Source organism: Calothrix sp. UHCC 0171, from assembly GCF_034931845.1.
In the GTDB taxonomy this organism is placed as follows: domain Bacteria; phylum Cyanobacteriota; class Cyanobacteriia; order Cyanobacteriales; family Nostocaceae; genus Brunnivagina.
The window spans coordinates 1-54,509 of record NZ_JAYGHN010000015.1; the positions used below are offsets into that span (position 1 = coordinate 1).

45 protein-coding genes are annotated in these 54,509 nt (G+C 40.2%); 15 read left to right on the top strand and 30 right to left on the bottom strand.

The window, feature by feature from the left end; translation table 11 throughout:
- Positions 1–239: 239 nt before the first annotated feature.
- Complete coding sequence (locus tag VB733_RS13320) at positions 240–1,376, top strand: cob(I)yrinic acid a,c-diamide adenosyltransferase (RefSeq protein ID WP_323340544.1); 1,137 nt, start codon at positions 240–242, stop codon at positions 1,374–1,376.
- Positions 1,377–2,233: 857 nt separating this feature from the next.
- Positions 2,234–2,608, top strand: a complete 375-nt coding sequence (locus VB733_RS13325) for a DUF4870 domain-containing protein (RefSeq protein WP_323340545.1) — start codon at positions 2,234–2,236, stop codon at positions 2,606–2,608.
- 85 nt (positions 2,609–2,693) lie between these two features.
- Here VB733_RS13325 and VB733_RS13330 read toward each other — a convergent pair whose 3' ends face one another.
- The 8 genes from VB733_RS13330 to purC form a co-directional block, all read right to left on the bottom strand.
- Entirely contained in the window at positions 2,694–3,677 is a 984-nt protein-coding gene (locus VB733_RS13330) for a nucleoside hydrolase (protein ID WP_323340546.1), read from the bottom strand.
- Positions 3,678–5,056: 1,379 nt separating this feature from the next.
- Entirely contained in the window at positions 5,057–5,353 is a 297-nt protein-coding gene (locus tag VB733_RS13335; RefSeq protein ID WP_323340547.1) for a hypothetical protein, read from the bottom strand.
- Between the two features lie 441 nt (positions 5,354–5,794).
- Complete coding sequence (gene lpxB, locus VB733_RS13340) at positions 5,795–6,994, bottom strand: lipid-A-disaccharide synthase (protein ID WP_323340548.1); 1,200 nt, start codon at positions 6,992–6,994, stop codon at positions 5,795–5,797.
- Positions 6,995–7,343: 349 nt separating this feature from the next.
- Positions 7,344–8,162, bottom strand: a complete 819-nt coding sequence (lpxA, locus tag VB733_RS13345) for an acyl-ACP--UDP-N-acetylglucosamine O-acyltransferase (RefSeq protein ID WP_323340549.1) — start codon at positions 8,160–8,162, stop codon at positions 7,344–7,346.
- Between the two features lie 219 nt (positions 8,163–8,381).
- A complete protein-coding gene (gene fabZ, locus VB733_RS13350) occupies positions 8,382–8,891 on the bottom strand; it encodes a 3-hydroxyacyl-ACP dehydratase FabZ (protein ID WP_323340550.1) in 510 nt (169 codons plus the stop codon).
- 97 nt (positions 8,892–8,988) lie between these two features.
- Positions 8,989–9,840, bottom strand: coding sequence for a UDP-3-O-acyl-N-acetylglucosamine deacetylase (gene lpxC, locus VB733_RS13355; RefSeq protein ID WP_323340551.1), 852 nt, complete (start codon positions 9,838–9,840; stop codon positions 8,989–8,991).
- Positions 9,841–9,903: 63 nt separating this feature from the next.
- On the bottom strand, positions 9,904–12,354 hold the full coding sequence (locus tag VB733_RS13360) for a BamA/TamA family outer membrane protein (RefSeq protein WP_323340552.1): 2,451 nt from the start codon (positions 12,352–12,354) through the stop codon (positions 9,904–9,906).
- A 255-nt stretch (positions 12,355–12,609) separates the two neighbouring features.
- On the bottom strand, positions 12,610–13,350 hold the full coding sequence (purC, locus tag VB733_RS13365; protein WP_323340553.1) for a phosphoribosylaminoimidazolesuccinocarboxamide synthase: 741 nt from the start codon (positions 13,348–13,350) through the stop codon (positions 12,610–12,612).
- 203 nt (positions 13,351–13,553) lie between these two features.
- Between purC and VB733_RS13370 the strand changes: the two genes are divergently transcribed.
- A complete protein-coding gene (locus VB733_RS13370; protein ID WP_323340554.1) occupies positions 13,554–13,832 on the top strand; it encodes a hypothetical protein in 279 nt (92 codons plus the stop codon).
- Between the two features lie 293 nt (positions 13,833–14,125).
- Entirely contained in the window at positions 14,126–14,386 is a 261-nt protein-coding gene (locus VB733_RS13375; RefSeq protein WP_323340555.1) for a hypothetical protein, read from the top strand.
- Positions 14,387–14,435: 49 nt separating this feature from the next.
- Here VB733_RS13375 and VB733_RS13380 read toward each other — a convergent pair whose 3' ends face one another.
- The 3 genes from VB733_RS13380 to VB733_RS13390 all read right to left on the bottom strand — a co-directional run bounded on the left by VB733_RS13380 (position 14,436) and on the right by VB733_RS13390 (position 19,016).
- Positions 14,436–17,060: a GAF domain-containing protein gene (locus VB733_RS13380; RefSeq protein ID WP_323340556.1), complete on the bottom strand. Its 2,625-nt coding sequence runs from the start codon at positions 17,058–17,060 to the stop codon at positions 14,436–14,438.
- A gap of 667 nt (positions 17,061–17,727) precedes the next feature.
- Complete coding sequence (gene nadA / locus VB733_RS13385; protein ID WP_323340557.1) at positions 17,728–18,702, bottom strand: quinolinate synthase NadA; 975 nt, start codon at positions 18,700–18,702, stop codon at positions 17,728–17,730.
- 167 nt (positions 18,703–18,869) lie between these two features.
- Positions 18,870–19,016, bottom strand: a complete 147-nt coding sequence (locus tag VB733_RS13390) for a hypothetical protein (protein ID WP_323340558.1) — start codon at positions 19,014–19,016, stop codon at positions 18,870–18,872.
- A gap of 50 nt (positions 19,017–19,066) precedes the next feature.
- Here VB733_RS13390 and VB733_RS13395 point away from each other — a divergent pair, with 50 nt between their 5' ends.
- Positions 19,067–20,008, top strand: coding sequence for a TIGR04168 family protein (locus VB733_RS13395; RefSeq protein WP_323340559.1), 942 nt, complete (start codon positions 19,067–19,069; stop codon positions 20,006–20,008).
- Positions 20,009–20,253: 245 nt separating this feature from the next.
- Here VB733_RS13395 and aroB read toward each other — a convergent pair whose 3' ends face one another.
- The gene (aroB, locus tag VB733_RS13400; RefSeq protein WP_323340560.1) at positions 20,254–21,357 is read right to left on the bottom strand and encodes a 3-dehydroquinate synthase; all 1,104 of its coding nucleotides are present in this window, start codon (positions 21,355–21,357) and stop codon (positions 20,254–20,256) included.
- A 68-nt stretch (positions 21,358–21,425) separates the two neighbouring features.
- On the opposite strand from aroB, the gene petL reads away from it, so the two are divergent.
- Entirely contained in the window at positions 21,426–21,518 is a 93-nt protein-coding gene (petL, locus tag VB733_RS13405) for a cytochrome b6-f complex subunit PetL (protein ID WP_323340561.1), read from the top strand.
- 74 nt (positions 21,519–21,592) lie between these two features.
- On the opposite strand, the gene bioB is transcribed toward petL, so the two are convergent.
- Positions 21,593–22,597 carry a biotin synthase BioB gene (gene bioB / locus VB733_RS13410; protein ID WP_323340645.1) on the bottom strand — a complete coding sequence of 335 codons (1,005 nt, stop codon included), beginning with the start codon at positions 22,595–22,597 and terminating at the stop codon, positions 21,593–21,595.
- Positions 22,598–22,788: 191 nt separating this feature from the next.
- Positions 22,789–23,202 (bottom strand): alternative ribosome rescue aminoacyl-tRNA hydrolase ArfB, encoded by a 414-nt coding sequence (gene arfB, locus VB733_RS13415; protein ID WP_323340562.1) that lies wholly within the window; start codon positions 23,200–23,202, stop codon positions 22,789–22,791.
- Between the two features lie 282 nt (positions 23,203–23,484).
- Between arfB and VB733_RS13420 the strand changes: the two genes are divergently transcribed.
- The 3 genes from VB733_RS13420 to VB733_RS13430 all read left to right on the top strand — a co-directional run bounded on the left by VB733_RS13420 (position 23,485) and on the right by VB733_RS13430 (position 25,692).
- Positions 23,485–24,141 (top strand): DUF6391 domain-containing protein, encoded by a 657-nt coding sequence (locus VB733_RS13420; protein WP_323340563.1) that lies wholly within the window; start codon positions 23,485–23,487, stop codon positions 24,139–24,141.
- Positions 24,142–24,164: 23 nt separating this feature from the next.
- The gene (locus VB733_RS13425; RefSeq protein WP_323340564.1) at positions 24,165–24,557 is read left to right on the top strand and encodes a DUF2809 domain-containing protein; all 393 of its coding nucleotides are present in this window, start codon (positions 24,165–24,167) and stop codon (positions 24,555–24,557) included.
- Positions 24,558–24,681: 124 nt separating this feature from the next.
- Entirely contained in the window at positions 24,682–25,692 is a 1,011-nt protein-coding gene (locus VB733_RS13430) for a glycosyltransferase (RefSeq protein ID WP_323340565.1), read from the top strand.
- 73 nt (positions 25,693–25,765) lie between these two features.
- On the opposite strand, the gene coaBC is transcribed toward VB733_RS13430, so the two are convergent.
- The 3 genes from coaBC to VB733_RS13445 form a co-directional block, all read right to left on the bottom strand.
- The gene (coaBC, locus tag VB733_RS13435) at positions 25,766–26,968 is read right to left on the bottom strand and encodes a bifunctional phosphopantothenoylcysteine decarboxylase/phosphopantothenate--cysteine ligase CoaBC (RefSeq protein ID WP_323340566.1); all 1,203 of its coding nucleotides are present in this window, start codon (positions 26,966–26,968) and stop codon (positions 25,766–25,768) included.
- A 141-nt stretch (positions 26,969–27,109) separates the two neighbouring features.
- The gene (locus VB733_RS13440; protein ID WP_323340567.1) at positions 27,110–27,322 is read right to left on the bottom strand and encodes a DUF2555 domain-containing protein; all 213 of its coding nucleotides are present in this window, start codon (positions 27,320–27,322) and stop codon (positions 27,110–27,112) included.
- 148 nt (positions 27,323–27,470) lie between these two features.
- Positions 27,471–28,100, bottom strand: a complete 630-nt coding sequence (locus tag VB733_RS13445; RefSeq protein ID WP_323340568.1) for an alpha/beta hydrolase — start codon at positions 28,098–28,100, stop codon at positions 27,471–27,473.
- 205 nt (positions 28,101–28,305) lie between these two features.
- Here VB733_RS13445 and VB733_RS13450 point away from each other — a divergent pair, with 205 nt between their 5' ends.
- Together VB733_RS13450 and purH are read left to right on the top strand one after the other, a co-directional pair.
- The gene (locus VB733_RS13450) at positions 28,306–28,668 is read left to right on the top strand and encodes a hypothetical protein (RefSeq protein WP_323340569.1); all 363 of its coding nucleotides are present in this window, start codon (positions 28,306–28,308) and stop codon (positions 28,666–28,668) included.
- 543 nt (positions 28,669–29,211) lie between these two features.
- On the top strand, positions 29,212–30,774 hold the full coding sequence (purH, locus tag VB733_RS13455) for a bifunctional phosphoribosylaminoimidazolecarboxamide formyltransferase/IMP cyclohydrolase (RefSeq protein WP_323340570.1): 1,563 nt from the start codon (positions 29,212–29,214) through the stop codon (positions 30,772–30,774).
- 462 nt (positions 30,775–31,236) lie between these two features.
- On the opposite strand, the gene VB733_RS13460 is transcribed toward purH, so the two are convergent.
- From VB733_RS13460 to VB733_RS13495, 8 genes are all read right to left on the bottom strand, one after another.
- Positions 31,237–31,971 carry a phosphoadenylyl-sulfate reductase gene (locus VB733_RS13460; RefSeq protein ID WP_323340571.1) on the bottom strand — a complete coding sequence of 245 codons (735 nt, stop codon included), beginning with the start codon at positions 31,969–31,971 and terminating at the stop codon, positions 31,237–31,239.
- A gap of 332 nt (positions 31,972–32,303) precedes the next feature.
- Positions 32,304–32,852, bottom strand: a complete 549-nt coding sequence (locus VB733_RS13465; RefSeq protein WP_323340572.1) for an HMA2 domain-containing protein — start codon at positions 32,850–32,852, stop codon at positions 32,304–32,306.
- 366 nt (positions 32,853–33,218) lie between these two features.
- A complete protein-coding gene (locus VB733_RS13470; RefSeq protein ID WP_323340573.1) occupies positions 33,219–33,524 on the bottom strand; it encodes a DUF5132 domain-containing protein in 306 nt (101 codons plus the stop codon).
- A 166-nt stretch (positions 33,525–33,690) separates the two neighbouring features.
- The gene (locus VB733_RS13475) at positions 33,691–35,967 is read right to left on the bottom strand and encodes a heavy metal translocating P-type ATPase (protein WP_323340574.1); all 2,277 of its coding nucleotides are present in this window, start codon (positions 35,965–35,967) and stop codon (positions 33,691–33,693) included.
- Between the two features lie 706 nt (positions 35,968–36,673).
- A complete protein-coding gene (locus tag VB733_RS13480; protein ID WP_323340575.1) occupies positions 36,674–37,996 on the bottom strand; it encodes an HMA2 domain-containing protein in 1,323 nt (440 codons plus the stop codon).
- Between the two features lie 104 nt (positions 37,997–38,100).
- Complete coding sequence (gene def / locus VB733_RS13485) at positions 38,101–38,634, bottom strand: peptide deformylase (protein ID WP_323340576.1); 534 nt, start codon at positions 38,632–38,634, stop codon at positions 38,101–38,103.
- A gap of 426 nt (positions 38,635–39,060) precedes the next feature.
- Positions 39,061–39,234: a hypothetical protein gene (locus VB733_RS13490; protein ID WP_323340577.1), complete on the bottom strand. Its 174-nt coding sequence runs from the start codon at positions 39,232–39,234 to the stop codon at positions 39,061–39,063.
- Complete coding sequence (locus VB733_RS13495) at positions 39,235–40,497, bottom strand: HhoA/HhoB/HtrA family serine endopeptidase (RefSeq protein WP_416336316.1); 1,263 nt, start codon at positions 40,495–40,497, stop codon at positions 39,235–39,237.
- A 278-nt stretch (positions 40,498–40,775) separates the two neighbouring features.
- Here VB733_RS13495 and dnaA point away from each other — a divergent pair, with 278 nt between their 5' ends.
- Together dnaA and dnaN are read left to right on the top strand one after the other, a co-directional pair.
- The gene (gene dnaA, locus VB733_RS13500) at positions 40,776–42,179 is read left to right on the top strand and encodes a chromosomal replication initiator protein DnaA (RefSeq protein ID WP_323340578.1); all 1,404 of its coding nucleotides are present in this window, start codon (positions 40,776–40,778) and stop codon (positions 42,177–42,179) included.
- Positions 42,180–42,595: 416 nt separating this feature from the next.
- Entirely contained in the window at positions 42,596–43,756 is a 1,161-nt protein-coding gene (gene dnaN / locus VB733_RS13505; protein ID WP_323340579.1) for a DNA polymerase III subunit beta, read from the top strand.
- 139 nt (positions 43,757–43,895) lie between these two features.
- On the opposite strand, the gene VB733_RS13510 is transcribed toward dnaN, so the two are convergent.
- From VB733_RS13510 to VB733_RS13525, 4 genes are all read right to left on the bottom strand, one after another.
- Entirely contained in the window at positions 43,896–46,646 is a 2,751-nt protein-coding gene (locus VB733_RS13510) for a GAF domain-containing protein (protein ID WP_323340580.1), read from the bottom strand.
- Positions 46,647–46,964: 318 nt separating this feature from the next.
- Positions 46,965–48,152 carry a TRC40/GET3/ArsA family transport-energizing ATPase gene (locus VB733_RS13515; protein WP_323340581.1) on the bottom strand — a complete coding sequence of 396 codons (1,188 nt, stop codon included), beginning with the start codon at positions 48,150–48,152 and terminating at the stop codon, positions 46,965–46,967.
- A gap of 115 nt (positions 48,153–48,267) precedes the next feature.
- Positions 48,268–48,654, bottom strand: coding sequence for a DUF2358 domain-containing protein (locus VB733_RS13520; protein ID WP_323340582.1), 387 nt, complete (start codon positions 48,652–48,654; stop codon positions 48,268–48,270).
- 97 nt (positions 48,655–48,751) lie between these two features.
- The gene (locus VB733_RS13525; RefSeq protein WP_323340583.1) at positions 48,752–49,180 is read right to left on the bottom strand and encodes a VOC family protein; all 429 of its coding nucleotides are present in this window, start codon (positions 49,178–49,180) and stop codon (positions 48,752–48,754) included.
- A gap of 288 nt (positions 49,181–49,468) precedes the next feature.
- On the opposite strand from VB733_RS13525, the gene VB733_RS13530 reads away from it, so the two are divergent.
- Together VB733_RS13530 and VB733_RS13535 are read left to right on the top strand one after the other, a co-directional pair.
- On the top strand, positions 49,469–50,344 hold the full coding sequence (locus VB733_RS13530; RefSeq protein ID WP_323340584.1) for an SDR family oxidoreductase: 876 nt from the start codon (positions 49,469–49,471) through the stop codon (positions 50,342–50,344).
- Between the two features lie 115 nt (positions 50,345–50,459).
- Complete coding sequence (locus VB733_RS13535) at positions 50,460–51,956, top strand: HlyD family efflux transporter periplasmic adaptor subunit (protein WP_323340585.1); 1,497 nt, start codon at positions 50,460–50,462, stop codon at positions 51,954–51,956.
- A 377-nt stretch (positions 51,957–52,333) separates the two neighbouring features.
- Here VB733_RS13535 and VB733_RS13540 read toward each other — a convergent pair whose 3' ends face one another.
- Positions 52,334–53,881 (bottom strand): S8 family peptidase, encoded by a 1,548-nt coding sequence (locus tag VB733_RS13540; RefSeq protein ID WP_323340586.1) that lies wholly within the window; start codon positions 53,879–53,881, stop codon positions 52,334–52,336.
- Between the last annotated feature and the right edge of the window lie 628 nt (positions 53,882–54,509).

Consider the following 54,509-nt stretch of genomic DNA (forward strand, 5'->3'; position numbering starts at 1 on the left):
TATTTTTAAGGGTCTTGCAAAAAATAAATGATCCAATTTTGAAACTAGACCTATTTCCTATTCCCCCTGCTCCCCTTATAGCGTTTCCCAAGCATCTAACATCCTCATTGATTATGTATCATTTCTTATATAATCTCTGCTGGTATAAAATTTATTAGCAGTAACTCAAGATATTCTGTTCCTGATGGTACAAAACCTTAGCTAAGATGTAAGACTGCCACATTAGAGCTTTTGGGAAGATGACAAGGAACGGCATCGGTATTCGCACAGCCCAAGTGCGCCAACAAAGAATTACAGGGCAAATCCATGTTTATGATGGCGCGGGGAAAGGCAAGTCTCAAGCAGCATTGGGTGTGGTTTTGCGCTCAATTGGTTTAGGAATCAATACGAAAAATAATTCTAATCGTGTTTTGTTACTACGGTTTCTCAAGGGACCAGAACGAGACTACGATGAAGATGGCGCGATCGCAGCTTTACAAAGTGGCTTTCCCCATCTCATCGATCAGGTTCGTACCGGAAGGGATGAATTTTTTGATGTTAATGGTATCACTAATTTTGATCGTGAAGAGGCTGCACGCGGCTGGGATGTCGCCAAAGGTGCTATTGCTTCCAATTTATACTCAGTTGTGGTTCTGGATGAAATTAACCCCATTCTCGATTTAGGTTTGCTCGATATTGATGAAGTAGTTAAGACTCTGAAATCGAAATCTCCTGAATTAGAAGTTATTGCCACAGGACGTGCAGCGCCGCAAAAACTCCTCGATATTGCTGATTTACATTCGGAAATGAAGCCTCACCATCATGAAGGCGCTCAACTTCAGGGTTTAAAAGGTATTGAAATTTACACTGGCGCAGGTAAAGGTAAATCCACAAGTGCTTTAGGGAAAGCATTACAAGCGATTGGTCGTGGTATAAATCATCCAGGTTCTACTCGTGTACTGATAATGCAATGGCTCAAAGGTGGAAGCGGATATACCGAAGATGCTGCGATCGCAGCTTTACAGCAATCCTATCCGGAAGTAGTCGATCATCAGCGCTGTGGGCGTGATGCGATTGTGTGGCGTAACTCCCGCCAAGAACTTGATTATGTCGAAGCGGAACGCGGTTGGGAAATTGCCAAAACTGCGATCGCTTCAGGATTGTATAAAACTATCATCCTCGACGAACTCAACCCCACAGTTGATTTAGAATTATTACCTGTAGAACCAATTGTTCAAGTGTTACTACGCAAACCTCGTGACACGGAAGTTATCATCACAGGTCGTTGTCAAAACCAACCCGCATACTTTGATTTAGCAAGCATACATTCCGAAGTCTACTGTCATAAGCACTACGCGAACCAAGGGGTGGAACTCAAACGCGGCGTGGATTATTAGGGGATAGAGGAAGCTTGGGCGTAGGGGAGGAATATGGAGTCCTCTCCACCTCTGCTGGTTTCTCCCTCTTCTCCAATCCTGATATCCTTAATGAAAGTACCTTGAGACTGAGGAAGAGAACGAATGGCTGTCGATGAAAGTACGTTAGATTTAGTCACAGGAGTTATTGCGATCGTAATTCTTGTTGGCGGCATGTTAATGATGTTTACGACGATTTTTACCACCAAGAGCAAATAATCAAATGATGCTGGATAAAGGGATGAATTTGTCTCACTCATATGTAAGGAAAATAAGAGTGTAAGAAACTTAATTTTTAAATTTCATATTCAAATTCAAATTCAAGAGCATAAAATTTGCAGTTTGCACAAACATAAAAGTGATGAACAAATCATCCCACAATTTAGTAATTCTCAATATCACAAAATACATAAATCCTATTACTAGTAAAGTTCGGCGGAAATGAAGCTAACATAGCCTGCAAGAAGCTACTCCGTACCTATAAAGTTGTTGAAAGGCTAAGAATATTAGCTTTCTTTCTTTCTTTTACCTTTTACCTTTTACCTTTTGCCTTTTGCCTTTTGCCTTTTGCCTTTTGCCTTTTGCCTTTTGCCTTTTACCTTTTGCCTTTTACCTTTTGCCTTTTGCCTTTTACCTTTTGCCTTGACGTACTAGTTCGGAAAACCCTATCCTGAAAGTCACCAAATCACATCTAAAATTAAGCTATTTAAAGCAGATACTTGATAACTAGTGGAGTACGGTAAACTTCTGTACTCAGTTTCGGTTTACAATCGTTACAATAAAGGCAAGAAAGCAAAGTCAAGAATATCAACACCAAAACAAATCACTGAGGAGATAGGATGCAAACTTCATTTGATTCCGATAAACGTAAATTGCTATCTGCCCTATGTCATGGGGCAATTTTCTTTAGCACTACATTATTTTCAATTGGTGTCCCAATTATAATTAGTATAATTTCCGATGACCCAGTTGTTAAAAGTAATGCGAAAGAGTCGATTAATTTTCACTTTAATGTTTGGTTCTGGGCGACTGTAATTGGTGTTCCCCTGGGTATTATCTCTTTTATTACATTTGGTCTTGGGGGAATTTTATTCTTCCCTGTTGTCGCACTAGGATTTGCTATTCATTGGGGTCTAACTATTATGGCATTGTTACATTGTTTGAGCCAACCTGATGAGCCTTTCCGCTATCCTTTCATTTTTAGAATTATCTAAGGTTTTGTAAGTAGTTTTGAGAATTTTATTAATTAATTTGTCACGCATCAGATTCCTGGCTAGTTGAGATTAATCAGGAATCTTTTTAATTACCATGAAGCAGTAAAGATTTCAAATCTTCGACTAAAACAGCCAATAAATTTGCCGCATCTACTTGCACTGCTACCCATGCATTGGGATTGATTTTTGCATTATGTCGCTTGTCAAATATTGTTTGACCTTTAGTAAATTTGCCTTGGGTTTCTACTTCTACTTTTGCACGTTGTAAAAATAATGTTTCTGGGTAAAAAAGATAAGCGATTGTGGCGGCATCGTGAACTAAAAATCCTTTTTTGCCTTCAGTCTGACGGTAAATTAATGAAGTTTCGACAAGAAAATTATTGAGTTCCAGGATAAATTTAGCAAGTTGATGATGAGCATTAGCTTGACATATTTCCTGTACCATTTCTGGAGAAAATATTAATTGACTAGTAATATCTAACGGCAATATGACAATATCATTCCGACTGTGAAAAACAATCTGGGCAGCATCAACATTAAAACCAATATTAAACTCAGTCTGAGATGTGACATTTCCCGGTACTTGAAAAGCACCTCCCATGACTACAATTTCTTTAGCTTGTTTGAGGATACCAGGAGATTTGATTTCGGCTGCTGCTAGATTAGTTAAAGGAGCGATCGCAACTAAAGTTATTTCCCCTGGATAAGCATTTAATTTGTCAATAATTACGTCATCAGAGCTAGGCGCAGTGGCATATTCATGTTTAGCCGATGGCAAAGTAGCAGCTAAACCACCCATACCATCGATACCGTGAATATAAGCGGCATCTTCAATATTTGCTGTTGTAGATGTCACTCCTTTACCAATTTCAATGTGTGCAAATCCTGTTAATCCTAATACTTGACTTGCACATGTAAAGGTCGTATTTGCATTAACATTACCCTCGGCTGTGGTGATGGCAACTAACTCAATCAAACCTTTTTGTACCAAACTTAAAATCCAGAGTAGTGCAAAAATATCATCACCACCTGGATCGGTATCTAAAATAATTTTTAATGGATTGGACATGGGGTAGTGTGAGAAATCGGCTTACTGGGTTAGTCGTACTGAGTTGAAGATTTTACGTGGGGGAGGAACCTGACTTCTGCATTTTTTTCGCGTGGTGTAATACCAATTCACAATTCGCAATACTCGCAGAGCGAGAAGCTAAAGCTACGCAATGCTTCCTTCGGAAGAGCTTCGCTAACGCAATTAAAAAACTTAGATGCAGCAAAGCTTTCAGGATTTACATCTGTATCAGATTTTTCGTGAAATGGTGTAAGAAATAGCTAAAAATCTCAATTATTATAATTAAGTTGGATAAGTCTTCGGTTTTCCAACCTACCAAGCTATCCAACTCAGTTTTATATTCGGACAGAATTACTTCTATCGCTGGAATAAGTCTGGACTCTTCAGTACGCCCGATAAATTCCCATTTATCAGTTCTGACAAATCGAAGAGTGCTGGGGAGAACACACACAACCCGAAACCCAATCCTGTAGTTCCCAATGTCGCGATCGCCCTTCATACGAAACGCAGTGTGGCAATGCTTCAGATTGTTGCCCCAGGAGCCACCACGCAGCCAGCAATTCTCATTTTGGAACAGTTTTACGGCATTTCAGCGAACTACAGATTTGTTAAGAATTATCAACTACACTTGGTACAATGATCCCAATGTCATGAAACCCTAAATTGAGAATTGCTGCTTGCATAACCTTCGACAAAGGTGTTGGATGTCCGTCGGTTTAAAGTGCACCCTCATCAACACGCGAGTACGGGCGATTCTTGACGAATTTAACAATCCTGTTTCCGCGAGCGTTGAAAGAACACTGTCCAGTATAGATAACTTTGCGTGTTGTATATGTGAAGTTTACCGCGTGAGTTCCGTCTACACGATGTCCTTCAAACTTGACGGAGATTCGACGGGGTGACACCCCATAGGCAGTTGCAGCACGGTTCTTGCAAGCTGACAGTAGAGCAGGGGTGCTTTGGTGGGCGAAAACAGGCATAGTCGCAATGAGTACGATTCCAGTCGCAATAGCACCAAATTTCATGAACTTATACACAATCTATTTCCTCCAGTTTTTTCTTTTGATCATGAGCTTTAACTTTAACTAAGGGACTTCCAAAAATTATTAAATTATCCAATTTTCAGGGTGAAGAGGATGATTCAGTCTCTTTTTCCTCTGTTCTTTCTGCTAACTCAGTGATGGGATATTTTTTTAGTTGGAAGTCGTCACTAAACGAACTATTAATTCACAGGTTGGACTACTTACTTAGGAATGAGAATTTAATAACCTACAACTTCCAATTTGGTTGGGAATGGTGCGTTAAACTCCGCTAACAGCACCCTACTTTTGTAATTTATTTAATCCCCATTCCTTACTCTGGTTAAATGAAGCTATAGTCTATAGTTTCCCTTCATCTGCCATAGAAAATACATAGTTGTAATATTCAGTCCCAGTTTTTTTGTTAATCACGACAACTTGACTCGTTCCGAGATCATACATCACACGAACCTGCTGATCCTCACCTATAAATGTGTTACCTTGGGTTCTCCGAAGAGTTCCCCTAAAAAAGAATTCTCCTTCTTGAATCTGAGTGACAATCTCATCGGCACTTTTCCGAGTCATGTAGGTAACGGGAGTTGGACTTTGGGCAATAATTAGCCTAGGTTGAGTATTAATAATGATGTCTGCTTGCACTGGCAATGCAGTAGTAATTGATGTGAAAGAAAAAAGAGTGACGATCAATAATGATGCTAGAAATTTCATGATTTTTCCCCTGTTACCTGTAATTCGGTGATAGCTTTTTGGTGATGCTGATTAGTCATTGTTCGCTGTTAGACAGATGTACCCCTCCACAGTTTCTCGTATTCTTTGTCAGAAATCAAATCGGAGTCCTATAGATACCTGATTTCATGATGTTTATCCTCCAATATTCAAAATTTATGCTATTTTGATGGTTTATATTTACCCCATTCAGACCAACAATATCCTCAAAAGCAGCTACCACATCCCTAGTACAGTTCGACGGAAATGAAGCTACCATTTAAAATGGCGGAATTAGCTAAAGGAACCATGCATAAAAAGCATGATTTGCTCGTTAATTTTGTTTTCAAGCTAGAAGGGAACAAGGCTTTATTTTCAAGGCTTTTCAAATTTTTTAACCAGATAGTTATTTGTGCCAGTCTGCATTAGTTGAAAAATTTCCGATGCAGCGCGATCGCATACTCCTACTTCTCCCATATTTTCCCGCATTTCTCGATAATTTGCTTGCATTTGCTGTTTGCGTTCTGGGTTTAAGAGCAATTCCATTGCTGCTTGGGTGAGATTTTCGGGCGTTGCTTGTTCTTGGATAAATTCTGAGACAATCTCTTTCATCACCATCAAATTGACTGGAGAAGCAAAGGGAAAAGTTACTTTGAGGATTTTTGTTGCTACCCAATAGGTGAATGGGTGAAGACGATACAAGACAACTTGTGGTACTTGCAATAGTCCTAGTTCTAAATTGACTGTGCCGCATTTAGTAATTGCTAAATCGGCAGCAGCAAGCACTTCTTTTTGCTGTCCAGAAATTATAGTTGCTTGTAATCCGTATTCTTGTAGTGATTGCTCAACTTTGTTTCGGTAAAATTCCAGGGAAAGGGGAATCCAAAAATGCACTTGTGGTAGTTTCTCTTGCAGCAATTTCGCTGTTTGAAACATCACAGGCATGAGATATTTTAATTCTTGTGGGCGTGAAGCAGGTAATAAAGCAATATTAATTGTATTCTCAGCGATTCCCAAATTTCCCCTTGCCACTTCTCGACTGGGAAATTCCTCCATTCTATCCAGTAGTGGATGTCCAACCCAAGTTACATTTGCTTGCTTTTCTGCAAAAAAACGGGCTTCTGCCGGAAAAATAGCTAAAAGTTTGTTGCTAACATCAATAATTTTTTGTGTATCGCCAGTTGTCAAAGATGATACCCAAACTTGAGGCGCAATATAATACACAATTGGAATCTGCGGAGAATGGCGACGTAGATAATTGGCGATCGCTAAATTGGGTCCCATATAATCTATTAGTACCACTATATCAGGTGGGTTTTGTTGAAGATACTTAATTGCTTGTCGCTGGATTTGTAGAGTGGGTAAAATGTAGGGCAACGCTTCCAGTAAACCAAACGACGAAATTCTGGTCGTATTCCCCAATAAACTTGCGCCAGCAGCAGCCATCTTTTCGCCACCGAGCGCCACAATTTCTAATTCTTGCCCCACAGTTGTAGCTTGACGCTGAAGTGCAGCAATCAAAAGCGAACCCTGTAAATCGCCCGATACTTCGCCAGTGCTAATAAATATCCGCATTATTGAATTATTGAATTTTTAGATTTCAGTTGATACCGCTTCTCCAAAATATTGCGACACATAAATCTCCGTGTCTCCGTGTTCCTATATTGTGTCATTTGTATCGTTACAAATTATTATGATCCTACCTTTCCACAACATATTCAGTAAACGGGAAGCTATTGTTGTGTATATATTGTATTTTTTAGATTTTAGATTTTAGATTCTAGATTTAGGAATTTTTGCTAATGGGTAATTACATAGTTAATAGCTAATATCTGGGAACACAAGCAAATAACTGAAAATTGAACCACTTGCCAACAAAGTAGCACTAGCTTCAAAATCCGAAATCCAAAATCCAAAATCGAACTTAATCATCATTCCCACTAACAACTTTACCCTTACCAGGAATCAAACCACGTCGTCCTGGCATTTGTGAGAGTAACAAAAAACGACGTAAGTGCAATAAATGCTCGGTATCACCAAGCAACTCTATTTGATCTAAAGCATCCTTAAACATCAAGTTGGAACGATAAAGAATGCGGAAGGCTTTTTTCAAATTTTGCAACTCATCAATGGGGAAACCAGCACGCTTGAGTCCAATTAAGTTGAGAGTTCTCACTCGTGAAGGATTTCCTTCCACCGTCATATATGGAGGTACATCGCGATCAATTCTTGCCATTCCTCCCACCATTGCGTGCCTGCCAATATGTACAAATTGATGCACGCCTAAAACTCCACTGAGTCTGGCACGCGCCTCAATGTAGATATGACCTGCTAACGCTACAGAATTAGCAATGATTACGGAGTCTTCAATAATGCAATTGTGACCGACATGTACGTAAGCCATTAACAGATTACCATTACCGACAATTGTGGCTTCACCGGCTCCAGTAGCGCGATTTATCGTCACATACTCACGAATTAAATTGTTGTCGCCAATCTTAACCCAACTAGGTTCACCAGCGTATTTAAGGTCTTGCGGTTCCGTGCCAATGACAGCGCCGGGATAAATCTGATTTCGCGCCCCAATTTCAGTTAAACCGTCCAGTACCACATGGGCACCAATAACAGTTTCGGGACCTACTTTCACATGCCCTCCAATCACAGCATAGGCACCAACTTGTACTGTAGGGTGGAGTTCCGCATCAGGATGAATTACAGCAGTAGGATGAATAAGCGTCTTCAAGGGTCCATCTCCAGAACAGTAAGCGGGCTGAATATTTCAGTAATCCGTAGCCAATGTGTCGGTTAAGCAACACAGCGTGTGAGGGCGTAAAGAGTTGAGATTTTTGAGAAATTCTACAGATTTTACAATATAAGTTGCAGTTAACTGGTTTTACTGGTATCCATTTCTGGATTTAATCAGGGCACAACTGTAACGTACCCTCACCATTGAATAAAAACATCAGGTTACTAGTGAAAACATCAGTTCGCCTTCACAAGCAAGTTGACCGTCAACCTCGGCAATAGCTCGCATCTTACCGAAACGACGCTGTTTTACCCACAACAGTTCCACCGTCATTACCAGCTGATCGCCTGGTACAACCTGACGACGAAAACGGACTTTATCGATACCAGCAAACAGGAACAGCCCTCCCTCCAATTCATGTACTTGTGTCATTACGACACCGCCAACCTGTGCCATTGCTTCCACAATTAGCACTCCTGGCATAATTGGTTTTCCGGGGAAATGCCCTTGAAAATGCGGCTCATTAAAGGTAACATTTTTGACGCCAACTGCACTTTTACCGGGGACAAAATCAATAATTTTATCCACCAAGGCAAAGGGATAGCGGTGTGGTAAAAGTTTTTGAATTTCTTCGATATTGAAAGTTTTTTTGTTTTCGGTCACTGGAGTAGAGGCATTTTCTGATAAGGCTTCAGTTGTTTTCGGTTCTGTAACTGTTGACGACATAGAACAATCTTGAGATTTTGGATATTGGAATTTCAGAATTTTGGATTTTTGATGATTAGTTGATGGTTAGTTATGGGCTATTTTTCCTAATTAACCGCTAAACAACGACCAAATCCAAAATTTTCTGTGCCAGTTGGATATGTAAATTATGACTGGCTTTGTACGCTAAGAAGTGAGCGAGGGGAAAATTCCCTAATAAACTCAAATCTCCTACTAAATCCAAGATTTTATGACGGACTGGCTCATTTGCAAATCTCAATGGTGGATTTAGCCACCCCTCTTGTCCGCAAACAAGTGCGTTATCCAAGCTTCCACCCTTGATTAACCCTGATTTTTGCAAGTATTCAATTTGGTGCAGCAGTCCAAAAGTTCGGGCAGGAGCAATTTCGGTCATGAAACTACTATCAATTTTGTCCGATTTCGGTCGTATTGCCCAACTGTACCATTGATTGGCGATCGCAGGTAAGTCAAAATCAATACCATAGCTAAAGCGAGTTTCGGCGGCGGGCATGGCGCAGACAAAGGCATCTTCATGTTTTACCCAAATTGGTTCCCGAATCTCCAGAACCTTTGCGTCATCGGCTACTGCCTGTGGAACTAAGCCTACTTCCGCAATACTTTCAGCCCATATTTTTGCCGAACCGTCGAGTAGGGGGACTTCTGCGCCGTCGATTTCAATCCTGGCATTGTCTACACCCATAGCGGCTAAACTAGCTAAAAGATGTTCGACTGTGCGAATGTGAACCTCTGTACCCAACTGGGTGGAAAGTACAGTATGGCTCACAGCTGCAACTTGTGCCGGAATCATTGGTGCTGCTGGTAAATCTACCCGCACAAAATAGCGCCCACTTTGAGGTGGTGCTGGGAGGATGCGAACCTTGGTAGTATTACCGCTATGAAGTCCGACTCCTGTATGGACAATTTCGGCGGCTAAAGTATGTTGTGGCATTTTCGGCAAGGGGAAGGAAAAGGTTTAGGGGGGAAAGAGTCGGGACAAATCACGAATTGCCCTTTAGAATCTTTCACCGATACCAAAGTTAATCCGGCTGTCTCCGTCATCGTTGATACCGTAATCGATACGGATGGGACCGAGAGGTGATTGGACGCGCACACCTAAACCATAACCGTAGCCAGTACCATTTTTATTCAGCACTTCGGCTGGTCTTGTTGTTGTTCCCAAGTCGCTACCTAAGTCAAAGAAGAGTGCGCCGCTCACTATGGAGAAAACTGGGAAGCGATACTCTACCGAAGCTTGGACGTAGCTGCGACCGCTACTTAAAGCACCTTCTTCGTAACCACGCACGGAGTTACTGCCACCTAAAGAAAAGGCTTCGTAGGGAGGTAAATCTCCTAAAATTGTTCCAGCTTGGAGGTTAAATGCTAAGGCTTGCGCTCCTTTCCCTTTAGTGAAATTGGTAAATTTCACGGGAATATAGTAGCTATAGCTACCACGTAAACGAGTTAGGAAAATATTTCCCAGTCCGACGGGTACTGATTGGTCTACGCCAAAACGTAGCAATGAACCACTTGTGGGTTGTAAAGGATTGTTACGGCGATCGCGTGATGCTCCTAACTGCACAAGTAGTAAGTCGTCACGCCCTTCCCCGGAAGCACTTAGGTCTACTTCTGTATTTGGGTCTTGATTGATTCGTCCGACTTTGCGGATGTCTCCGTCGGAATCAAGGGTGGCAACTCGCTGGTATTGTAATCCGGCGGAGGCGATCCATTCGGAGGCTTTGAAGGGGTTTTTCGATAGCGGACGAGTGAAGGTGACACCGCCACCTGTACGGGTAACACGGGGGCGATCGCCGTCTTCGTTGGGTTTATTAAAGTCGAAAGTTTCGATATTATCGTCTTTGCCATCAAAAATTAAGGAAATTGATTGACGGCGGAAAGCGTTAACTGTGTAGGAGGTTCGGTAAGGGTCGCCCGCAATCCAGGGGTCAGTAAAGCGTACGTCAAATAGTAATTCCCGTTGACCGACTTGTAATTCTGCCCCTAGTTTCTGGTTTCGACCACCTAGGTTTTGCTGTTGATAGCTAATGGTACCAAAAAGTCCACTCGCCGAACTAATACCTGCACCTGCGGCAATGGAACCACTATTACGTTCGACGACATTGACGACAACATCAACTTTGCTGGGGTCATTTCCTGGGTCTAGGGAAACATTCACGTCTTCAAATAAGCCTAAGCCGGCAACCCTTTGCAAGTCTCTTTGGACTGTATTTCGGTTAAATACGCTGCCTGATTTGAGTTCAAGTTCGCGGGTGATAATGTAGTTTTGCGTTCTGCCCCGAATTGGTTGCCCTTTTTCGTCGGTGTCCTCTCCTTCCTTACTCCGGAAGCGCACACGCACGTTTTCCACCACACCTTCAGCGACTTGCAGGGTGACAACACCATTTTCGGATACTTTCGGTGCGCCAATGACGTTGGCAAGTACAAAACCTTGGTCTTGATAGCGCTTGCTTAATTTTTTGATATTTTCTTGTAATTCGCGCAGGTTGAGGATTCTGCCGTATTGCTCTTTAAATATTTCATCTACAGCAGTAGCTGGTAACACTGACTTGACATCAGTACCGGGATTTGCTTCGATTTCAACCTTGCTCAGAACTGGGTTTGGCTGCACAACAAAGCTAACGCGCACACCCAATGGTGTATCTTCTGGCACTGCTTGCACATTCGAGAAGAAGCCCGTAGCGAAGATGGCATTAATATCTTCTTGAAGTTGCGATCGCGTTGTTGTCCGTCCAGCTTGGGTGCGAATTACTCGATATGCTTCGTCTTCCAGTTCTGAAGCTAGCTGTCCGCTTTGGGGTGTAATTACCACTTCGGAGACAAGAACACGAGGTTCTGCGGCTTCTGGGGTGGTATTGGGTTGATTAATTCCGGGGCTGAACTGAGGTGATGGAGATGACTGTTCGTCTGCGGGTGCATTGATGGTTGGTGGCAATGGCGCAGGTTGTGGTTGAACTGGTTGGTTCTGCTCTCCATTTGGTAAAGGTGTTGTCTGTAGTGGAGTTGGTGCTTGTTGCTGTCTGATCGCAGGGCTTTCCGGAACTTGATTCTCGAATTGTGGGGTCGATGTTGGGTTTTCCGGGGATTCACTGGGATTTTGCGGTAGCACTGGAGTCGGTGCATCGGTTGGTGAACCGGGAAATGTGCCAGGTTCAGTTGTCCCAGGTGAGTTTGGTTGTTGATTTTGGGCTGTTTTTACGACTGTGGCAGCTTTTGCCGATGCGGGTATTGTTTTTAAAGTGGATGCTGCGGGGAAAACGGCAACAACTTGATGTTCTGGGTTGTTATTTGCATTTGTGTTTGCCTCTTCAACTTCAACTTCTGTCGCCACTTCTGTTGTTTCCTGGGGATTTTGCAGCGATTTTGGCGAAGTTTGGGCATTGGCACTCAGGGTACCTAAAGGGGCAGCGATCGCCACCACTGTTGCCAAAACGGGAGATAAGCGCATTTTTTTTAAGTTCCTCTTCACGTCCACACACCATCACAAACTAGTCATCAGTAGGTCATCGGGGATTTGGCATTTGGCATTGGTCATTCTCAATGTTCATTGAGTTAGAAGTCAATAGTCAACTCTAACCAAGTACAAAGCTGAAAATCACCAATAGCCAGGTCAAATCACGAATGACTTATTAGCATAAACCTTCCAACGGATTCTTGCCTGCTTTTGAATTTCAGGACAAATAACAGACAGTAATAAAACTCATTAATTATGACTCTCTACTGCTTTGAGTACGCGATTTAAAACCTCCTGATAAGCATTTTCTACATTTCCCATATCCTTACGGAAGCGGTCTTTATCCAGTACCCGCCGTTCCGGGTCATTGACTGCGGATGTGTCCCACAAGCGGCAGGTGTCGGGACTAATTTCGTCTGCCAACAAAATTTGCTGTTGTGAGTCCAAACCAAACTCTAGTTTAAAGTCCACTAGGGTGATGTCGCATCGCTGAAAAAAGTTAATTAAAAATTGATTGATTTGCAATGCTAGATGGGTAATTTCATCCACTTGTTCCGGCGTTGCTAATTCGAGTAATAGTAAGCGATCGCGTGTTAAAAGCGGATCACCTAACTGATCATTCTTATAATAAAACTCCACTAATGGTTGCTTGAGTAATGTCCCCAATGGCAACCCAGTTTGTTGACATAAGCTGCCGGCGGCAATATTTCGCACTACAACCTCTGTGGGCACAATTTTAACTGCCTTCACACGCATTTGGTTTGGTGTCGGACTATCTATGTAGTGTGTTTTTACTCCTAATGTTTCTAATTCTTGAAACAGCTTGCTGGAAATGATACAGTTGATGTTTCCCTTGCCAACTATACTTCCACGCTTCTGAGCATTAAAGGCAGTCGCGTCGTCTTTGAAATCGGCTAGCAAGATTTCTGGGTCTTCCGTAGAGTAGATTACTTTAGCTTTGCCTTCGTATAATCTGGAATAAACTGACATGATGAGAAATTATTTTTGGGCGAGGGGCAAGTTTGATGCTTTTAGGCTTAACCATTTTATCTTTAGTTACGTTCTTATTCGCGATCATTAACCCAATCAACCTCCGGAAGGGGAAAATAATCTCCGGAAATTTATCTCTCAAGTCATAGTAATAATGCTTTTTTGACAAAATTCAGCCCAGCAGACTGCCACTAGCATCAGCAATGTTAATCTGGAAAATTAGTAATTTAAATTACATTTGCACCACCAGTTGTCACCAAGATGATACAGGCGATCGCTGGTTGCGAGTCGAGCAATTATATTCTTCCTGGGCGCTATTCCAGAAAGTACCTCCAGAGAATCGGCAAATATTATTGACCTTTGCAAGTCTTTATTTAATAGCGAAAATCACTCTAGAAAAGATTAAATATTGTTGGCAATCATGCAATTTTCATGCACGGAATCCCGGAAAACTGGGATTTTTTAAATATTTGCGGGGATAATATTCTGTCAATTTTTTTGTTTGCTTTTTAACTAGTATTATACAGAGTAGTCCGAAAATGCTGGGAGGGTTTCCTCATGATGGGTTGAGAATTTATGTACTTCGCCAAGCTACAATCTGGTGTATTTAGAATACAGGTAAAGTTAAGTATAGGTAAAATTAAATCAGAATTTTATCAACTAAAACTTAGATAGGATTTCCGCAAAAGTATGTCAACATATCAAAATTTATTGTTCTAAGTTTGTCAAATTCATAGAGTTTTTACACAAATTTTTTCAGTGGAGAGAGCAAAAAGTGGACAAAGATGAATTTCTCTATCCTCGTGGTCGTTACTACGGTCAAGTAAAACCAGAGAACCTGGTATTTAACGCTAATCTACAAGAATTTGCCCAACGCATCAGTATTATTTGTAGCTTAGAGACATCTGGAAAAATTACCCCAGAAGAAGCCTACGAACAAGTGAAAGTGCTGTGGAAACAATTAAAACGTACTAAGAAGGAATTGAAAATAGGTGAGAATCCGTTTGGAGAAGATGGAAGTGTTGATCAAGAATAAAAGCACAGTCAAATGAGTCATTAACAATTTTCCATTAATACCCCACACACTACTTAATACTCATAGTCCATACTCCATCCCAAGAATCTGGAGGTGGCTGTATCAGGTAATTGTGGGCGCGTTCGAGGTGAATATTCAACGCTTGGTCATTAGGTCTAATTTTTTTGGCAGCTTCAAAGCAGAGAATTGCGCCTGAGAAGTTGTGTAATGCCAGTGCAGAGCGTCCGCTATGGTAATGTGAGAGAAATTCTTGGGTATCTGCGTCTAGTGGTGTATTGCGATCGCCGATTAATTCATATATATTCACAGCTTGGTGTTTGCCTTTAACACGAATTTTATCCAGTTGACGCACCCAAATGCGATCGCTACAAAGTTGGTATGTAAATTCACTTAAGACAATATCGCAGCCATATTCTTTGGTGACAGACTCCAAACGCGAACTCAAATTTACGCCATCGCCAATGACGGTATAGTCCATACGTTTGTGGGAACCAATATTACCCGAAACCACTTCCCCTGAACTCAAACCAATCCCGATATGAATTTGGGGTTGTTCTTGAACAATCCGTCTTTGATTAAATTCATCTAGGCGTTGTCGCATGTCTAAGGCTGATTGTACTGCCTTCCAAGCATGATTTTCGGTAAGTGGCAATGGCGCGCCAAATACTGCCATTAAAGCATCACCAATAAATTTATCTAAAGTGCCTTCATGGTTGAAAACAGCTTCCACCATCGTTTCAAAATATTGATTGAGTAGGGATACCACCTCAGCCGCACCGAGATTTTCCGTCAGGGTGGTGTAGCCTCTGATATCCGAAAATAAGATTGTGACTTCCTTCCGTTCCCCTACCATCAAAGCATCTTCCCCCAAAGCCATCACCTGTTCGGCGACGTGGGGAGTTAAATACCGATACATGGTGGTTTTCATCCGTTTTTCGCGGCTAATATCTTCCAATACCACCAATCCACCACGAACCCCACCTTCAGGGTTTGTCAAGGGGTTAACAGTCAGATTCATGCTACGTTCGATTTGCTGAACTTGTTTTTCCTCAATCAATTGAGCCGCAGGTGTCAGCAGTTGATTCCAAGGAATAAACTTGTTGCTTTGATGGCGATCGCGAACTACTAAAATTGGATGTGGTATTTTTGCTGTATTGTCTTGGTTACTATTTTCTAGGTTAGTCTCGCGCAGATTAACTTTGTCAATTTGCCCATCTGTTTCTAGTAAGTAACAAATTCCTACCATCAGGGTTTGTTCGGGTACATAATGCCTAGCACCAGTTTTTAAGCTATCTTCTAATCGGAGTTGTAAATTTTCGATTGGTATTATTTCCCACACCAAGCGCCCAATTAAATTTTGTTCCCACAATGTCTTATTTTGCTTTTCATCTGGTTCGCCAAGAGGACATCCTAATAACTCCAATGCCGCATCATTGATTGTGACAATTCTCCCTCCCATATCAGTGGAAATTACTGCATCGGAAAGACTTTGTAAAATATCTTTTTGATACTGCTTTTCTAACAAAACATTTTCAAACAAACGAGCATTTTCCAGGGCAATTCCCGCTTGAATATTAAAGGCTCGCATGAACTCTTCATCTGATGCAGTAAAACTACCCTGCTGTTTATTAATTAACTGTGTCACGCCAATTAATTCATTTGCAGAATTAAATACAGGTAAACACAAAATATTGCGTGTTAAATATCCAGTTTTTTGATCAGTATTGGGGTCAAAACGCGGGTCTTTGTAAGCATCAGGAATATTCAATGCTTCCCCTGTTGATGCTACATAACCCACAATTCCCCGATTTGAAGGAATGCGAATTTCCATCTCGTTATTGTCATCAACAGCAGCTATTTTTGTCCATAATTCTCCCATCTCCTTACGGTGCAAAAATAGGGTACTCCGGTCAGCTTGCATTAAGATTCGAGCTTGTTCCATGACTATCTGTAAAGTCACCTCTAAATCTAAACTTTGACCTAGGGTTTGAGTTGCCCTTAATAATGCTGTTGCTCCTCTTTGATTGCGTGCTGCCACATAAAATGATTGACAACTTTCTAAAATAATTCCGATTGATGCCGCAAAGTCTCGAAATCGTCTTTCATCTTCTTGGTCAAAGGGATTATCTCCTGTTTTATTTGCTAGTTGAACAACCGCAACAGTCTGGTTTTTACTACTTAAAACAGGCATGCACAAAATATTATTCATTTTGTAGCCCATTTGTTTTTCTAGTTCTGGGCTAAATAGGGGATGAATACTTGTGTCGGGAATATTCAAGCATTTGCCTGTACTTGCCACATGTCCGGGAATTCCAACATTAATTGGAGTGCGAATTTCTAAAGGTTTATGGATATTTTCTTGAAGAATTTTTGACCATAATTGACCTTTATCATGGTCAACTAAAAAAATTGTCGTGTGTTCAGCTTGGAGAATTTGACCGATTTTGAGAGTAATCGCCTCCAAAACCTTTTCTAACATTGTTTCTAGGGCTTCATTATTGATTAATTCAATTGCCCTCAAAAATTGTTGAAATTCGGCGGTAATAAAATCAAGTAAGCAAACAAACTCTGTCACCGAAAGGTCTTTCACACGCCGCAACAGTGCGTGAGTGCGATTCACCTGAGTCATTTCTGTTAACGTAGCTAAGACGCTACCAGGACTGGGAAGGGTCATGGGGATTTTTGATTTGAGGTTTTGATTGTTTGTCTGTGGTACAAAAGTATTATTTAAGAGGTAAAATTTTAAGTCATTGAATTTAAGTGATTGCGTTTTTTAACTGCTGGTGCTGAAGTTTTTTGACTTCCATAGATTAATACTTTCAAAAGTATTAACAATCACTATCCAATATAATTTAATACTTAAGTATTCAGTATTAATTTTATTTAAAGATAAATTGTCCCTTTCCCAGGAAGCATGTGCAACTGTTGGCAATCACACAAATCAAGCCTTACTCCAAGCCAGTTATCTTTGGAATGTGGATGAAATAAAGTATAAAATTAGGGTGCTGTCACCAGAGCGCAACGCACCATTCCCAATCAAATCGCCAGTTGCACGTATAAACAATAATTTAAGTTATAGTTCATTTGTCAATGAGTAATAACACTCAAAGCATTGGTCGAAATCTTGGCTAAGAAACATAATTTTTAGGGAGGCGATCGCAAAAATGTCAACACATCATTTATTTTTGCGCTGATAAGCTACAACACATCTAATTTGTATATAAGACGCGGGCAAGATGCCCCGGAGTTTTCCGTGAAGAACATCTCCCCGGAAACTCCTCTCCACACTACAAGTATTTTGCGCTTTTGACTTATATAATTTAGCTGCACATCAGCTTAATTTACAAACTCATCTCCAACATCTTTTGCATTGGAAGCAATGCAGCCAAGCGAATCTCCTCACTCATAGTAATTTCTGGAGTCCGATTCTTCATTGCCAAATACAACTTTTCCAAAGTATTCAACCGCATAAACGGACACTCATTGCAATTACAATCATTTTCCGGTGGCGCAGGAATAAATTGTTTATTTGCTGCTGCCTTTTGCATTTGGTGAATAATTCCCGGCTCCGTAGCAACAATAAATTCAGGACTTGCGCTTAACTGACAATACTTCAATAAAGCCGCAGTTGAACCAATGTAATCAGCATGACGTAATACACTTTCCTCACATTCAGGATGGGCAATAATTTCCGCTTCTGGATGTGCTATTTTTAACTGAACAATTTTCTTTTCGGAGAAAGTTTCATGCACAATACAACTTCCCTGCCACAGTACCATGTCGCGCCCTGTCTTCTGTATCACATAGCGACCTAAATTGCGGTCTGGTGCAAAAATAATTGGTTGTTCTTTGGGTATCTGCTCGACAATTTTTACAGCATTGGAACTAGTACAAATAATATCGCTCATCGCCTTAATTTCGGCGGAGCAATTGATGTAAGAAATTACCAAATGTCCAGGATGTGCAGCTTTAAAGGCAGCAAATTCTTGGGGTGGGCAAGTATCAGCCAGGGAACATCCAGCATTTAAATCTGGTAAAAGTACCAACTTTTCTGGATTGAGAATTTTTGCCGTCTCTGCCATAAAATGTACTCCGGCAAAGACGATAACATCAGCATTTGTTTGGGCTGCTGCTCTAGCTAGTTGTAGCGAATCTCCAATAAAATCAGCAATATCTTGAATATCTGGCTCTTGATAATAATGCGCTAAAATGACCGCGTTAAGTTCTTTTTTTAGAGTTGCGATCGCATCAAATAAATCTACTGGTAATGCACCCGGTTGGGTATTTTCACGTTGAGGTAGTGCAGTTATAAACACAGTTTGGCGTTACCTAAATTATTCCAAAAAATCTAAAGTCTTTTGCTGACAGGCAATACCTGATTATTCCCAATCTTCCTTCCTGTGCTTTCGAGGAATCTTGAGGACTTGGCTATGATTAGCTGTAAGTATGGGTATTGTTGTTATAAAACTAATTATAGTATTTTTTACCAAAAATAAGTAAAGAGTAAAACCATTTGAGCAGATATTTTTTGTTGAAAATGTAAAGAACGGGAGAAGGGAAGTTCGGGGCGCTCTACTACTACTTTGAGAATCCCAGGATGGGGATTTTGCTCATCTGAATAATTAACCATTAACAACCAACAAGATATTCACTTATGCCAAAATTCCGTTGAGGAGTCCTATGCTGGAGACAGATGGCAAGAAAACGAATTCAACAATGATAAAAATTGCTGTAGTAGGAGATGTTCACGACCAGTGGGAAGAGGAAGATGGCATTGCGCTACGATCGCTGGGAGTGCAATTGGTACTGTTTGTTGGGGATTTTGGGAATGAGTCGGTGGATGTGGTGCGAAAAGTCGCATCTCTCGATATCCCCAAAGCGGTTGTGATGGGTAATCACGATGCCTGGTATTCTGGTACGGAATGGGGGCGGAAAAAATGTCCTTATGACCGCACACAGGAAGATTGGGTGCAGGAACAACTTGATTTATTAGGCGACACCCATGTTGGTTATAGCAAGTTGGATTTTCCAGCTTTGAATTTAACTGTAGTCGGTGGTCGTCCATTTAGTTGGGGTGGTCCCGATATGAAGTTTGCGGATATTTGTAAGCAACGATATGGGATTAGCACCATTGAGGAGTCGGCAAACCGAATTCATAAATCAGTTAAAAATGCAGCCCATGAGACAATTATATTTGTAGGGCATAACGGACCATCTGGGTTAGGCGATCGCCCTGAAGACCCTTGCGGGAAAGATTGGCATCCAATTGGCGGTGATTTTGGTGATCCAGATTTTGCGGAAGCCATCTCGTTAGCAATGACGGAAAGTAAGATTATCCCTCTGGTGACATTTGGACATATGCACCATACTTTGCGACATACTAAACAGGTAATTCGCAAACGGGTGTTTCGGAGTCCTGAGGGAATAATTTATTTAAATGCCGCAACTGTACCACGAATAATTGAGAAAGGTAGTCAAAAATTACGGAATTTTTCATTTGTAGAAATGGAAGATAGTTGTGTTGTGCAAACTTCCTCTGTTTGGGTTGGGAATGATTTCAAAATTGCTTCTGAGGAAATTTTGTATCAACAACCTGATAAAGTCGTGCAACCTGTATCCTAAATATCTACAATAAAACCGACACGGAGAGTTTTTCATCAGCAGTGTTGGTTCTGAACTTCATCAGGACTTACACGGGGACACAAAGACACGGAGAAGGGAAAATTATCTCCGCGTCTGTGCATCTTCCCTCTCCATATCTACTAGTAGTTCACCAAAGTAACTTTGCCGGGACAAAAATCTCCACGTCCCCGCGTCTCCCTCTCTCCGAGTCAATCTCAAGCCGTAAATTCTGGATTGGCGAACCACTAGCTTCCCGACTGCATTTTCTGTAATACTTGGCGAATAGTATCACTCGGTACTTGGTCAGTAATTGTAACTGCACCTATTTTGGTTGGCAAAATAAATCTGACTTTTCCCGCCTTGACTTTTTTATCAATTTGCAAAGCATCAACAATGGCTTCAATATCTAACCCATCAGGTAATTGGGTGGGTAAACAAGCTTTGGCAATGACATGATTTTGTCTGGCGGCTTCTTCGGCAGTCCACATACCTAAACTCAAGGCAATCTCTCCTGCTGCCACCATACCAATACCTACACCTTCACCGTGAATTACCTGGGTATATCCAGTTAAACTTTCGACAGCGTGCCCAATAGTGTGACCATAGTTAAGAATTGCCCGCAAGCCTGCTTCTTTCTCATCTTCTCCCACAACATCGGCTTTGGCTTGGCAAGAAAGTTTGAGTATGGTTTCCATCAATTCTGGGGTGACGTTCTCCATTGCATCCAGACGCGAACTCGCTTCCATCTGGGCAAAAAATTCAGCATTCCAAATAATACCGTACTTAATTACCTCCGCCATCCCGGCTCGAAATTCCCGCACAGGTAGCGTTTGCAACACATCAGGGTCAATTAAAACAAATTGTGGTTGGTAAAATGCACCAATTAAATTTTTGCCTTGGGGATGATTAACACCAGTTTTGCCACCAATCGACGAATCCACCATTGCTAAAAGCGTCGTTGGTACTTGAACAAAATTAATTCCCCGTAACCAAGTAGCTGCTGCAAACCCAGTCATATCACCAATGACACCACCACCCAAAGCCACCATTGTTGATGAGCGTTCTAAGCGATTTTCCAGAGCCAAATCGTATATTTTTTTGATGGAATCTAAGTTTTTATAACTTTCGCCATCGCCTAAAATACAAGTCGCAACTTGAAATCCTGTGTTTTTGAGGGATGCGATCGCAGTTTCACCATACAGAGAGAAAACAGTTGGATTTGATACAACTAATACTTTTTTACCGAGATGCAACTTGCCCATGTATTCGCCAAGACTATCTAAAGTACCAGGCGCGATCGCAATTTCGTAGGATTGCGTTGGTAGATTCACATTGATTACACAAGTCATTACCTATATCCCAACCAGCAAACTAATGTTTCAATAATAGTTAATCAACAAATTTGGAGAAACCTCAAATGGGCATCGTATTTTTCGCTCTTTATCTTGGCGGATTTTTTGGTTTGGCAGTTGGTTTATTATTTGGACTGCGGGCGATTAAGTTAATTTAAGTAGCATGGGAAGTTGGAGCAACATCGGTTGATTCCAACTTCCGTGGCGCAGATTGTCTGCTATATGGGAAAAGTTAACCCAACGCGGCTTCTGCTGGCTTCCTCTCACCCTTCACAAAAGGCGATCGCATTTCCAATCCCAGTAAATTCAATAATTCTTTGTCAGAATCATAACCAGGACAGGGAGTTGTCACCGTCAGCATATGTCCGTCATCGCTGGAAAAAATCGAATTTGCCCCAGCCATAAAGCAAAAAGCTTGTTCTATTTGTGACAATCTTGCTCTCCCCGCACTCAAACGCACATCGGCAGTGGGCATGACAATTCTGGCGGTGGCAATCATGCGGACAACATCCCAGATGGGGACATCGGGTTGATTTTCCAAAGGTGTACCCGGAACTTGGGAAAGAATATTAATTGGCACAGATTCAGGATGGGGATTTAAATTTGCGAGGGTGTGGAGCATGGAAATTCTGTCATCGGCACTTTCACCCAAGCCGAGAATCCCACCTGAACATACCGTGACATTAGTTTGACGAACATTATTAATCGTATTCAGGCGATCGTCATAAGTTCGGGTTGTAATGATTGTACTGTAATGGTCGCGAGAAGTATCGAGGTTGTGATTATAGGCGTAAAGTCCCGCATCTTCCAGTCGCTTGGCTTGGTTTTCTGTTAGCATTCCCAAGGTGCAACACACTTCTAACCCCATTGAAGTAACTTCCCGCACCATATCCAGAACTTCGTCAAACTGGGAATTATCGCGCACCTCACGCCAAGCAGCACCCATACAAACACGGCTAACACCACTGGCTTTAGCTTGTTGGGCAATATTGACGACAGTTTCTTTTTCCAGAAGTGCTTGGGGTTTAACTTCAGTTTTGTAGCGCGAGGATTGAGCGCAGTAACCGCAATCTTCAGGGCAAGCACCTGTTTTGATCGATATGAGCTTGCAAACTTGAATTTGTTTTGGGTTGTGGTACTGGCGATGCACGCTAGCCGCTTGGTACACCAATTCTAGTAGCGGTGTGTTGTATATTTCGCGTATTTCGCCTTCCTGCCAGTTGTAGCGTACTCCCACGTTACCTTCCTTATTATCCGAGTAAGTTATTTCGCGCATTCGATGACACAGCATTCTGGCGCGAAGGATATTAGAGATAAGGTTAGCAAGATTTTGGTATTGTCGATGGAAAAGCAGGAAAGTATTTAGAAAGACTTTAATTAATGGTTTATCCGATGCAGTGGTGCGATCGCATTTTAATCTTCATTATTTTAATCAATGACCTGCCTTCTGGCGCATTTAATCTGTCCTCGCTTAGTTTTGCTGTCAAGGCGTTTTTTTTGGGAACTGCGAGTTGGTTTGGTAGGTTTACGTTTTCTCTCCAGTACGACTGCGCTTTTGATGAGTTGTTTGAGTCGTTCTAGAGCTTCTTCGCGGTTCTGTTCTTGGCTACGGTGTTCTTGGGCTTTGATGACAATTACTCCCCCTTGGGTAATACGTCGATCATTTAACTTCAACAGTTGCTCCTTGTAGAAAGCGGGTAATGATGAAGCCTCAATGTCAAAGCGTAAATGGATTGCGGTGGCGACTTTGTTGACATTTTGACCACCTGCCCCTTGTGAGCGAATCGCGTTGATTTCCAGTTCGCGATCGAGGATGATAATTTTGTGAGAAATTTGCAGCATAACTTAAATATATCGAACTCGTGTAGATTGGGCTATTGAAGAATGATGAGGCGATCGCAACTCTCAGAGGTTATGTATAAAGTAAAACTTAAGAGCAAAGAAAGCCGGTTTTTCCCAGCGCGACTATGTTGAATACTAATTTGCTGGAATTCAGATAACAAAGTGATTCTGAATGGAGAAAAATTCAACAACAATCAATAAAAATTAGCATTAATTCTGGCGTACAAGCGCTACATTAAAAAAATCCATATTGCTCTGTTTGATAGAGCGAGCGGTGTAACTATGAATACTTCTGCTTTGAATAACGGTAGTTCTAATCCCCTGGATTTTAACTTTAATTTCGATTTTGTTGCCCCACAACCAACTCAAGATACAGAACTACTAAAGCAATTGTCTTTTGTACCTGGGTTGAAGGAAATTTTAGCACTGCGGCAGGTTCATGCTTTGGAACATGCGACAGTCTGGATTCTCAGTGAAGCCCAAAACTCCCGCCTTCCCAGAGGAGTTGCTAATAATTTTCAACTCGATAATGAATTACTGGGGGGTTTATCCACCGATCAAGGTTTTTATTTATACGGTGAAGTTAATATTAGTAATTTAAGACGCGCAGTTACAGTCGCCCTCCAACGTCTCACAAGTGGGGAATGGGATTTGGCTGTGCATCCGCGTTGTGGAACTAATATGTCAGTCTCGATGTTGTTAACCGCAGGATTAGCGGTGGGAATGCATGTAGTTTTGCCACGTGGACTATTTGAACAGTTGTTTGGCTTAGGTTTAGCTGTCACCACAGCCGCAGAATTGGCTCCAGATATTGGAGCTTTGGCACAGCGTTATGTAACCACATCCATACCTTTTAATTTGGTAATCGAAAGTATTACCATGACTCGTGATGTCTGGGGACGGGAAGCGCATTTTGTTAAGGTTAGGTGGAGAGAATAGGAAATTAAAAATTACGAATTTTTATGAAATATCGCCTGGCATTATTTATCAGTATTATTGTGATTGTGCCTTTTGGGTATTTCGTACGCTTTTCTCAGGGACTCGGTTTGCCTTGGCTACAGGATTTCTTGGGGAGCGTTGCTTATGAAATTTTTTGGATTTTGTTGGTTGCATTCTTGTATCGTCAAGCCTCTCCTCAGAAAATAGCGATTGGAGTTTTTTTGGCTACTTGTGGGATCGAATTTTTGCAACTTTGGCAACCTCCATTTTTACAGGCTGTGCGATCGACTTTGATTGGTAGACTTGTTTTGGGTAATACTTTTGTATGGTCAGATTTTATTGCTTATTTTGTCGGTAGTTTGGCGGGATGGCTGTGGTTGCGGAGTCTAGTTTATTTTTGTCGAAAATATTCTTAACTTTCAAGCGGAAATTTCCAGATGACATTGAAATATTTGTTACCCCCTATAGTCCTAATTTTGTTAACTTATAGTTGTATAATCAAGTGCCAAAATCTCAAATTTATCAAAATTAATATTTTATATGCGATCGCTTTATTTTTTGCTGCCTGGTACTGATGCTAAATTTGCTTGTGGTGGTTTGTTTGCTGAGTTAAAAACCTTGAATATTGCTCAACAAATTTGTCACGCGGAAGTTGTCACTTATCGTCAACGTGAACCTGAGAAGTTATTTTTAGATGATGTTTTAAAGCAACCTCATTCCAATTTAAATAATGTTATTTTTGTGATGAGTTGGGGTTTTGATGTTGGGAAATTAGCCCCGAAACTGAAATCCTATAATACTATTTATCATGCCCACAGTGCGGGTTATGGATTTAAGCTACCTACCAGCATTCCGATTATGACAGTCAGCCGGAATACAATGGGATATTGGGGGCAATTATCACCACATTCTTTAATTTATTACTTGCCTAATGAAATTAGTGATCAATTTCAGAATTTAAATTGCGATCGCGATATTGATGTTTTAGTTCATACCAGAAAATCTTCAACATATTTAATCCAAAAATTAATTCCAGGGCTGCAACAAAAATGTAATGTATTTGTAATTGATAAATTTATTGATGATTTACCAAGTTTATTTAATCGCGCTAAAGTTTATTTATATGATTCGGCTGAATATTGGGCAATCCAAGGTGTCACAGAGGGGTTTGGGTTACAGCCAATGGAAGCATTAGCTTGTGGATGTCATGTGTTTTCTAGTCTGAATCACGGGCTTTCAGATTATTTAGACCCCGGATTTAATTGCCATAAAATTGCTGGATATTCTCTAGAATATGATATGCAACGTATTTTAAAAATAGTGAGTTCTTCTGAAAAATATTTTCAACCCATGAACTTATCTGAAGATTTTTTTGCTCAACATCGAATTGTGAATATTACCAAAAAACTAGAAGTAATCTTAAATGAATTAAACGAATTTTTCGACCATAAACAACAATATGCTGGGAATATTCAAGATTTGAATAACATGCATTTAGCAAAGTTGAATATGCGAAGAATCCTAGACAAAATCAAGAAGAAACTATTATAAATATTGAGTTTTTAATTTTTATGTAAACTGATATTTTCCCTGATTAATTGAGAGATGAAACCAAAAATTATTTTTAAATTTTAAAAAAATCAAATATATAATGTGCCATTGCCAATTTAGAACAAGGGGGAATTTCTAACTGATTACCTTGCCGATCTAAATATATCGCTTGATTGCGATCGCTCCCAAATCCACTATCTTTTTGATCGATTGGATTGGCAACAATTGCATCCAAATTTTTACGCCGCAATTTATCTAGGGCTGGTGTGATAATATCTCCTGTCTGGGCAGCAAATCCAATTAATTTTTGATGTGGCTGTTTACAATTTGCTAATTCGGCAACAATATCAGTTACAGGCGCAAGCGGTAAACTTTCTGGTAATACTTTCTTTGCCAATTTCTCAATACTAAAATCCCGTGGTTTCACATCAGCCACTGCCGCCGACATGACTATGATGTCAGCCTGAGCGAATTCCCCCAGCATCACTTGTCCCATCTCCTCCGCCGAAACCACAGATATCGCTTTTACTCCCAAAGGCGCTTCCCAGTCTGCCACACCATGCACAAGGGTGACATTTGCACCACGATGTAACGCTGCTTGTGCTAAAGCCAATCCCATTTTACCTGTGGAAGGATTACCAATAAATCTTACAGGATCGAGAAATTCACGAGTGCCACCAGCACTAATTAAAACCCGCTTCCCCGCCAAATCGCGTTTTCCTCCTGTATACAGCAAAGATTGCACATAGGAGACAATTTCGGGAGGTTCTACCATTCTACCCTGACCAATGCGATCGCAGGCTAATAAACCTGATGCTGTGCCCATACCATGATACCTAGTGTCGGCTAACAACATTTGCCAATTACGCTGAACTGTAACCTGTTCCCACATATCAGTATTCATCGCTGGGGCAATTAATACGGGACATTTGCTAGCGAGTACAGTATTAGTCAGTAAGTTATCTGCCATCCCATACGCTAATTTTCCTAGGGTATTGGCAGTTAAAGGGGCAATTAAAAAAATATTAGCCCATTCCCCTAACTCAATATGTAGAGGATGGGCGTTAGTAGATTGCCAAAAATCCTCATCGGTATAAGCTTGATGGCGCGAAAGTGTAGCTACAGTTAACGGTGTAATAAATTCACGTGCCGATTTTGTGAGAATAACACGCACCTCTATACCTTGTTTAAACAGGGTAGAAACAACCTCACAAATTTTGTAAGCAGCAATACCACCAGTTATACCGATGAGAACTCGATTTGATTTTGAACTCATAAATCAGGGAGATAAGGAAAAATGGGGAGATGGAAACCAATTACCTAAGATAAGGAGAAAAGACGAATATATTTAGATTTTCTGACTCTCCCCCTATATATCTTCATGTCTCTGCTTCCCCTATTCCCTACTCCCTAACTTTTAAGCTTCGTCGTAGGCTTCCAAATCTAAAAGATGAATATATGACTCAACTAACTCAGGACGCTGAAATGCTACAGCACGTAATAAATGCCAATCATTTAAACCTTCAAAAGCATTGCTGTAGTTGTCTTGTTCCAGACGTGTAGCTAAATCTTCCACATCTTTTGTAGTCATAGCAGCGATTTCGGTTTTAGAAATGCTTAAAGTAGTCATAATGCTAGCCCCTCCCTTTAGCAGCATTGGCATTCAGCTTTGGTTAGTTGCGCTTAACGCAGCCTCCCAATATATATTACTCATTCATGAACGCGATTTTCGTGAAAATTATCCGGATTTCTACGATTAATTTGTAAAAATTTTGTAACTACTGTAGCGGAAATCTGCTTAAAATGAAGTTCCGTAATACTCCTAACATTTCCAAATTGATTTCATGTTCAGCATCAAATTCTTGATATTCCACTGCTACAGAAAATGATTTAAGGGTTTCTCGTGCCTTTACAGCTGCTTGTAGTGGAACTACGCGATCGCTTTTCCCATGCATAATTAATGTTGCGGGTAAATTATTGCTATTTTGGGGTAGGGAAATATGATCGTGTAAATACCCACTTATTGACACTAAACCAGCTACAGGTAACTGTAAACCTACATCTAAAGTCATTGCCCCTCCCTGGGAAAAGCCACTTAAAATTGTCTGCGATAAGGGAATTTGTGTGTTTTCTTCTAAAGACTGTATCCACTCAATTAATTTTTCCCGACATTCAGCTAAACCTTGATACATATTCTCCGCCCGCAGGTCATACCACGCTCTACCAATGGGAGAATAGGGGTAAGGAAAAGGCGCATTTGGGAAGATAAATTGAAAATTCGGTAAGTCCAAATAAGGTACTAGTCCAGCTAAATCTTCCGCATTTGCACCCCATCCATGCAGCATAATAATTAAACCTTTAGGGGATTGTGTGTTTTTTGCAGGTATAGTAGTAAATTCTAAAGTCATTAGTTGAGCAGTGATGTCTAATTAGTGATATTAGTGAGAGAGATGTCAAAGAAGTTTTGCCCTAATATTAGCGCAATGCCATATTCTGAGTAAAAGTGCTTCAAATCTAACCAAATTCTTAGCATTATCTCATATTTCCATCAGTATAAATTCAGCTTCAATCTTCATACTAATAATCAAGTTAAGTAATTGAAGTTGAAAGAATATGAAACGCCTAATTGCTGTTGGTTTATCTGTAATGCTAATGTTTGCTGCTACTGCCAATTCGGCTCAGGCACAGTTAAGACATGGAAAAATGTCTTATGTTAACCAAACATTACAAAACAACACTTCTCGTCAACTAACTCCTTTCCATCTTGTTTCTTTAGCCTACCAAGGCTACTTCAAAAACCAGGGTATTCCCAGTTATGGTACTTTTATTTCTGAGTATCATCAAATGAGTATTCATGCTAAGACTTTAGTGGAAGCTGGAATTAAAGCTAATTTATTACCTGCTGACACTTTAACAAATCAAAAATATTTATCTTCAGTGGATAGTCAACTATCGGCGTTTTCTTCCGAAGGTTAATGGTAATAATTCCAAAATCAGAAGTCAGGAATCAGGATTCACAATCAAGAGCTTATAAAGTGAAATTAAGCATACTCATGCAGGGAGAAACTAGGTTGCTGAGATTGAATTATCCAGCATCATTCTACTTGTTTGATGAAAAATCAGGTTGCTTTAGTCTGAAGTATTCGTGTAAAAATAAATTGAACAAGTGTGGGTATTTTGCCCACCTCTGGGAAATAGCAAGCAAGATGCTTGCACTAATTATTTACTTATTTTTACACGATTCCTAAGGATGAATTTATATATAGTCTCTCATTCTGGTTATTCGATGATTCTGACTTCTGATGGCATTTCACAAAATACTGGAAAATTCCTCACTCCTTGCCTGATTCCCAAATCTATCAGAATGATAGTGATACGCCATGACTTATTCCATGCCGCATGGACATCAATACCCGCAGGACAAATATCAAGATAAATTTACCTACTAACTATTACCCATAACTCTGTAAAATATTCTTCTGCTCGCACATTAATCCGTCCACAGGAAGTTTGGGAATTATGGCACGTTTAGCACTGCTGAGTGTATCGAACAAAACAGGTATAATCGACCTAGCAAAGAGTTTAGTAGAAGAATTTGGCTTTGATTTAATCAGCAGTGGAGGAACCGCCAAGGCTTTAAAAGATGCGGGATTAACAGTAACGAAAGTTTCAGATTATACGGGTTCTCCAGAAATTTTAGGGGGACGGGTAAAGACATTACATCCACGCATTCATGGAGGTATTTTAGCTCGTCGTGATATTCCTGAACATCTTACAGATTTAGAAAATAATCAAATTCGTCCGATTGATTTGGTTGTAGTGAATTTGTACCCATTTGAGGACACGATCGCCAAACCGGGTGTAACATTAGCAGAAGCAGTCGAGCAAATTGATATCGGTGGTCCTGCTATGCTAAGAGCAGCATCGAAGAATTTTGCACATTTAACGGTATTGTGTAATCCCAATCAATACAATGAATATCTGCAAGAGTTACGACAACATGGCAACCCCTCTTTAGAATTTCGCCAAAAATGCGCTTTAAAAGGATTTTCCCACACAGCTAATTATGACCAAGCAATTTCTACTTACTTGAGTCACCTTACCCCAGTGAACGCGGAGAGAGAACAATTACCAGGAAAATTACCAGAAACATTCACATTATCAGGCAAACAACTGCAAACTTTGCGCTATGGAGAAAATCCCCACCAAGCGGCTACGTGGTATCAAACAGGAACCTCTCCCACGGGATGGGCAGCAGCAGAAAAACTCCAAGGCAAAGAACTCAGTTACAATAATCTCGTTGATTTAGAAGCAGCACGCCAAATTATCGCCGAATTTACCGACAAACCAGCTGCGACAATTATCAAACACACCAACCCTTGCGGTACTGCTTTGGGAAATACCCTACATGAAGCTTATACTAAAGCCTTTAATGCCGATGCGGTTTCGGCTTTTGGCGGTATTGTTGCTTTAAATCATCCCATTGATGCAGCGACGGCAACTGAGTTAAAAAAGACATTTCTAGAATGCGTAGTTGCACCAGGGTGTGAAGCGGCAGCACAGGAAATTCTCGCAGCCAAATCAAATTTACGAGTGCTAACATTACCAGATTTAATTAGCGGAGCCAAGGAAAATATCAAAGCCATTGCCGGTGGCTTCCTCGTCCAAGCCGCCGATGATATTATTGCCGATATCAGCAAATGGCAATTTGTCACCGAGAAAAAACCCTCCGATAGCGAAATCGAAGAATTACTCTTCGCCTGGAAAGTCTGCAAACATGTCAAATCTAACGCTATAGTTGTCACGAGCGATCGCACTACAATTGGTGTTGGTGCTGGACAAATGAATCGTGTTGGTTCAGTCAAAATCGCCCTCGAACAAGCCGCAGATAAAGCCAAAGGCGGATACCTCGCTAGCGACGGTTTCTTCCCCTTCGATGACTCAGTGCGAACGGCGGCGGCGGCGGGAATTAAAGCCATAGTTCAACCTGGAGGTAGTCTGCGTGATGCAGATTCCATCAAAGCCGCAAATGAACTGGGCATAATCATGGTTCTCACTGGGATTCGTCATTTTATGCATTAACTGGGAAAACGAAGATAATTAACCATACGCCCAGCATCTCAAAATCTATTTTCAAAACTTTTACTCGAAATACTTGCCCTTTTTGCCAACCTGCGATATCTTAGATTTGTGTGTGAGGAGTAAGTTGAAAATACAAAGAGCGCTTGGAGTGGAAACACGGTCACACGTCCAGGCGCTTTTTGTTTTCCCCTCTAGAAAATGTGCAGTTTATGAAGTGTCACGTTTACTCACTGCCGATTGGGCAAATGCCTGGTATATTGAAGGCGTGTGAGGAGTAAGCTTAAGAAGACTGATTGAGAACGAAAAGCACCTGGAGTGGAAACACGGCAACACGTCTAGGTGCTTTTTGCCGTCTTTACAAATTGAAGCTTTGGAAAATAGAGAATAGATTTTGTCTAACACAGACTGATTATGTATTATGGAGAGGCAACATTGCACGTCTCCATAACTTTGAACAACTAATTACTTCTGCAAATTACCAGCATGTAAGCCACATTCCTTTTGAGTTGCTTCTTCCCACCACCAACGTCCTTCCCGTTCGTGCTGATTGGGCAAAACAGCTTTGGTGCAAGGTTCGCAACCAATACTTACAAAACCGCGATCGTGCAGCTTATTATATGGTATATCCAAAGCCCGAATATATTCCCACACCTGTGCCGAAGACCAATTAGCCAAGGGATTAAACTTAATCAATTCATGTTCTGGAGTTGAGAACGCACTATCAACTTCAATCACTGGAATCCCAGCACGAGTACCGGGACTTTGATCTTTACGCTGCCCAGTTATCCATGCATCCAGAGTATTGAGTTTACGACGCAGAGGTTTGACTTTGCGTACCCCACAGCATTCTTTGTGTCCATCTTGGTAGAAGCTAAACATCCCTTTTTCCTCTACCAATGCTTGCACTTCCGCTGCATCGGGAAACATAACTTCGATTTTGATACCGTAATACTTTCTGACTTCATCCAAAAACTGATAAGTCTCTGGATGTAAGCGTCCAGTATCGAGGGTAAAAACACGGAAATCCTTAGTTATTTTTGATGCAATATCAACTAATACAACATCCTCAGCCCCGCTAAAGGAAATCGCCATGTTATCAAAGTTTTCCAAGGCAAACTGCAAAATTTCCCGTGGTGATTTTTGGCTGTATTCTGCCTCTAAAGCAGGTATATTTAAATGGGAATGAGCTACTACCATACGTGAAATGTTATCCTCTCTCTAACCATCAATTTTACCGAATTAGGGTACGGTATTTTCAGGGATGTAAAGGTTAATCATTAAATAGATAGAAAACTCATATCATGTCCGATTAGATACTTATCGTTAAGACTGACGCGGAGAAACTTTAATTGTCAGTAATTAGACAGACATGGTGTCATGCCCTCGAAATGTCATTTTCTCCAAAGTCACCTCTATGTTTGCGTGACGGGAGTTTTGAGAGTGCGGTTTTCTAATTAATACGCATTTGTTTGTCTAGATAAAGCTTGAACAAACAACAATTTTCAAATAAATTTTCTATCTAGAACACGCTAACTTTTTGGTTCTAATCGGTTTGTACCGTGGAGTTTAATGAAGCTATCAAATGCATACCAAGCTAATACGTACCAAGGAATAATATCGAATTGTAAACCTTTAATGATTAGCTGACGAATAGCAAGACAGCCTAATCCAAATGGAAACAAAACCCGTATATCTAACTGTCCGGATGTGGCTTCTTTAACACGTTGATTTAAGTCAATTACTGTATTTGATACACCGATCGCAGCATCAGTATGAACATCAATAATATCACCAAAAATTATTCCTAAATCTTTGAGTGTTGCCATGACATTATTCCAACTATCTTCACCTTCATGGTTAATAGTTATGCTACCTTGAGAAAGATTCACTCGTACTTGGTTAATGTTGGAATGCTCTTGCAGTGACTCAATTAGGGGCTGTATCTTTTCTGGCTTTCTGTACTGATTCGCTACTCGCAAGCGCAGCCTTCCTGGTGTATCACTAACAATTTTTGTGGCAATGTGAGCATGACTATGACTTTTAGGCTTTGTTGGTTTTGTATGTTTTGACTGCTTCATTTTTTCTGCTTTCGTTTGACTAACAAAACCATTCTTTAACATGATATTCCCCTCTAAAAATTTTATTCTATAAATTCGTTAAATTTGAGATATTTTTATTAATTTACGTATAGTTATTAGCAATTTCACTCTTCATATCCCCAAATTCTCTAAAAAACTGGGAATCTAGGTATAAAGTCTCACTCTGCAAAAATACTTGCACTTACGCAGAGTGAATTTGGGGAAGCTCCCTTAGTAAATAGGAGAGAATATTGATGATGGGATTTAATCATCAAAGACTGGGAAATAAAAATCATAGAAATTATAATTAAATTTATCATTAAATTTATAATTTACTATTAACCCTTATTTCCCTAGTTTGAAAACCTATCCTTGACCGTTGTCAATTGTATTTTCTGAGTTACTAGCGGCTTCAAAAGCTGGTAATTGCTTTGCTTCAGCAATTTCGGCTCTAGCTTCCGCTACTATATCTTCCCAGCTTTCGCCAAATTCTGCGATCGCACCTTTGCTTTTTTCGTACAGGGTAATTCCACCTTTAATTAAAGTTTTGGCGACGGGTTTACCTACACCAGCAACTACGGGGATAATTACGGGTGCTAACAATACTGCACCAATCCCTGCGATAATCCCAGGTGCGCCTGCTTCTTCAATGAAATCAGTGATTTTTGCCATGAAAATTTTCCTCCATTGGATTGATAAACTAGGACAAACTTTTAAGGGTAATCCTCTTAGGATAACGACTGAATCTGGCTGATGGTAGAGAAAGGGAAAAGAAGACAAGATAGGTATTAATTAATTTTCAATTCCTTCTCAATCTTAAATCCTCGCCTGATTAGTTTTACGCTTTCTTCACCTTTGCGCCTCCTTTTAAAATTGGACGCAAGCCGTTAATACCTGCAACTACTGTCGAGCCGTTGTTAACGACGGTGGCTGCCAGAGGATTGAGTCCAAACAAAGTGGCGACTACTAAAGCTGCAAGGTTGGGAATGGCAATGATACTAGTGTTTTGCTGAATCAATTGTTTGGCTTTACGGGCAATTTCAATTGCTTCTAACAAACTGTGTAAGTCGTTTTGCATCAACACTAAGTCTGCGGTTTCGCGGGCAATGTCGGAACCGTTAGCAAAGGACACAGATACATCCGCATAGGCTAATGCGGGTGAGTCGTTAATGCCGTCGCCAACAAATGCAACTGTTTTACCTGTTTCGTGTAGTTGTCGAACTACTTCTGCTTTCTGTTCGGGGAAAGCTTCGGCGTGGGTATATGTCGGAGAAATTCCTAATTCAGTGGCGACAGCCTTTGCCGTGCGTTTGTTGTCTCCGGTGAGCATGTGAACTTCTACACCTTCGACTTCTATTAGTGCTGTAATAACTTCCTTACTTTCAGGACGTAATACATCATTATACTCAATTATACCTTGTAGTTGTCCGTCGCTGGCAACATATATTGCTGATGCTGGAGTTTCTGCCAAGTCATTGATGCTTGTCATGTCAATTTCTTGCTGATGCAGGAAACGTTGGCTGCCAACATAAACTTTTTTGCCATCTATGATTGCTTCGACTCCTAAACCGAGTTGATAATTCCATTTTTCGCGAGTCAAAACTTCAACTTGCTGCGATTCGGCATGACGAACTACGGCTTCGGCAACGGGGTGTGTTAGTCGTTGTTCTGCTGTGGCAGCTATGGCTAAGACTTGTAATTCGGAAACTTCGGGATTAAAGCTGCTCACGGCGGTGACAGCGATTTCACCTTTGGTTAAGGTTCCGGTTTTATCAAATACAATTGTATCAACATTGGCGAGTTGCTCTAATGCTCGTCCACTGCGAATGAGAACCCCACGCCGGGCTGCATAGGACAGTGCTGCTAAGACTGTAGTGGGAACGGATACCCGGATTCCAGTAGCAAAGTCGAGGGTGAGGATACTGGCGGCACGGGCGGCGTTGCGTGTCAGGGCAAATACGGTTCCTCCAAGTAGCAAAGTTGGCACAACTGCCTTTTGAGCAATTTTTGCTGCATAGTTTTCCATGCGGGTGTCGTGGACAGGTGCTTCCTGCATGAGTTGAATGCTTTTACCAACGCAGGTATCATTCCCAAGTCTTTCCGCCAGGATATAAATTTGTCCTTCCCTAACTAGGGTAGAAGCGTAGACAGATTGCCCTTGAGACTTCATGACGGGCATTGATTCACCTGTGAGCTTCTGCTCGTCAAACAGGGCTTTGCCGCGAATAATTGTGCCATCTACGGGAACTTGTTCACCGGGGTAAACGATGACGGTATCGCCTTTATTCACCTCGTCGATCGCGACTTGAATTTTTTCACCATCCCGTTCTACCCAAGCGAATTTACCTAGGGAACTGAGTAAATCGAGGGTTTGCTGTGCCGAAGAACGAGCTGTGCGATCGCGAATATTTTCACCAATTTCAATTAACCCTAACATTAATGCTGGGGTGAGAAATTGCCCTTGGACTGTGGTAATCGCGATCGCCATAAAATCGAGAAAGTCGATATTTAATTTGCGTTCGTCGCGAATCGCTACCCAAGCACGTTGGGCAACTGGCAATGTCGCTAAAGCAATAGTTGTTGCAATCAGCATTGGTGAAATTGAGAAACCAAGTGGTCCCCCCAACAGGGCTAGGGCTGCTGATGCTGCGGAAAATTTCCAACTTGGGAAAGAATTTTCATCTTCTTTGTCATCTTTCTGTGGCATAGTCTGAACCACAGTAGAAATAACAGCAATATCAGTCGCGGCTTGCAAAAGATGAGCAATGTGCGGACGTATCTCTGACTGCGGTATTTCACTAATATCGTAGGTGACAGCTAGAGATGCTGCTGCTGGTTTGAGACGCACTTTGGTAATGTATTTATCTGCTGCCAGAAGTGCTTGTAAGCGCTGTACGTATTCGGCATCATTCCGCAGGTGGGGAACTCGTAACCGTAATCTACCTGCTGTTTCGTGAATGACGCTGTAATAAACCTTGAGTTGATGACTTTTGCTAAGTGTTTTAATACCGTGATTATGATCAACTAAGGCAATTTTCCCAGCTACATTTTCAACTATATTGACTGGCGAAATATTAGGGGAGGAGGGTCGAAAATCCACCTTGACTTGAACCATTGCTGTACTCTCATAAAAAGTGAAGAAACTGGTTTGGAGCTACTTAGTTAATTGTGATGATATTTTGGTGATTTGTTGTTAGGAATCATGTAAAAATAAGTAGTGCAAGCTTCTCGCTTGCTATTTCCCAAAAGTGGGCAATATGCCCCGGAGTTTTCCTTGAATAAGTCTCCCCGGAAACTCCTCTCCACACTACTTGTTCAATTTATTTTTACACGACCACTTCGTTAATTGGGGATTAACTATTCACTATTACCATTCACTATTTAACTATTAACTCTGCGTGGAAAAACAAAGACTCCTTTTATCCATCCTAGTTAGATGTAGGATAGATAGATTCGTGAATCTATATTTAATTTGACGGTAGTTGAGACGAGGAAATACTTTTTCAAGAAACTATCCTCATCATGGTTGAAATCTATTTAGTTGTACGCAACTATTAGTTAGTAGATGGTTGAAAATAAATATATAGGCTAAGTCATGCTCGCACCCTGCAAAGAAGTCTTAGTTAGCAACGACCTGTGAATATTTACTGAAACTACCCACTTACCAATTGATTGCAAAAATTGGGATTATGTCTCAAATTCAAAGCAGAAGCCTTGATATACTTTGTAAGTTCACTTTAAAAGTGTATAAATTTGCCATTTCTCGGTATTTCTCGGTGAGATTCCTGAACCCATTTAACTGAAGAGACTTGAAGTCATTTCTATGCAATTGGGAATTTAGCAACAACATCAACCAACAGATTGATGAAAGGTGGTTTCAGGTCGGCAATAATACCGTTTACTGTTGTCACCTCTTGATTACTGGTATCCACTTGTAATAATTGAGATGGTGGCTCAATTACTGTGTTTACTGTTGTATTCAATTGTGTATTTAATTGTGTAATATTTATTGTCGTTGTTTCTGGAATCACTTCATCTGCTAATTCCAAGAAACTAATCCAATGTGATGAATTCAGTGAATGAGGTTGAAATGCGATCGCCACTGATGCCGCATCACAATTAACTCGCACATTATTAACGTGGGCTTCTGTTTTCAATAACCTCTCCAGTCGCCTTGCGTAAGCTTTATCTTTTGTGAGACGAGGTATATGAAATCGAATTCGCCCCGGAATTGAATGCACAATGCTGTAATTAATCTTTGTCGGTTGTGGTTTCAATCCACTAACCTGAGATACTGCATTGATTTTATCTTCACGCTCAATTTTGCAATTAATTTCGCGTTCAATAGTAGATACTTTTTCCACTTTTGACACCAAATTCTGAGAGGAACTATTGTTGTTTGCTGTTTTTTTCTTCCTTTGCACCTGTTGAGATGTTGGGGAATTTTTTGTCTGATCACTTCCCGATCTTGCTTTTTGGGCTTGTTTGGTTGATTTCAGTTTTTCAGCCTTGGAACAGGAAGCTTTTTGGATTTGGGCGATAATCCGCCGCGTTACATCTGCGGTTAACATATAGATTGGTATCGATGCTAAACCACCAATCCCTAGTCTGGATGTAATTGCTAGTCCCGCAAATAAGGGAATCAAATCTAACCCTTGTTCTTGCCAAAATTCGACAGATTTCCACGCTGCAAATGGGTCTGATGGTTGCTTCTCAGACATTTTTTGCTCTTTCACGCCAAATTCTGCCAGGATGGCTAATATTTGCGATATGGATAAAATTTTATGGTCAAATGCAATGACTAAATTTTGTGTTTGTTCATGCCAATTTGTTTGCTGAATTCCCTCTTGCTGTTGCAAGCGATCGCAAATTATATCTATAAATTTCTGACTCGGAAATTCTTTACCATTTCCATTAGTAGCGCGGATTCTTACCCGCCCTGTTGTTACATGAACTATTTGCAATATTGCTTCTTGCATTTCTAGTTCTTGTAAATCTACTCCTAAAGCTTGCACTTGTTCCTGTGCTTCTTCTTTCTCAACATTTTGATGATTTTCATCGCTTGGCTCCCTGACTAAAATTGATTCATCAAACATCTCTGTCTGTGGAATCAACTTTTCGCGACTACTAATGGTTTTTGTCATTTGCTTAGTTACCCGATAACCCCTTCAAGTTGCAAAAGGTTAACTCTAATTTAACTCTACCTTAATAAAGGGTAGTTGTCATTACTATTTAGCATTATGTTTGATTAAGTTTTGAGGTTTTGTAGTCTCTGATACTCTTCCTCGGATATTAAATCTTGACTACTTTCAACTCTATCTAAGAAGACGACACCATCGAGATGATCACATTCATGTTGAAAGATTCGAGCGACAAAATCAACCAGCATATTATCTTTTAATTCACCGTTTCTATCCGTATATTCCACATTTATCCAATGGTATCGGGGTACTAACCCCCTAATCCCAGGAATGCTTAAACATCCTTCCCAATCTTTGACAATTTCTGTCGAATTCTCCACTATTTTCGGATTTATCATCACAGTTGGCTCCATTTCTGGGGCATTTGGATATCGAGGATTTGGGCGAGAAGCTACAATAAATAAACGCTGTGATATTGAGACCTGGGGGGCTGCAATCCCTACACCATTAGCATTTGCGACTGTCATGATTAGATTATCAATCAGACATTGAGTTTGCTCATCTTGAATATTCTCAATCAAGGATGATGATTGACGTAAAATTGGATTACCTAGTTTAATAATTGATAGGAGACTATTCATTTTACAAGTAATGATGAATGATTGATATATATCTGAAGTTATAAGAAGTTATAAATTTAGGATAAACTTTTTCCGATTCCAACTAATCTTGACAGTGCAGACCTCAAATAAATCGCGTAAACACTATATTAACGCTTATAAAATAAAGATAGTTTTTCGATTTGACAAAAATTTAGAAAATGATGGGTAGTAGGGTTCTAAATATCAATGATTGATGATGATTAATTCCCAACCTTGAGGGGTTATGTATAAAGTAAAACTTAAGCTCAAAAGAAACTTAGTTTTTGGGATTTAAGCATCGAGCCTCATCTGAATTTTTTGATGAGAAACAAGGTAATCGAAATTCTAGTAGTCCACCAAAGCAACTTTTGAGGAAAAAAATTCTCCGAGTCAATTATAACCTGTCAATTTTTGCTGGGCGAACCACTAGTTTATAGTTTGTTGTTGGTTCTGATTAAGGAGATTTCCAGGAAATAATGTACCGAAAATTGTTGTAGTGTGGAGAGGAGTTTCCGGGGAGATATTCTTCACGGAAAACTCCGGGTTCGGAAAGCCCACTACAGCAACAACAAGATGGGTAATTTCTTTTTCGCAAATCACCTAATTACTGGCTCGCTTTGTGGGAAAAGCTGCTGGAGTAACGGCAACTTGTACTATTTGATTGTTGCGCTGCACTTGTAATTGTAATGGGGTTCCTATCTTACTACTTTCGACAATTTTTTGCACATCTTCAATTTTATTCACAGGTTGGTTGCTAATACTCTGGATAATATCGCCCGCCTTGAGTCCAGCTGTAGCCGCCGGGGAACGGGAAACAACATCAATTAATAAAATACCTTTGTCGGTGGCTAAATTAATGCCCAACCTGGTTTGCACCCTTTCTCGAATTTCCGGAGTTAGTGTCACCATTTGGATGCCTAAATAGGGATGCTCAACCCGACCTTTGGTGATGAGTTCTTGAGCGATACGCTGTGCTGTGTTGATCGGGATGGCAAACCCTAAACCTTGGGCACCTTTGATAATTGCCGTATTCATGCCAATAACTTCCCCACGGGCATTTAGTAAAGGTCCGCCAGAATTCCCAGGGTTAATTGCCGCATCGGTTTGGATATAATCAACACGTTTGTCGGTTGCACCAATATCGCTGCTAGAGCGTCCTGTAGCACTCAATATCCCCGATGTCACGGTATTATTTAGCCCCAAGGGATTACCAATAGCGATAACGGCTTCTCCTGGCTGTAGTACGTCAGAATTTCCTAATGACACAGTTGGGAGATTAGTAGTATCAATTTGAATGACAGCAACATCCGTGACTTGGTCTTCACCCATCACCTTCCCATTGATTGTGCGTCCGTCCTTGAGGGTGACAGTTACAGAATCCGCACCATCAACAACGTGGGAATTAGTTAAAATTTGACCATTAGAATTAATAATAAATCCCGAACCACTACCACGCTCCACACGTTGACGAGGTTCCGGCAAGCGATCGCCAAAAAATCTCCGGAATAAGGGATCATTAAATTCATCTGGTGCTTGGGAAACTGTGCGGGCTGAGTCAATCCGCACCACCGCCGGACCAACTTTTTGGACAACGCCAACGACAAAATTCGGATCACCTCCCGATGTGGTAATAATTGCCGGAGGGGCTATTTGGGTGTTTATAGCTGTTGTTGCTTGGGGTTGATCTATCGCTGGAGGATTAGATTTGTTCGCATTCAGGCTGTTTGCTATTTGTTGACAGCCAGTTAAAGAAGCCATCGCAGCACCGCCAAGCAAAATTAGCCTCAGCTTGCTACTAATTTGTTGCCACCAAGGATTTGTATAAATATATTTCAGTGTAATTTTGTAGTTCTCGGATTTCATATAACCTCTCAATTAATTACCAAACTTGTATTTACTTCTCCGTGGGAATTACTAGTGGTAGGATATTGCCTACTGGGGAGGAACTGCTAGTAGGGCTAATCTTCTGCTAATAGACTTCGGGAGACTTCTGTCAAAAATGACAACTCAGAACTGCTTTTCGGTCTAGAGCCATAGCTTGCTTGATTAAACAATCATTTATTTATGAATTTATTCATAATTCTGACTCCTGACTCCTTTTTTACTTTCTATTTTGACGGATAGCAGCAAAGGTGGAAGAAATGGAAACCCCCATAGACAAACTGTGGAGCCAAGCGCTAGAACGCTTGCAGCTAGAATTATCACGTCCTACCTTTGAGACTTGGATTAAAACTGCAAGTGCCGAACGGTTAGAGCGTGATTGTCTGGTAATCCGTACACCCAATCCGTTTGCCCGGAACTGGTTACAAAAGTATTACATTAAGACGATCGCTAATGTTGTCCGTGATATTGCAGGTTATCCTATTGAAATTTACATCACTGTTGCGGGTGGTGATGAAAAATCTGAGATGGAAGATAACCAAGCGGCTTGGGAATTAACTGCTCAAACTCCCTTCGGTGAAGGAAATCCGCACAATAGCTCCAAAACTACCCCCAAAACCGACCCAATAACTAGTCAACTCAACTCAAAGTATGTATTTTCTCGTTTTGTTGTCGGTGTAAATAGCCGTATGGCACATGCAGCAGCCCTTGCCGTTGCCGAATCCCCAGGACGTGAGTTTAATCCGTTGTTTTTATGTGGTGGTGTGGGTTTGGGAAAAACCCATTTAATGCAAGCTATTGGTAATTACCGTTTAGATATTGCTCCCGACACCAAAATTTTCTATGTTTCCACCGAGAAATTTATCAATGATTTCATCACGGCAATCAGTCAAGGGATGCAAAGTTTCCGCGAGCATTACCGTGCGGCTGATGTACTTTTAGTCGATGATATTCAATTTATTGAAGGGAAAGAGGGGTTTCAGGAAGAGTTTTTTCATACCTTTAATACTTTACATGAAGCTGGGAAACAGGTTGTGATTGCATCCGATCGCCCACCGAAGCAAATTCCCCAACTTCAAGAAAGATTGTGTTCGCGTTTTTCCATGGGATTAATTGCTGATATCCAAACACCTGATTTAGAGACCAGGATGGCAATTTTACAGAAGAAAGCGGAATATGAAAATATCCGTTTGCCAAGGGATGTAATTGAATACATTGCATCAAACTATACTTCTAATATTCGCGAACTAGAAGGTGCATTAATTCGGGCTTTGGCTTACATTTCCATTTGGGGTTTGCCAATGACTGTAGAAAATATTACACCAGTTTTAGAACCTCCAGTTGAAAAAATTGCAGCAACTCCAGAAGCAATTATGACGATTGTTGCTGATGCTTTCAAAGTCTCAAACGAAGAGATGAAGAGCGCTTCCCGGCGTAGAGAAATTAGTTGGGCGAGGCAAATTGCTATGTATTTAATACGGCAATATACCGATTTGAGTTTACCCAGAATTGGCGAAGAATTTGGTGGTAAAGACCATACCACTGTTCTCTACAGTTGTGAGAAAATTACTCAACTGCGGGAAACCGACAAAGAACTTGCACAAACCCTCAGACAATTATGCGATCGCATTCAAATTAACACGCGCAAACAGAATTTTTCTTAAATCAATAACTTAGCTCAAAATTCCTCGCTCATAATTTTTAATTACTAACCTTTTCTTAACATAAACATTACCTGTGGAAAACTAGAAACTACTGTGGAAAACTCCTGACAAGTTTGTGGAAAAGTTGAAAATAGTTGAAAATAACAGTGAAAAACATCAAACAAGCATATTTACTCTGTGGAAAATAAACATACTTTTTCCACAGGTTTTCCACAGCTAGGGATTAAGTGAAAATTTCGTTAATTAAATTGATAAAACTTTATGCAATCCCTGGCAAAACTCAGAAATGAGGACTCAGTAGTCAGCGTCTAAACTTTAATCACCGAGTCGCGGCAATGGTAGAGAAATAAAAATTGTATGTTTAAACATAATTCTTAATGTACAATGCCCAATGCCCCATCCCTACATGAATCATTATGAAATTAGTTTGTACTCAAGGCGAACTGAACACCAATCTTTCTTTTACCAGTCGTGCAGTGCCTTCACGCCCGACTCACCCAGTGCTAGCGAATGTGTTACTGGTGGCTGATGCTGATACTAATCAGGTGAGTTTAACAGCCTTTGATTTGAGTTTAGGTATTCGCACTAGCTTCAATGCCGAGGTTTTGCAAAGCGGAATTATTGCCCTGCCAGCCAAATTGCTCAACGATATCACCTCACGTTTGCCAGAAGGGGAAATTACCCTTGAGGATGAATCAGCCGCAGCCAATGAAACTGGAGAAGGCATAGTTGTTACTTTGACACCAGCAAGCGGACAGTATAAATTGCGAGCGATGGGGGGTGAAGAGTTTCCAGAGTTGCCTGTAATTGAAGATAACCAGCCTGTGAATCTGACAGCCGCAGCACTGATTGAAGGATTGCGGGGTACATTATTTGCTACTAGTGGTGATGAAACGAAACAGGTACTCACGGGTGTGCATTTAAAGGTTTTGTCAGATACTTTAGAATTTGCAGCTACCGATGGGCATCGTTTAGCAGTTGTAGAAACAGATAATCATAATCCCGAAGCCAGTGCTGAAGAACAATTAGAAGTGACAGTACCAGCAAGAGCATTACGGGAACTCGAACGCATGTTAGCACATAGCGCCGAGCCAGAGGAAGCGATCGCATTATACTTCGATCAAGGACAAGTAGTATTCGAGTGGAAAAATCAGCGTTTAACCAGTCGCACCCTTGATGGGCAATATCCCGCTTATCGTCAGTTAATACCTCAGCAATTTCAACGGGAGTTGACATTAGATAGAAAGCAATTTTTAAGCACTATGGAGCGAATTGCTGTTTTAGCAGATCAAAAAAATAATATTGTTAAAGTTAGCATTGATAGTGGGGCACAGGAAATCACTTTATCAGTGGAAGCACAAGATATTGGTAGTGCAGTCGAATCAATGCCAGCACAAATATCGGGTGATGATATTGATATTGCTTTTAATGTCAAATATTTGATGGAAGGATTGAAGGCATTACCAGCATCGGAAATTCTCATGCAGCTAAACTCTAATTTAACTCCAGTTATTTTTACACCTCTAAGTGGAGTGAAGATGACATATTTAGCAATGCCAGTGCAATTGAGAAGTTAAATAATTAGGTAATAGTTACTGAAAATTTTAGGCAGTGAAGATTAGCAACTCAAATGTAGATAGCTTTAATTAAATACAAATGCGCTCCCAAAAGGAGCGCACTATAATCTCTTTATTGGTTTTGATTGTAAATACATACTTAACCAATAACAGTAACTGGTATCTCAATTAAAAACTCTGTTCCTTTACCTATCTCCGAACGACATTTAAACATACCCTTATGCTTATCAACAATGATTTGATAGCTAATTGATAAACCTAAACCTGTGCCTTTGCCAACTGGTTTAGTAGTAAAAAATGGGTCAAAAATATTATTGATAATATTTTGGGGTATGCCCAAACCATTATCACAAATACAAATGGCAACACTAGGTTTGTTATTAGGTAATTGACTCAAGCTAGTTTGAATTGTAATTTGACTAGTATAAGATTCAGAATCTTTTTCCCTCCTTTCTTCAATTGCATCGATCGCATTAATCAAAACATTCATAAATACCTGATTTAATTGTCCGGCATAACATTCAACTTCAGGTAAAAAGTCATAATCTCTAACTATTTGAATTGCTGGGCTTTCTGGTTTTGCTTTCAAGCGATGTTGGAGAATTACCAGTGTGCTATCAATTCCATCATGAATATTTACAGGTTTGATTTCTGCTTGATCTAGTCGGGAAAAATTACGTAATGACAAAACTATTTGCCGGATGCGTTCTGTTCCTAATTTAACAGAAGATAACATTTTTGGTAAATCTTCAACCAGAAAATCTAAATCAACTGCCTGGGCAAATTCTACAATTTCTGGAATTGGATGAGGAAGCTTTTGCTGATATAAATCTAAGATACTCAGTAGGTCTTCCGAATATTGGCTGATATGGTTAATGTTACCATAGATAAAATTTACAGGATTATTAATTTCATGAGCAATACCAGCTACTAATTGACCTAAACTGGACATTTTCTCATTTTGAATTAACTGAGTTTGTGTTTGTTTTAACTCTTGTAAAGCTTTGGCTATTGTTTCGGCTTGATACTGAGTTTGTGCAAGTAAATCAGCTTGTTCAAGTGCAATTGATAGTTGCGTTGCTATTTGAGTTGCAAACTGAATATCCGGAGCTTGCCAATCACGAGGTTGACTACATTGATGAATGCACAGCAAACCCCATAAATTATCACCTTTGATAATTGGGGCTACTAATGTGGCTTTGATGGCAAATTGTTCGAGAACATCAACAAAACATTTTTCTAACCCAGCTTCATAAATGTTAGAAATTGTATTTACCCTACCATAACGGTATTTGGTTGCATAAATTTCCCCGAAACAATGATCGTGAACTTTAATTGCTAATACTGAAGGTATTCCTGGTGAGACATCTTCAGCAACAAATTCACCTTCATTATATTCTGATGTTGGGTCAAAATAATATACCCCAACGCGATCGGCTTTGAGGGCATGACGGACTTCTGCTGACATTGTCGAAAAAATTGTTTTGATGTCCAGCGACTTCCGCATTTTAGTCACAACATCAAACAGAATTTTCTGTTGTTGGGTGGCTTTTTCTAGTGATTCAGTCCTCTGTCTAACTTGGGTTTCTAGATGAGCATTGACAGCTTGTACTTGTCGATATAAATTATGTTCGTGAATTGCTGTTGTTAGTTGACGAGCTAATTCTTGAGCTAATTCTATTTCGGCGATAGTCCACTTCCGAATATGGGCTTGTTTCCTCTGTTTCCAGACTTGAAAAGAACGACGAGGATATAGCTGTCTCACATCCGTGTCAAATTGTCCAGCCCACAGCTTTTCAATATCCTGAGTATTGCGAAAAATACTGACATATCCTAATACTTGCTGACGATAGGCAAGTGGAACAAATAAAATACTACGAATTGATGTTGCTTGAAATATAAGTTGTAAATTTTCTAATTCAGAAGTTTGAAAAATATCAGAAATTGCCCACACTTTCGGTTCAATATCTGCGCTATTTTGATAATGTTTTTCCCAAACAGCGTACTGTTCCATCAAGTGATATTTTTCTGTCTCCGGAATGATGGGTTGTTGCCCACAAGTGTATACTTTCAGGTGTTCGCTCTTTGTCTTTAAACATTCGGCAAAATTTTCAGATATTTCGCTTGCTTCACTCTTAAGACAAAGTCTACCCCCAGAACCGCCAAAGGCTTTGACAATTTGTTCTAAAGCTGTCTGTAATTCTAAATCAGGTAATAAACGTAATAAATTTCCAATCTGATTAATAATAGCTTCCCGTTCTGCTTTTTCCCGTGCTTGCACAAGTATAGTATTTTGGGCGATCGCAATTGAAAGCAAATCAACTACCATCTGAATTGATTCGATTTCCTCCTCGGAAATATCTATGGCTTCCGAGTTGTGTAATACCAACAATCCCCACAAATTATCATGGTACATTAGGGGCATTGCTAAGGAAAATTTAACCTCCATTGCTGTTAAGTATTCAGCATGGCAAGGATCAACAGGACGGAAAAAAAAACCTTCTGTTATATTTTCTGTCTCACCATTACGAATTTCATGGAAACAACTTTGGGCAATTTGGCGAGTTTCCACATTGACAATAGAACAAACTCTAGACTTAACAAATAAATCACGGGCATAACTAGGAATATCATCTGCGGGAAAATTCAAACCCATTAATGATGGTAATTTACCCTCTTCTAGTGATTCAGCAACAACTTGACCGCTACCATCTGCATGAAACTTATAAATCATTGCCCGGTTTGCACCAGTAAACGATCGCAATTCGGATGATGTCGTTTTGAGAATATCTTCCAATTCTAATAACCGTCGAATGCGATCGCTAATACGATGTAATAAATTTTTACCTTTGATACTTGCATTCAAATTTTGCTTATTTATTAAATTCATTTCATTATTTATTTTTGCTGGCGGATACAATTAACAAGGAACATAATTCGCATTTTCTTGTTAATATGTTGTGTTTGTCTTCAGTGTAAGTACGGTGATATAAAAATAAATATTTTTATCGTAATTTCAATAATGACTCTGATAGGTCAAGATTTTCCATGAGAGCAAGTAGCGGCAATGCAAAAATCATTATCTCTCACATTTTTCAATGACTGTTTTGTTTCTAATAAATTATGTATCTAAAATTCCTAACAAAATCCCCAAATTCTCTGAGAATTCGGGGATGTAACACAGTGTCTTTTATCTATACGTAGTACACTAGCTACGAACTGTATCCGCAAAACGAATCTTTAGATAATCATTTTCCATTTTTGCACCCGCAGGTTGCAACGCTGCTAAAGCTTGCGGTAAAACTAAATTCCGACGATGATTGCCAATGCGAATATTTAATTCATCGCCACTTTTACTCAGCTGCACTTGATTTTTCGGAATCCCAGGTAAATACAATTCTAAACTATATTGATTTTGTTCTTGAACGATACGAATTGTATTTTCTTTATAGTAAACCTGAGTTGGGTCTTCATCTTGATAAAGTATATTTTTGAGTCTTTCAAGTGCTTCGATGCCACACATTTCTTCAGAAAAAAGTGGTACTTCCTTAATTGGTAAAGGATGAAAATTATCATGGATTTCCTGACGATACTCCTTCTGATTTTCTTTCCAACGTTGGAAAAATGGGTCTTGTACTTCATCAGGAATAATCCGATTGGCAACCACCATATCTGTGGCAACATTGTATAAACTCAAATATGCATGGGCACGAAGCGATTCTTTAATCACCATTTTTTCTGGATTCGCAACCAACCGTACAGAAGTTTGAGTGTTGTCTGTTAATACCTTTTCCAATGCCTCAATTTGTTCATAAAATTCATAAGGTGCATCCATCACTTCTTTATCGGGTAAAGAAAAACCAGCAATGGGCTTAAATATTGGTTCGACAAAAGGACGCAGTGCAACCGAAATATTTTGGAATGGTTTATAAAAACGGCGCATATACCAGCCACCAACCTCTGGTAAACTCAACAATCGTAAAGCTGTACCAGTTGGGGCTGAATCAATAATCAATACCTCATACTCTCCTTCATCATAATGACGTTTCATCCTTACCAAACCAAAAATCTCATCCATGCCAGGTAAAATCGCCAATTCCTCGGCTTGTACTCCCTCTAAACCTCGTGCCTGCAAAACTTGAGTAATGTAGCGTTTCACACTTCCCCAATTCCCCTCAAGTTCCATGAGCGCATCGAGTTCCGCACCCCACAAATTTGGACGAATTTGCCGCGCTTCGTGCCCCAATTCCATATCAAAGCTATCCGCAAGCGAATGCGCCGGGTCTGTACTCAACACCAACGTCCGATAGCCGAGTTCTGCACAACGAAGTCCAGTAGCAGCAGCAACAGATGTTTTACCTACGCCGCCCTTTCCTGTCATTAAAATTACACGCATGGATAATTCTGTCCTGCTCGATCCTGATTTACATTTATTTACATTATTAACTGTTTTTGGGAATTATAGTGTGGGCATGAGAGGTTAAGAGTTGATTTTGACCGACTATTAACGATTAACGATTACCAAATTTAAAATTCTGCTTAACAACATCAAAAAGTGGAGTGTGCCAGTAATCAACGTGTGAACAAATTAAATTATTTGTATCTAGAGTTAATTCACTGTATCCAGAAATTGCAACTTTAGGTTTCCAAGGTAAGGGACTATTCCAACTCAAAGTCCACTCGGTTTTAATGTTATTTCCATCTTGTTTGATATCATGCAAATCCATTTTGCAATTCAGCAACCAAGTCTGAATAAAAGTAATCATTTTTTTGTAACGTTCGACCCCGGTAAATTTATTTAATGGGTCTTGAAAATAAACCTTTGCCGCGTAGATAGAATAAGTTTGATTTTCCGGAAATCTTTGATAATCAGCTTTGAGAATGTCAATAATATTCATAAATTCAGGAACAGGTAAATTCAAAAGTAAAGACTGAAAAAAAAACTAGGAGAAATTAATTATTCTCAGTACCAAAATCATAATTTCTAATTATTTTTTATCTGTCACCTATTTGGGTATATTCTGGATTACCAAAAATAGCCTCGACATAACGATAATATTTAAATTCCATCAAGTTGTAAAATGGGTCTTCTAAAAAGAAAGTCCGATGTTCTAAAGGAGTATTAACAAAACGTTCTTTTGCTTCTTCACGAAATGTTAATTGCTGAGATAAAGCCCTTGCTAACAAATCTTTCCAGTCTTGTTCTGAAGTAAATATTAATCCGAAATGTCTTGGATAAATGCCACGTTGGCGTGTTAGCGGTTCTTTGGCTGTATGGGCTACTAATTGATGTCCATAGAGGTTGAGAATTAGAGCATGGGGGCTTTCACGTCCGGGAATGCAGCCTAAACCATCAACGTAATATGCTTTGGCTTGAGAGATGTCGGTAATAGGGAAAGCGATGTGAAATATTGTTTGGTTCATATAAAATTAGGAAAAGGGAAGGTAATATTTATAAACTAGATTATATAAATTAGACTATATGAATTAAATTATATAAATTAAATTATATAAATTAGATTGTTGCTCTTATTTTGTTGACATGATGAAATCAGAGGATAAATTTGACCCAGATAGGGAGATGGAGGTACAGAAGGTAAGAGTGTGTAAATATTTAATTGTTGAACTACCCAGTCATTCACCGCTCCCCAGATTTGATTCCTTGATTAAAATTAACTAAAACCTCAATCTAAACCTAAACCTAAAAATCTTATGTTTTTAGTAACAGGAGCAACAGGTGGAATTGGTCGTCGAGTGGTAAGACTCTTACGGGAAAAAGATGCGCGGGTACGGGCATTTGTTCGCCTATCATCGCGCTATGACGATTTAGAACACCGAGGAGCAGAGCTTTTTATTGGTGAATTACGAGAACCGCGCGACATCGAAAAAGCTTGTCGTCATGTTAAATACATTATCAGTACCCATGGTTCTAGAGGCGATGCACTCGCACTAGATTATCGTGCGAATATTGAACTGATCGACCAAGGTAAAGCCAATGGAGTCAAGCATTTCGTTTTTATTTCGGTACTCGGCGCAGAGCGGGGCTACGAAGATGCACCTGTATTTAAAGCGAAACGCGAAGTTGAAAAATATTTACAAACTAGTGGCTTAAACTACACTATATTGCGCCCGGCTGGACTAGCATCGAATTTGCTGCCCTTAGCAGAAACTTTTCGCCAAACAGGATTATATTTGTTGATTGGCGATCGCACAAATCGAACTTCGATAGTCAGTACGGATGATTTGGCAAAAATGGCTGTTGATTCGGTAACTTTTCTTGCCGCTTGCAATCAAGTATTATCTGTTGGGGGAAGCGAGATTTTAACACGCGAGGATATACCCCATATTTTTGGTCGTATTTTTAATCGAGAACCAGTTATCTTTAATCCGCCATTATTTTTAGTAGACGGGTTGCGCGGTGCATTAGGGTTGATTAACCCCCAAGCAGAAAAAGCTTTAGGAACATTTCGGACATTGCTAGCCAATGAATTTTTTTGTACAAAAGAAGAGATTGCTAAATTAGAAGCAATATTTAATTTTCCCTTGGAGCCTCTAGAAAGCTTTTTAAGGCGACATTTGTCTGTGTGATAGAGATAGGGGGATGTACAGACGCAGTGATGTTGAAAGATATTCCCATTTCCTCTCCTTCCCAAAATCTCAAATATAAAATCCTCAAACACAAAATCCTAAAATCCAAAATCCTATGCGTTCTCCCCTAGCTGCAAATGGTGCCCAAGCACGTCAAACAAAACAAATCTTCGCTCGTCCGGAAGAACAATTATCTTTTGAATTAGGCAAAGCAGTCCAAGAATTACCACCCCTATACACAAGGGTGCTGGCGGGGACAATTAGCGCTATAGTAATTGGTGCGATCGCATGGGCATATTTTTCCGAAGTTGATGAAGTTGCCACTGCACCAGGAGAACTAGTCGCCTCAACCCAAGTGCGTCCGGTAACATCGATTGGCAATGGTTCAATTATGGCAGTGCGGGTTAAAGAAGGTCAAAGAGTCGCCAAAGACCAAATATTAATTGAACGTGATCCGGAATATCAGAAATTAGATGTTACCCGTCTGGCACAGTCTCAAAAACTAATCCAGCAAGATTTAAGTCGTCTCGACGCTGAACGTGCAGGTAACAAAAATGCCGGAACCCCTATCCAAGACGAACTACTAGCGGCACGACTGCGGGATTTTGAAGCCAAACAAGCCGCAGCCGAAGCTGAAGCAAATCGTCTTGCATCTGCGATAGATCAAGCCAAAGTTCGTCTCAGCCGCTTACAAGAAAATTATGCCAATGCCCGAACTAGCTTAGCAAACGCCCAAACGAATCTTGCAAATGCTCGAAACCTGCGCCAAAAAGTTAACAACAATGTTGCGATCGCTCAAGAACGTGAAAAGAGTATGCGTACACTGATTGGGAATGGTGCAGTTCCCCGACTCGACTACCTGCAAGCGCAAGACCAACTCAACCGCGCCAATGCGGAAATCACCCGCGCTAACGACGAAATCACTAACAATCAAAATAAAATTACTGAGGCACAAGATAAAGTTGCATCACTACAAAAAGATATGGCTGCCCAAGTCCAAGAAATAAAACAGGCACAAGCAGCATTCATTGGCGCTAAAAACCAAGCACAGCGTCTCGCATCCGAACGCCAAAGCGAAGTTTTAACCCAAATGAACAGACGGCGCGAAGAACTTGCCGATGTATCAGGTAAACTCGAACAAGCTCAAAAGCAAACTGAGTATGAAACCATCAAATCCCCTGTTTCTGGTACTGTTTACAAAATTAAAGCAACTAAAGGACCAGTACAATCCGGCGAAGAGTTGTTATCAATAGTGCCGGATGGTGAAGAATTGCTGCTGGAAGTTAAAGTTCTCAACCGTGATATCGGTTTTATTCGCCAGGGACAAAGGGCTAAAGTGAAAATGGCTACTTTTCCATTTCAAGAATTTGGCACTATTGAAGGCGAAGTAATTAAAGTTAGTCCTAATGCCATAGCAGATAAAGATTTGGGTTTAGTTTTTCCGACCCAAATCAAACTCAGTAAGCACTCATTAATGGTGCGGGGTAAGGAAGTACAATTTACGCCAGGTATGAGTGCTAATGGTGAAATTGTGACTCGTAAAAAGTCGATTTTGACCTTTATTACGGAGCCTGTGACTCGGAGATTTAGTGAAGCTTTCTCCGTGAGGTAATTGTAAATAAATACAGATAGATCAAAGCGATCGCACATCGGAAATTAACCACTTTTCCAAATCAGCGATCGCATTTCATCAAACATAAAAATATGAAAAGAGCCATGTCGCTCCCAGTTAAGCAATAATTAAAAAACGTAGTTTTAATCAGATTGATTAATTACCGTTTAATTTGCTGAGGAAATTTGGGCACTAGTAAAGATTGTCGTAATTCACCTTGTTCATTATAAAATTTAATTTCACCCTGTTCATGACATAACCATAATAAGCGATATAGGCAATTTTCTTGGCAGAGAAAAAACATAATAAAACTGACTGAAATAAATTACTCCAGCCAGTACGAAATTAATGTAAAGTCAAAAATATACCGCTTATTTTTATGTTGTGGGAATTATATCTAAGTAATCTTGAAATGGAGCCATGATTACTTCTGCATAGCGGTTGAAGATGTTTTCGGGGTCGGATGGATTAGATGGATTGGTAGTTGTCATACTCGACATGTCTGGTGTGGTTTGCTTCAGACTCCAGTATTCGGACATCTCAGAACTGGTTATGGTACTAATACTAGAAATGGGTATACTTTTGTCACTGTTATTTGCGATCGCATTCCAGTCCAAACCAATATTACTGTTATTCTCGAAAATGTTATTGGGTATTCCAAATCCAGTTATGTAGTCATAAGAGCGGTTATTCAAGCTAAATTCGATACCGCTTGAGAAAGGGTTAAAACCATTGAAAATATCACCGAAATTAAAGCTGGGAAAAGAGGGGCTGCTATCCTGCTCAGATTTGCCTGATGTGTCTGCTAAGATTTGTCTGACTTGGGAATCACTCAGATTTGGATTCGCACTGAGCATTAGAGCTACAACTCCAGCAACGTGAGGAGTTGCCATTGATGTCCCACTGTAATTCTCATATCCGTTATTGGGAACTGTAGAGTAGATGCTGACTCCAGGGGCAGTGACGTAGGTTAATTGCTCATTACCCGCACGATTAGAAAAGTTGGCTTGCTTACCATCTTTATCAACTGCACCAACCGCAATACCTGTATCTTTTGCATAGCGTGCCGGGTATATCGGTGATGAACCACCACTATTACCTGCTGCCATGACTACAATTGTGCCTTTACTGCTAGCGTATTGCAGAGCTTCTTGCATGACTGGGTTGCTGCTACCACCACCCAAGCTCATATTAATCACATTTGCACCGTTATCGACAGCGTAGCGAATTCCTTTGGCGATTGAATCGTATGAACCGGAACCAGTATCATCCAGCACTTTCACAGGCATGATTTTGGCGTTGTAAGCAACTCCAGTGGCACCTTTGTCATTGTTTTCAGCAGCTATGGTTCCGGAAACGTGAGTACCATGTCCATCTACGTCCATTGTGTTGTTACTATTGCTGTCGAAGTTCCAACCATAAACGTCATCGACATAACCGTTGCCATCGTCATCAATGCCGTTGCCTTCTATTTCTTTGGTGTTTTTCCAAATATTATTTTTTAAATCTTCATGGTTGGGATCGACTCCAGTATCAAGGACTGCAACCACAATACCTTGCCCGGTGTATCCTTTTGCCCATACTTCCGGAGAGTTCACCATATCGTTGCCCCAATTATTACCACCCAAATTGGGAACATCTGCAAAGGTGTCTTGACCTGCGGCTTTAGCGACTGCTGCGGCAGCATCGACTAAACCGTAACCTGTACTGGAGTTATAGGATGTGCTAGTTATTTCGCGATCGCTTATTCGCGTTGCACTTTGATTGTCGGAGTTATAGTTATAGCTACTGGAGTTATGATATCCAATGCTATTAGTGTTATAAATTTCACTACTGTTGGAATCAAAGTTGGTAATTGCAGAGGTGGGAGTAATATTTAGTTCTTGTTTAGAAACAAAACTATTACTCGTATAGTTAATGGGCATGGGTATTTGTCCTCAAAAATTGCTTTTTGTGGCGGCAGAAAATATTTATTTGTTAAATCAACATAGTTTTCAAATTTTGAAGATTTTAAAAACTTTGCCTCACTTGTAAATAGTAACTATAAAGTAAATATTTAATTTGCAGCTACTTTTACCAAAAGATAGTTATACATAGTTTTTTGTTTTTATTTTGGTTTTGTTTTAGTTTTCTGTTAGATTATTTTTCAATTATCTAGTTATTAACATCATCACAGAATATTACCTAAAAAACATTCCCGATTTAATAAATGATACTGGAGATACAGGAGCATCCCAAATGTGTAAATTGTTTTTTTGTAGTGCGGGCTTCTAGCCCGCTTACTAGAATATTAGGGAGCAAGACTTCGGAATTTCGGCGAAGCTCGGTCGAGCGGCGTGAGCGCTCAGTCAAACGCTGCTCCCACTACAAATTATATTTTTGCAAAATTGGGATGTTCCCGATATACAAAGCTATCTTTTAACTGTATTGTATTTATCTTTAAGTCTTTATCTTTAAGTCTTTATCTTTAAGTCTTTATCTTTAAGTCTTTATCTTTAAGTCTTTATCTTTAAGTCTTTATCTTTAAGTCTTTATCTTTAAGTCTTTATGTAT

Coding starts and splice junctions, on each gene's coding strand:
- VB733_RS13495 (WP_416336316.1), bottom strand. CDS start 40,497: ATGAAATCCGAGAACTACAAAATTACACTGAAATATATTTATACAAAT.
- VB733_RS13320 (WP_323340544.1), top strand. CDS start 240: ATGACAAGGAACGGCATCGGTATTCGCACAGCCCAAGTGCGCCAACAA.
- VB733_RS13510 (WP_323340580.1), bottom strand. CDS start 46,646: ATGAATTTAATAAATAAGCAAAATTTGAATGCAAGTATCAAAGGTAAA.
- petL (WP_323340561.1), top strand. CDS start 21,426: ATGGGCATCGTATTTTTCGCTCTTTATCTTGGCGGATTTTTTGGTTTG.
- VB733_RS13440 (WP_323340567.1), bottom strand. CDS start 27,322: ATGACTACTTTAAGCATTTCTAAAACCGAAATCGCTGCTATGACTACA.
- purH (WP_323340570.1), top strand. CDS start 29,212: ATGGCACGTTTAGCACTGCTGAGTGTATCGAACAAAACAGGTATAATC.
- VB733_RS13330 (WP_323340546.1), bottom strand. CDS start 3,677: ATGTCCAATCCATTAAAAATTATTTTAGATACCGATCCAGGTGGTGAT.
- VB733_RS13395 (WP_323340559.1), top strand. CDS start 19,067: ATGCTGGAGACAGATGGCAAGAAAACGAATTCAACAATGATAAAAATT.
- def (WP_323340576.1), bottom strand. CDS start 38,634: ATGAATAGTCTCCTATCAATTATTAAACTAGGTAATCCAATTTTACGT.
- dnaA (WP_323340578.1), top strand. CDS start 40,776: ATGGAAACCCCCATAGACAAACTGTGGAGCCAAGCGCTAGAACGCTTG.
- aroB (WP_323340560.1), bottom strand. CDS start 21,357: ATGACTTGTGTAATCAATGTGAATCTACCAACGCAATCCTACGAAATT.
- VB733_RS13530 (WP_323340584.1), top strand. CDS start 49,469: ATGTTTTTAGTAACAGGAGCAACAGGTGGAATTGGTCGTCGAGTGGTA.
- coaBC (WP_323340566.1), bottom strand. CDS start 26,968: ATGAGTTCAAAATCAAATCGAGTTCTCATCGGTATAACTGGTGGTATT.
- VB733_RS13360 (WP_323340552.1), bottom strand. CDS start 12,354: ATGCGCTTATCTCCCGTTTTGGCAACAGTGGTGGCGATCGCTGCCCCT.
- VB733_RS13470 (WP_323340573.1), bottom strand. CDS start 33,524: ATGGCAAAAATCACTGATTTCATTGAAGAAGCAGGCGCACCTGGGATT.
- lpxC (WP_323340551.1), bottom strand. CDS start 9,840: ATGCCACAACATACTTTAGCCGCCGAAATTGTCCATACAGGAGTCGGA.
- VB733_RS13380 (WP_323340556.1), bottom strand. CDS start 17,060: ATGACCCTTCCCAGTCCTGGTAGCGTCTTAGCTACGTTAACAGAAATG.
- purC (WP_323340553.1), bottom strand. CDS start 13,350: ATGTCAGTTTATTCCAGATTATACGAAGGCAAAGCTAAAGTAATCTAC.
- VB733_RS13325 (WP_323340545.1), top strand. CDS start 2,234: ATGCAAACTTCATTTGATTCCGATAAACGTAAATTGCTATCTGCCCTA.
- VB733_RS13540 (WP_323340586.1), bottom strand. CDS start 53,881: ATGCCCATTAACTATACGAGTAATAGTTTTGTTTCTAAACAAGAACTA.
- dnaN (WP_323340579.1), top strand. CDS start 42,596: ATGAAATTAGTTTGTACTCAAGGCGAACTGAACACCAATCTTTCTTTT.
- VB733_RS13515 (WP_323340581.1), bottom strand. CDS start 48,152: ATGCGTGTAATTTTAATGACAGGAAAGGGCGGCGTAGGTAAAACATCT.
- VB733_RS13520 (WP_323340582.1), bottom strand. CDS start 48,654: ATGAATATTATTGACATTCTCAAAGCTGATTATCAAAGATTTCCGGAA.
- VB733_RS13425 (WP_323340564.1), top strand. CDS start 24,165: ATGAAATATCGCCTGGCATTATTTATCAGTATTATTGTGATTGTGCCT.
- VB733_RS13475 (WP_323340574.1), bottom strand. CDS start 35,967: ATGGTTCAAGTCAAGGTGGATTTTCGACCCTCCTCCCCTAATATTTCG.
- VB733_RS13445 (WP_323340568.1), bottom strand. CDS start 28,100: ATGACTTTAGAATTTACTACTATACCTGCAAAAAACACACAATCCCCT.
- VB733_RS13525 (WP_323340583.1), bottom strand. CDS start 49,180: ATGAACCAAACAATATTTCACATCGCTTTCCCTATTACCGACATCTCT.
- VB733_RS13535 (WP_323340585.1), top strand. CDS start 50,460: ATGCGTTCTCCCCTAGCTGCAAATGGTGCCCAAGCACGTCAAACAAAA.
- arfB (WP_323340562.1), bottom strand. CDS start 23,202: ATGCTGCAAATTTCTCACAAAATTATCATCCTCGATCGCGAACTGGAA.
- VB733_RS13370 (WP_323340554.1), top strand. CDS start 13,554: ATGTTAATCTGGAAAATTAGTAATTTAAATTACATTTGCACCACCAGT.
- VB733_RS13450 (WP_323340569.1), top strand. CDS start 28,306: ATGAAACGCCTAATTGCTGTTGGTTTATCTGTAATGCTAATGTTTGCT.
- fabZ (WP_323340550.1), bottom strand. CDS start 8,891: ATGTCGTCAACAGTTACAGAACCGAAAACAACTGAAGCCTTATCAGAA.
- VB733_RS13420 (WP_323340563.1), top strand. CDS start 23,485: ATGAATACTTCTGCTTTGAATAACGGTAGTTCTAATCCCCTGGATTTT.
- VB733_RS13390 (WP_323340558.1), bottom strand. CDS start 19,016: ATGGTTAATTATTCAGATGAGCAAAATCCCCATCCTGGGATTCTCAAA.
- VB733_RS13430 (WP_323340565.1), top strand. CDS start 24,682: ATGCGATCGCTTTATTTTTTGCTGCCTGGTACTGATGCTAAATTTGCT.
- VB733_RS13460 (WP_323340571.1), bottom strand. CDS start 31,971: ATGGTAGTAGCTCATTCCCATTTAAATATACCTGCTTTAGAGGCAGAA.
- VB733_RS13480 (WP_323340575.1), bottom strand. CDS start 37,996: ATGACAAAAACCATTAGTAGTCGCGAAAAGTTGATTCCACAGACAGAG.
- lpxB (WP_323340548.1), bottom strand. CDS start 6,994: ATGCGGATATTTATTAGCACTGGCGAAGTATCGGGCGATTTACAGGGT.
- VB733_RS13465 (WP_323340572.1), bottom strand. CDS start 32,852: ATGAAGCAGTCAAAACATACAAAACCAACAAAGCCTAAAAGTCATAGT.